The 48,695-nt window shown below is 35.0% G+C and carries 33 protein-coding genes (1 of these 33 only partly in view); 26 read left to right on the top strand and 7 right to left on the bottom strand.

Going from position 1 to position 48,695, the window contains the following annotated elements; translation table 11 throughout:
* From ftsH to Q0871_RS16915, 6 genes are all read left to right on the top strand, one after another.
* Positions 1 to 1,753, top strand: partial view of an ATP-dependent zinc metalloprotease FtsH gene (ftsH, locus tag Q0871_RS16890; protein WP_299325762.1) — the 3' portion only. 272 nt of this gene lie to the left of the window's left edge; only the last 1,753 of its 2,025 coding nucleotides appear in the window; the start codon falls outside the window, past its left edge; the stop codon is at positions 1,751 to 1,753.
* 41 nt (positions 1,754 to 1,794) lie between these two features.
* A complete protein-coding gene (locus tag Q0871_RS16895) occupies positions 1,795 to 2,406 on the top strand; it encodes an LUD domain-containing protein (RefSeq protein WP_299325764.1) in 612 nt (203 codons plus the stop codon).
* A 1-nt stretch (position 2,407) separates the two neighbouring features.
* Positions 2,408 to 3,211 (top strand): phosphatidate cytidylyltransferase, encoded by an 804-nt coding sequence (locus tag Q0871_RS16900; RefSeq protein ID WP_299325766.1) that lies wholly within the window; start codon positions 2,408 to 2,410, stop codon positions 3,209 to 3,211.
* Positions 3,201 to 3,884 carry a phosphatidylserine decarboxylase family protein gene (locus tag Q0871_RS16905; protein ID WP_299325769.1) on the top strand — a complete coding sequence of 228 codons (684 nt, stop codon included), beginning with the start codon at positions 3,201 to 3,203 and terminating at the stop codon, positions 3,882 to 3,884. Before Q0871_RS16900 ends, Q0871_RS16905 begins: the two co-directional genes overlap by 11 nt.
* A complete protein-coding gene (locus Q0871_RS16910) occupies positions 3,865 to 4,116 on the top strand; it encodes an acyl-CoA-binding protein (RefSeq protein WP_299325771.1) in 252 nt (83 codons plus the stop codon). Before Q0871_RS16905 ends, Q0871_RS16910 begins: the two co-directional genes overlap by 20 nt.
* An 80-nt stretch (positions 4,117 to 4,196) precedes the next feature.
* Positions 4,197 to 4,667: a doxx family protein gene (locus Q0871_RS16915; RefSeq protein ID WP_299325773.1), complete on the top strand. Its 471-nt coding sequence runs from the start codon at positions 4,197 to 4,199 to the stop codon at positions 4,665 to 4,667.
* Here Q0871_RS16915 and Q0871_RS16920 read toward each other — a convergent pair.
* The 4 genes from Q0871_RS16920 to Q0871_RS16935 form a co-directional block, all read right to left on the bottom strand.
* Positions 4,664 to 5,428: a creatininase family protein gene (locus tag Q0871_RS16920; RefSeq protein ID WP_299325775.1), complete on the bottom strand. Its 765-nt coding sequence runs from the start codon at positions 5,426 to 5,428 to the stop codon at positions 4,664 to 4,666. The two genes, Q0871_RS16915 and Q0871_RS16920, sit on opposite strands and share 4 nt — an antisense overlap.
* A gap of 93 nt (positions 5,429 to 5,521) precedes the next feature.
* On the bottom strand, positions 5,522 to 5,689 hold the full coding sequence (locus Q0871_RS16925; protein ID WP_027067903.1) for a lmo0937 family membrane protein: 168 nt from the start codon (positions 5,687 to 5,689) through the stop codon (positions 5,522 to 5,524).
* A 139-nt stretch (positions 5,690 to 5,828) separates the two neighbouring features.
* A complete protein-coding gene (locus Q0871_RS16930) occupies positions 5,829 to 6,713 on the bottom strand; it encodes a dienelactone hydrolase family protein (protein WP_299325783.1) in 885 nt (294 codons plus the stop codon).
* A gap of 127 nt (positions 6,714 to 6,840) precedes the next feature.
* Positions 6,841 to 9,471: a valine--tRNA ligase gene (locus Q0871_RS16935; RefSeq protein ID WP_299325785.1), complete on the bottom strand. Its 2,631-nt coding sequence runs from the start codon at positions 9,469 to 9,471 to the stop codon at positions 6,841 to 6,843.
* Positions 9,472 to 9,668: 197 nt separating this feature from the next.
* On the opposite strand from Q0871_RS16935, the gene Q0871_RS16940 reads away from it, so the two are divergent.
* A complete protein-coding gene (locus Q0871_RS16940; protein ID WP_299325787.1) occupies positions 9,669 to 10,058 on the top strand; it encodes a DUF1573 domain-containing protein in 390 nt (129 codons plus the stop codon).
* Between the two features lie 56 nt (positions 10,059 to 10,114).
* On the opposite strand, the gene Q0871_RS16945 is transcribed toward Q0871_RS16940, so the two are convergent.
* Entirely contained in the window at positions 10,115 to 11,452 is a 1,338-nt protein-coding gene (locus Q0871_RS16945) for an aspartyl protease family protein (protein ID WP_299325788.1), read from the bottom strand.
* A 148-nt stretch (positions 11,453 to 11,600) separates the two neighbouring features.
* Here Q0871_RS16945 and Q0871_RS16950 point away from each other — a divergent pair, with 148 nt between their 5' ends.
* The 9 genes from Q0871_RS16950 (at position 11,601) to Q0871_RS16990 (ending at position 20,533) form a co-directional block, all read left to right on the top strand.
* Entirely contained in the window at positions 11,601 to 12,791 is a 1,191-nt protein-coding gene (locus Q0871_RS16950; protein WP_299325789.1) for a pyridoxal phosphate-dependent aminotransferase, read from the top strand.
* Positions 12,791 to 13,807 (top strand): UDP-N-acetylmuramate dehydrogenase, encoded by a 1,017-nt coding sequence (murB, locus tag Q0871_RS16955; protein ID WP_299325790.1) that lies wholly within the window; start codon positions 12,791 to 12,793, stop codon positions 13,805 to 13,807. The genes Q0871_RS16950 and murB overlap by 1 nt, the downstream gene beginning before the upstream one ends.
* A gap of 203 nt (positions 13,808 to 14,010) precedes the next feature.
* Positions 14,011 to 14,574, top strand: coding sequence for a sigma-70 family RNA polymerase sigma factor (locus Q0871_RS16960; RefSeq protein ID WP_299325791.1), 564 nt, complete (start codon positions 14,011 to 14,013; stop codon positions 14,572 to 14,574).
* The gene (locus Q0871_RS16965; protein ID WP_299325792.1) at positions 14,571 to 15,329 is read left to right on the top strand and encodes an anti-sigma factor; all 759 of its coding nucleotides are present in this window, start codon (positions 14,571 to 14,573) and stop codon (positions 15,327 to 15,329) included. The genes Q0871_RS16960 and Q0871_RS16965 overlap by 4 nt, the downstream gene beginning before the upstream one ends.
* Before the next feature lie 75 nt (positions 15,330 to 15,404).
* The gene (locus tag Q0871_RS16970; RefSeq protein WP_073247251.1) at positions 15,405 to 15,608 is read left to right on the top strand and encodes a membrane or secreted protein; all 204 of its coding nucleotides are present in this window, start codon (positions 15,405 to 15,407) and stop codon (positions 15,606 to 15,608) included.
* Between the two features lie 43 nt (positions 15,609 to 15,651).
* On the top strand, positions 15,652 to 16,209 hold the full coding sequence (locus Q0871_RS16975) for a sigma-70 family RNA polymerase sigma factor (RefSeq protein ID WP_299325797.1): 558 nt from the start codon (positions 15,652 to 15,654) through the stop codon (positions 16,207 to 16,209).
* Positions 16,210 to 16,317: 108 nt separating this feature from the next.
* Complete coding sequence (gene lipA, locus Q0871_RS16980) at positions 16,318 to 17,193, top strand: lipoyl synthase (protein WP_299325799.1); 876 nt, start codon at positions 16,318 to 16,320, stop codon at positions 17,191 to 17,193.
* Positions 17,194 to 17,306: 113 nt separating this feature from the next.
* Entirely contained in the window at positions 17,307 to 18,317 is a 1,011-nt protein-coding gene (gap, locus tag Q0871_RS16985; RefSeq protein WP_299325823.1) for a type I glyceraldehyde-3-phosphate dehydrogenase, read from the top strand.
* Positions 18,314 to 20,533 carry an ATP-binding protein gene (locus Q0871_RS16990; RefSeq protein ID WP_299325825.1) on the top strand — a complete coding sequence of 740 codons (2,220 nt, stop codon included), beginning with the start codon at positions 18,314 to 18,316 and terminating at the stop codon, positions 20,531 to 20,533. Before gap ends, Q0871_RS16990 begins: the two co-directional genes overlap by 4 nt.
* Here Q0871_RS16990 and lpxK read toward each other — a convergent pair.
* Entirely contained in the window at positions 20,514 to 21,515 is a 1,002-nt protein-coding gene (gene lpxK, locus Q0871_RS16995) for a tetraacyldisaccharide 4'-kinase (protein WP_299325827.1), read from the bottom strand. The genes Q0871_RS16990 and lpxK overlap by 20 nt on opposite strands.
* 50 nt (positions 21,516 to 21,565) lie before the next feature.
* Here lpxK and Q0871_RS17000 point away from each other — a divergent pair, with 50 nt between their 5' ends.
* The 3 genes from Q0871_RS17000 to Q0871_RS17010 all read left to right on the top strand — a co-directional run bounded on the left by Q0871_RS17000 (position 21,566) and on the right by Q0871_RS17010 (position 23,925).
* A complete protein-coding gene (locus Q0871_RS17000; RefSeq protein WP_299325847.1) occupies positions 21,566 to 22,660 on the top strand; it encodes a Nif3-like dinuclear metal center hexameric protein in 1,095 nt (364 codons plus the stop codon).
* Between the two features lies 1 nt (position 22,661).
* Entirely contained in the window at positions 22,662 to 23,441 is a 780-nt protein-coding gene (locus Q0871_RS17005; RefSeq protein WP_299325828.1) for a C4-type zinc ribbon domain-containing protein, read from the top strand.
* Between the two features lie 70 nt (positions 23,442 to 23,511).
* Positions 23,512 to 23,925 carry a DUF4174 domain-containing protein gene (locus Q0871_RS17010; RefSeq protein ID WP_299325829.1) on the top strand — a complete coding sequence of 138 codons (414 nt, stop codon included), beginning with the start codon at positions 23,512 to 23,514 and terminating at the stop codon, positions 23,923 to 23,925.
* On the opposite strand, the gene Q0871_RS17015 is transcribed toward Q0871_RS17010, so the two are convergent.
* Positions 23,926 to 25,269, bottom strand: coding sequence for an NAD(P)/FAD-dependent oxidoreductase (locus tag Q0871_RS17015; RefSeq protein ID WP_299325830.1), 1,344 nt, complete (start codon positions 25,267 to 25,269; stop codon positions 23,926 to 23,928). It abuts the gene before it with no gap.
* A 153-nt stretch (positions 25,270 to 25,422) separates the two neighbouring features.
* Here Q0871_RS17015 and Q0871_RS17020 point away from each other — a divergent pair, with 153 nt between their 5' ends.
* The 7 genes from Q0871_RS17020 to Q0871_RS17050 all read left to right on the top strand — a co-directional run.
* Complete coding sequence (locus Q0871_RS17020; protein ID WP_299325833.1) at positions 25,423 to 26,058, top strand: flavin reductase; 636 nt, start codon at positions 25,423 to 25,425, stop codon at positions 26,056 to 26,058.
* A complete protein-coding gene (locus Q0871_RS17025; RefSeq protein ID WP_299325835.1) occupies positions 26,058 to 26,213 on the top strand; it encodes a DUF2256 domain-containing protein in 156 nt (51 codons plus the stop codon). Before Q0871_RS17020 ends, Q0871_RS17025 begins: the two co-directional genes overlap by 1 nt.
* Complete coding sequence (locus Q0871_RS17030) at positions 26,206 to 27,501, top strand: DASH family cryptochrome (RefSeq protein ID WP_299325837.1); 1,296 nt, start codon at positions 26,206 to 26,208, stop codon at positions 27,499 to 27,501. The genes Q0871_RS17025 and Q0871_RS17030 overlap by 8 nt, the downstream gene beginning before the upstream one ends.
* 23 nt (positions 27,502 to 27,524) lie before the next feature.
* Positions 27,525 to 29,057 carry a cryptochrome/photolyase family protein gene (locus Q0871_RS17035; protein ID WP_299325839.1) on the top strand — a complete coding sequence of 511 codons (1,533 nt, stop codon included), beginning with the start codon at positions 27,525 to 27,527 and terminating at the stop codon, positions 29,055 to 29,057.
* 726 nt (positions 29,058 to 29,783) lie between these two features.
* Positions 29,784 to 30,008, top strand: coding sequence for a hypothetical protein (locus Q0871_RS17040; protein WP_299325841.1), 225 nt, complete (start codon positions 29,784 to 29,786; stop codon positions 30,006 to 30,008).
* The gene (locus Q0871_RS17045) at positions 30,008 to 43,843 is read left to right on the top strand and encodes a Calx-beta domain-containing protein (protein ID WP_299325843.1); all 13,836 of its coding nucleotides are present in this window, start codon (positions 30,008 to 30,010) and stop codon (positions 43,841 to 43,843) included. The genes Q0871_RS17040 and Q0871_RS17045 overlap by 1 nt, the downstream gene beginning before the upstream one ends.
* An 869-nt stretch (positions 43,844 to 44,712) precedes the next feature.
* Positions 44,713 to 48,695: Calx-beta domain-containing protein (locus Q0871_RS17050; protein WP_299325845.1), on the top strand; the 3,983-nt coding region annotated here is incomplete at its 3' end.

The raw sequence follows: 48,695 nt of genomic DNA on the forward strand, positions 1-48,695 counted from the left end.
ATTTCTACCATCTTCAGGTAATTTACCACAGTATACTTTAGACTATGGTGATCTTCAAATATTTCAAAATGAAATAACTGAAATCAAAAAAGAAAATAATTTAGATACGATTATTGAATTTGGTAAAGAATCTACAGCCATTTTAGATTTCTTACTATCCTTATTGCCATTTGTTCTAATCATTGGTATATGGATATATTTAATGCGTAGAATGTCTGGCGGCGGCGGCGGTGGCGCTGGAGGTCAAATATTTAATATCGGTAAATCTAAAGCCAAGTTATTTGACGAAAAAACAGATACTAGAACATCTTTTAAAGATGTTGCCGGTCTAGAAGGAGCAAAAGAAGAAGTTGAAGAGATTGTAGATTTCTTAAGAAATCCAGACAAATACACTTCATTAGGTGGTAAAATTCCTAAAGGTGCATTATTAGTTGGCCCTCCAGGTACCGGTAAAACCCTTTTGGCAAAAGCCGTTGCAGGTGAAGCTAAAGTGCCTTTCTTTTCACTATCAGGTTCTGATTTCGTTGAAATGTTCGTAGGTGTTGGTGCTTCTAGAGTACGTGACCTTTTTAAACAAGCGAAAGACAAATCACCAGCTATTATTTTCATTGACGAAATTGATGCTATCGGTAGAGCTAGAGGTAAAAATAATTTTACCGGTTCTAACGATGAGCGTGAAAATACATTGAACCAATTATTAACCGAAATGGATGGTTTCGGTACAAATACAAATGTTATTGTACTTGCAGCTACTAACCGTGCAGATGTATTGGATAAAGCTTTAATGCGTGCAGGTAGATTTGACAGACAAATTTATGTTGACCTTCCAGATATTCGCGAGCGTAAAGAAATTTTCGAAGTTCACTTAAGACCTATTAAAACTGCTGAAACTTTAGATTTAGATTTCTTAGCAAGACAAACACCTGGTTTCTCTGGTGCAGATATTGCAAATGTTTGTAACGAAGCAGCATTAATTGCAGCCCGTAATGAGAAAAAAGCGGTTACTAAACAAGATTTCTTAGATGCAGTAGATAGAATCGTTGGTGGTCTAGAAAAGAAAAATAAAATCATTACTCCTGGTGAGAAGGAAACTATTGCTTATCACGAAGCTGGTCATGCAACCACAAGTTGGATGTTAGAACATGCTGCTCCTTTAGTGAAGGTGACCATCGTACCTAGAGGACAGTCCTTAGGTGCTGCATGGTATTTACCAGAAGAGCGTTTAATAGTTAGACCAGAACAAATGTTGGACGAAATGTGTGCAACAATGGGAGGTAGAGCTGCCGAGAAAGTTATTTTCAATAAAATATCTACTGGTGCATTAAGTGATCTAGAGAAAGTAACCAAGCAAGCTCGTGCAATGGTAACTATCTATGGCCTTAATGATGAAATAGGAAACATAACTTATTATGATTCTGCTGGGCAAGATTCTTATGGTTTTTCAAAACCTTACAGTGAAGATACCGCTCGAAAAATTGATGCAGAAATATCTAAAATCATAGAAGAGCAGTACCAAAGAGCAATTAAAGTGCTTACCGATAATAAGGACAAATTAACGACCTTAGCCGAACGATTGTTAGAGAAAGAAGTTATCTTTAAAGAAGATTTAGAAAAAATATTTGGTGTTAGAAATTTTGAAAAAGATATCCTAGCATTAGAAAACAAAAAAAATCTTGAAAAGTTAAAAGATTCAGACTCAAATTTAGATTCTGATTCAAAAACGGAAGAGGAAGAAATTACAGAGAATAAATAAAATTGCTGTACTTTAGTTTAGCAATTATTTCAATAACGTAAATGGGGTTTTTAGATATTTTATTTGGTGGTGGTAAGAAGAAAGTTTCGAAAGAAACTGCTGAAACGCGTGGCGACCACATGCCAGATTTAAATATCCCTGTTGATGAAAAATTTACTATACATTTTAAACAGAATGGCGGTAAATTTATTTATTGTGATTCTGATTTAGAAGTTTCCAGGGCAATAGAAAATATTGTTACCGAAAATAATTGGGAGAGTGAGCCTTTCTTTGTTCTCAATGAAAGGCTAGCCCAAAAATTCTCAAAAGAAGCTATTACTTTTACAGATAAATCTCGTGATAGCGAGGTCTTCTTTACCACTTGCGAGCATCTTATCGCTCAAAATGGAAGTATTCTTGTATGTTCTAATCAACTACACGAGAAAAAAGTAAATGAACTACCAAGTAACGTTGTAGTTTTCGCAACAACAAGTCAACTGGTAGAATCTATAGGTGAAGGTTTAAAGACCATCAAGAAAAAATATGGTCAAAAAATACCGGCCAATATCACTACATTAAAACACTTTAAAGCTACCGCAGAGAATTCAGATGATTTTCTAACATATGGTAGTAGTACTAAAAATCTTTATCTTTTACTTCTGGAAGATTTATAGTATGAAAGAAATTTTAAGAAGGTCACTAACTGGGGCTGTCTACATTATATTATTATTGTCAGCAGTCTTTTTAAGTTCTGATGCTTTCGATTTTTTATTCATGACTTTTGGTTTAGCATGTTTATACGAGTATAAAAAATTGGTCCACTTAAAAGGCTATCACATTTTTGCTGCGTATTTGGCTTTATGGTGGGCTTTTATTTATCTAGTAAAAGATCAACAAATAATCAATATTTTAATGGTTGTTACTATAGTTGTTGATATTTATCTTCTGATTAACCTTTTTACTAAAAAACCGATAAAATTTAATACACCAATGAAGTTTATAGTTGGTCTATTTTATATAGGCGGCGGATGTATCTTTCTAACAATGATACCTTACAAGAATGACGCCTTTGCCAAATTATTAATTATGGGCATCTTTATACTAATATGGGTAAATGATTCATTTGCCTACTTGGTAGGTAAAAGCATAGGTAGAACCAAATTATTTCCTTCAGTTTCTCCTAAGAAAACTATTGAAGGTACCTTAGGAGGCTTTATATTTGCACTAATAGCCGCATATTTAATGGCTACCTTTGAAGCTTTAATTAGCCCAATTCAATGGATGATACTTGCAACTGTAATTGTTGTTGCCGGTAGCTTGGGCGATTTAATAGAATCAAAATTAAAAAGAGCAGCTGGTGTTAAAGACAGTGGCGCTATATTACCAGGCCATGGTGGCATGTTAGATCGCTTAGATAGTTTGGTCTTTGCTGCTCCATTTGCTTATTTAACCTTAAATATATTTAGTTATGTTTCATAAAGAGGGACAAAAAATTATATTGTTTTCTTTTTGTTTAGTAGGAATCAGCGTACTCTTAGCTCATTTCTTTATTGATATATCTTGGTTAAAACTGACCATTCAATTACTGGGTTTAATACTATTGATAATTATTCTTCAGTTTTTCAGAAACCCAAAAAGAGTTGCTGCTAAAGATTTCAACGAAATTCTGTCTCCAGTTGATGGTAAGGTCGTTGTTATTGAAGAAGTTTTTGAAAAAGAATTCTTTAAAGAAAAGAGAAGGCAAGTTTCTATTTTCATGTCTCCTGTAAATGTTCACGTAACAAGATACCCAGCAAGTGGTAGTATCATTTTTTCTAAATATCACCCTGGTAAATTTCTAGTTGCATGGCACCCCAAATCTAGTGAAGAGAACGAAAGAACTACTGTAGTTATAAAAACACCGAAATTTGGCGAAATTTTATATCGGCAAATTGCAGGTGCATTAGCTAGACGTATTGTTAATTACGCAGAAAAAGGGGAAAGTGTACAGCAAGGTGATGACGCAGGATTTATAAAATTTGGCTCTAGAGTAGATTTATTTTTACCTCTAGATTGTCAAATTAATGTAAAGCTAAACCAGAAAGTTAAAGGTGCAGAGACTTGTATAGCTACTTTTGTTGACCCAAATGAAAATGAAGAAATTACGTATTGAATTTGAGGAAACCGTTGTTTTGGTCAATAACTTTAACGAACCAATACCGGCTGACATACTTTTAAAGCTATACGCGTATTATAAAATAGCCAATTCAAATTTTGACAATCCTGGTAGCAAAACACCCTTAATTAATGCTTTTAAAGCAAATGCATTGTTTCAAGCTAAGAACATGAGCAAGAAAAAAGCGATGCAAGCTTATATTGATTTAGCCACCAAAGAACTAAAATGATAATTATCGATTATCTAAACATTAGTTGACGTCGTGTCTATATGGTTTAAAATAATTAGTAAACAATTGACCAACATTCGATGAAAAGATTAGAAAAGATAAAGACCAATATTCTTCGTATTTCTATCGGTGTTGTGTATCTAATTTTTGGGTTTATAAAATTTATTCCACACTTGAGTCCGGCAGAAGATTTAGCTACTGATACAATTAGTATTTTAACCTTAGGAATTTTACCCTCGCAAATAGGCTTGATTACATTAGCAATAGGAGAAACTTTAATTGGTATCTTTCTTATAGCAAATTGGAAACCTAGATTATTTATTGGTATCGCTATAATTCATATACTATTTACATTTAGCCCACTATTCTTATTACCTGAAGAAATTTTTGGCAAAGGCGAATTAGTATTCACCCTAGCAGGACAGTACATTTTTAAAAACATCATTATTTTAAGCGCCTTAATATCGTTGAAAATTGATTTAGATATTAATCTAAGAAGAAAAGCCAATCTAGCATCATCTTCAAATAAATTAGTTGCTATTAAAAATTAATGATATAAATCTTTTAAGTCGGCGTCGCAAAGGGAACAAAACAAATCATTTAATTTTTGGCAAACGTCATAAAAAAAACGTTCCCCTTTTTCTGCAGTAGCAAACTCCGGATTACCAATACCTGTATCGCTACTTACCTTAGACCACTGTCTTTCTGCCCAAGCCCAACCTTCATTAAATGCTTCTATTTTGAATGACTTAGCACTACCACTACCCCATTTCTCTTTTGGTTGAACTAAATCAGGTCTCAAATAAAGCATCAAGCTCGTTTCCATTTCATCGGCATGATCACCCGCTTCTTGAAAATATTTAGATTTATCTAACATTGGCGGAAAAAAGCAAAAGCTTATAAACATGTCTGGAAACATCAAGCCCAACTCTCTTACAAGAGGCTTGAAATTATTACCACCATGACCATTAAAAAGCAGCAATTTTTTAATGCCTTGTCTATTTAACACCGTCACCAAATCTTTTAGAATAGCCAATTGCGTTGACGGATTTAGATTCATATCTAAATAAATGTCACTTTGACCTGTATTTACACCATAAGGAATCGTTGGCAATACTATCACCTTCTTACCTTTGTCCCAGGCGATTTTAGCAGCTGATTCAACCATACTTTGCGCTTGATAGTTATCTGTACCATATGGTAAATGATAATTATGTGCCTCTGTAGCACCCCAAGGCAAAACTGCCAATTCTATTTGTTCATCTTTTAAATGTTCCCAGTTCGTTTCGGCAAGTACATAAGGTCTAATCATAGTATTAAAGATACTATTAAAGCATAAAAAAACCCTTGAAATTAATCAAGGGCTCCTATATTTTTTTGATAAATATGGTTTAATAAATCTGATTTACAAGACTTTCTTACCAGATATGATATTGTAAAGAATAACAATAACTGCAATCACCAATAGAATATGTACTAAACTACCGGTTGCAAGTCCAGGAACAATTCCTAACATTCCCAATAACCATATAATTATACAAATAACCGCTACTAACCATAATAGACTTCTCATAATGTGTTTTTTTAGATTGTTTATATGACAAAAATATAGGGATTACCTCTGTATGCTTAACTCAAATAAATTGATTACTAGCTCAAAATCAGAACAATAATCAGTATATACACAATCAAAAACACTTATAATCTGTAATTTACACCAACTTTTCTTTAAAAAACTCAATGGTACGTGACCAAGCAAGTTCTGCCGCAGGCTCATCATATCTTGGTGTAGATGTATTATGAAAACCATGGTTTACCTCTGGGTAGAAATAGGCAACATTCTCTTTACCAAGTTCATTCAGCGCCTTTTCATAAGCTGACCATCCGGAGTTTACACGTTCGTCTAAACCCGCATACTGCAACATTAAAGGTGCATTAATATTTTCTATGCCTTCTGTTGGCTGACCGCCATAAAAAGGTACTGCAGCTGCCAAATCTGGTACTTTTACTGCCATCATATTAGAAATCCATCCACCGAAACAAAAACCTACAACTCCTATCTTACCATTACAATCTTCATGATTTTTCAAATATTCAAATGCCGCTATGAAATCTTCTAACATTTCATCTCTATCTCGGGTTTTCTGCATTGCACGACCTTCATCATCATTACCTGGGTAACCACCAAGCGGACTCAAAGCATCTGGTGCAATAGTTATAAAACCAGCCAAAGCTGCTCTTCTCGCTGTATCTTCTACATACGGATTTAAACCTCTATTTTCATGAACCACTACGATACCTGGCAATTTACCGTCTGCCGATTTTGGCTTGGATAGTAATGCATTAATTTTGCCACCGCCTTTAGAAGAATCATAAGTAATAAAACCCGAATCTAAATCTGGATTATTTTTATCTACCAAGAAGGTATTCTCATAATCGGGCATCAAAAAACTCATTAATGAAGGCACTGTTAGACCGCCTACAGCATACATTGACAATTTCTGCACAAAGTCTCGGCGTTCTAGTTTATTATGTGCATAGGCATCATAGAGGTCAAATACCTCTTGCTTGATATCTTCTTTTTTAAGTGGTTTCATTTTCTTAGCTTTTTTGTTCTATTTAAAAGTACGAAAACAACATGATTACATAAATACTTTTAACAATAGAAAAAGCCTCATTCCAATAATATAGGAATGAGGCTTTCGTAATTTATAGAATGAAATGTTAACCTAAACTAGCTAAACTTTTCTCTAAAGTTTCAATTTTAGCTTCAGCATCTGCCAATTTTTGGCGTTCTATAGCAATTACCTTTTCGGGTGCATTGTTTACAAATCGCTCATTAGAAAGCTTTTTCTGAACCGATACTAAGAATCCTTTAGTATATTTTAGCTCTTCATTAATCTTAACGATTTCAGCTTCAATATCAATGGCACCTTCCATTGGCACAAAGTATTCGTTACTTTTTACACGAAAAGTCAATGCGCCTTCTAATTGTTCATTTATATAACTGATTTCTGAGACATTGGTCAACTTAGAAATCACAACATCCCAACGGTTGCTTGCTTCTTCAGAATTTAGAACTGACAACTCCAATGCTTCTTTCATTGGAATGTTTTTGTTCTTACGAATGGTTCTCACACCTGCAATCACCTCTGTAGCAAAATCAAACTGCGTAATTAATTCTTCATCAATTTTACCTACTGTTGGCCATTTTGATATCACCAATGCCTCGGTCTTGTCTCTTTTTGCAATATGCTGCCAAACTTCTTCTGTCAAAAATGGCATAAATGGATGCAACAACTTCAAGTTCTGTTCAAACAATTGAATTACCTTGTCATAAGTTGCTCTATCTATTGGCTGTTGGTAGGCAGGTTTAATTATCTCTAATAACGAAGAGCTATAATCATCCCAAACCAATTTATAAATAGACATTAAAGCATCTGAAATACGGAACTTACTAAAATGATCTTCTATCTCTAATAATGTCTTATTCAATTTAGACTCATACCACACTAAACCAAGCTTTGAAGCTTCTGGTTGCGGAATATCTGCTATTTCCCAACCTTGTACTAGCCTAAATCCGTTCCAGATCTTATTGGCAAAGTTTTTTCCTTGCTGACATAAATCTTCATCGAACATTAAATCATTACCTGCAGCAGCAGACATCAGCATTCCTACACGAACGCCGTCTGCACCATAATCTTCGATTAACTTTAAAGCATCAGGCGAATTACCTAACGACTTAGACATTTTTCTACGTTGCTTGTCTCTCACCAATCCCGTGAAGTAAACATTTTCAAAAGGCTTCTCGCCTCTAAATTCATAACCGGCAACAATCATTCTTGCTACCCAGAAAAATAAAATATCTGGACCAGTTACTAAATCATTTGTTGGGTAGTAATAGTTTATCTCTTCATTATCTGGTTCTAAAATACCGCCGAATACACTCATTGGCCACAACCACGATGAAAACCACGTATCTAGAACATCGGCATCTTGGCGTAAGTCACTTTCTTGTAAATCTGACTTACCAGATTTTTCTTTTGCAAGTTTCAATGCATCTGCTACGTTTGCAGCTACTACGAAATCTTCTTGACCATCACCAAAGTAGAAAGCTGGTATTTGCTGACCCCACCATAATTGTCGAGAAATATTCCAATCGCGAACATTCTCCATCCAATGACGGTATGTGTTTTCAAATTTCTTTGGATGCAGTTTTACATCGCCACTTTCCATCACTGCTTCTAAAGCCGGTTTTGCCAAATCTTCCATTTTAAGGAACCACTGATCTGACAATTTAGGTTCAATAACAGCCTTGGTTCTTTCTGAAGTACCTACTTTATTAATGTGAGTCTCGGTCTTAACCAAAATACCTAAACCTTCTAATTCTTTAGAAATCTCTTTTCTAACAACAAAACGATCTTTACCCTCATAATGCAATCCAAAACTATTTAAGGTCGCATTATCATTGAAAATATCGATAGTTTCTAAATTGTGTTTTTCACCAAGTGCTTTATCGTTGATATCATGTGCAGGCGTTACTTTTAAACATCCTGTACCAAATTCAATATCAACATACTCATCTTCAATTATAGGTATTACTCTATTACAAATAGGAACAATTACCTTTTTACCTTTTAGATGTGTGAATCGTTCATCATTCGGGTTAATACATATAGCAGTATCACCTAATATTGTTTCTGGTCTTGTGGTTGCAATCGTTACTTTTTCGTCAGAACCCTCAATAGCATAGGATAAATAATATAACAACCCTTGTTTTTCTTCATAGATAACCTCTTCATCTGACAAAGTTGTTTGAGCTTCTGGATCCCAATTCACCATTCTATACCCACGGTAAATCAAGCCTTTGTTGTAAAGGTCTATAAACACCTTGATGACACTATCATAGCGCTCTTGATCCATGGTGAACGCAGTACGGTCCCAATCGCAAGAACAACCCAATTTTTTCAACTGCTCTAGAATGATTCCGCCATATTCATTGGTCCAATCCCAAGCATGTTTTAAAAACTCATCTCTTGTAAGATCGTTTTTATTGATGCCTTGTTCTTTTAATTTAGCAACAACTTTTGCTTCTGTAGCAATAGAGGCATGGTCTGTACCAGGCACCCAACATGCATTTTTACCTAAAAGACGGGCTCGTCTGATCAACACATCTTGTATGGTATTGTTCAGCATGTGCCCCATATGTAATATACCCGTTACGTTTGGCGGTGGTATTACAATACTATAAGGTTCTCTGTCATCTGGTACAGAATGAAAGTAACCGTTTTTCATCCAGTAATCATACCAATGAGATTCTGTGGACTGCGGATTATATTTTGAAGGAATTTCCATTTTTTGGAACAGTTTTTGAATAATAATAAAATAGGTTATTAAAAATAAAGCCGAACTGACATTCTAACGGTCATTTCAGCTGAATTTTACCTAAACATAAATACGAAACAAAAATAAGTAACGTTAGAGTATAACAAAAGGATTTTGAGGTTGATCTGAAAAGATTTAATTTTGACTTCCACCCAAAATTAAAAATGATGAAAAAAATAGTACTTGTATTATTTATTGGCCTGCTAGGATTTAGCTTAACTGCTCAAGATACCGCAGCCAAAATCGAATTTAAATCTGAAACTGTAGATTACGGCGAAATCGCTAAAGGATCTGACGGAGTAAGAGTTTTTGAATTTACAAACACTGGTTCTGCACCACTTATTATTAGTAAAGTAAGTTCTAGTTGTGGTTGTACAATTCCGAAAAAACCAGAAGATCCAATTTTACCAGGTAAAACAGGTGAGATTCAGGTAAAATATGATACCAATAGAGTTGGTCCGATCCGTAAAGCAATTACGGTAATATCTAATGCTGACACTCCTACCAAGGTTTTAAAAATCAAAGGAGAAGTTCAAGCTACTACTGGTACCAAATAATAGAACTTTTTATAAAACGAAAAGCCCAACTGAGAAGTTGGGCTTTTTTTTATGCTTTATTGTTCATCAAACAAAGGTTTTAGAACAAAACTAAAAAGCAGATCGTTATCATAGCGCTCCACCAATACCTTCACCCGTTTGTCTTTTTTGAAATTAAGCATATGCATAACATCTTGTAGTTTATACCTGTGGATGCGTTTGCCATTTACTGCCAAAATAATATCTCCTTCTCGTAAGCCCGCGGAATGTGCCGGACTCCCTTGACGTATTCCTGAAACAATTATTTCTGGCACTAAACTTAATCTTGTAGCGCCCTGAAGAATAATTTGCACATCGCCATAAGTCTTGGCACTGCTATTTAACACACCATTTGAATCGGTAATTCGTTCTGAAACATAACGCATACCTGCATGCTGCAAATCAATTCCGCTAATGTTATATTGAAAGAGTTTGCCAAAATTGGCATTCTTGGTCATAATTAATTTTTCATTCTTATAATCGAATACAACATTAAAACGCTTAATAACCTCGCCACCCAAGCTTCCGTTTCTACCTCCAAAATCTGAAATAGTTGTAAAAGTCTCCATATCTGGAAAAGCCGCCTTGGCATCACTCAATACAAAATCTGCAATCTTTAAATGACTGATTTTTGTTCGCTTGCCAAAAATATCACCAGCAAGACCTTTTCCTAAAAAATCTTGATAATGCTTTTCGGGTAATTGAATTCTTTCATCTTCAAACAGCCAAACCGCATCGCTACTACCAGTATCCAATAACATTTTTACAGGTATCTCCTCATTTTTACCAATCATCACAAAAGCATCTAAATATGCCTTCTTTTTAATGACCGACATATCTACAACTCTAGTATTCTTGGACTTTCTGTATTTATATAGCTCTGGATCATGAAATTTGATGGTTTGCTTTACGTAATTAATATCGACAACAAAATCTCGAAATAAGTCATAACCTATAATACCATGAACAGGTACACCCAAACTGGTCGAGAAATTAATGCCCGCATCCATGACGACATAAATGTTCTGGGAAGTGTTTTTAACATTACCGAGTTGAACAAAATTTCCGGTTGATTTTAATGCATTGATAGGGTCGCCATCCCCTAGTCCATTAATTGTAATTTCAGTAACGTTATTTAACTGAATAGAATCTTGATCAGCCAAATTGAATAATATGGGTGTACCAACACCAGAATCTAACACGAAAGATAACTCCGTACCATTAACATCAATAGGTATGACTATTAGATTGTTAATGAGTTCAAATTTGACTTTATGAAATTTCTTTCCGGCAGGTAATTGATAAACTTGCGCTATTCCTGAAAAGGAAAAACAATATGACAAAAGAAACAGTAGAACGGTGTATTTTCGTAACATAATCTGTATGAATTAGTTAACCCCTTTTAAGATACACAATAATTTGATACGGTACCTAATTTTAACTAGATAGGTAAAACCAAATAAAAGCCTAATTACTTTGTAAGAACCATAATCATTTATCACTTTTGTGAAAAATTCAATTTATATGCCATCTGTTTCAAACAAGGGGCTTACCATGCCTCAATCGCCCATAAGAAAATTAGTTCCGTTTGCTGAAAACGCAAAAAAAAGAGGAGTTAATGTCATTCATTTGAACATTGGGCAGCCAGATATAAAAACACCGCAACAAGCTTTAGAGGCTGTAAAAAACAATAACATTAATGTATTGGAATACAGCCGTACCGAGGGCTCTGAGGCCTTTAGAACAAAAATTGCGAAGTACTATCTTAAAAATGACATACCTGTAAGTGCTACAGATATTATTGTTACTACTGGTGGCTCTGAAGCATTGTCTTTTGCAATGAATACCATTGCAGATACAGATGACGAAATTATAATTCCTGAACCTTTTTACGCAAACTATAATGGGTTTGCCACTGCTTGTGGTGTAACAGTTGTTCCTGTTGTTTCAAAAATTGAAGATAACTTTGCTCTTCCACCTATTGAAGATTTTGAAAAATTAATTACGCCTAGAACCAAAGCTATATTAATATGTAACCCTGGTAACCCAACGGGATACTTATATAGCAAAGAAGAAATTCAAAAATTAGCTGCATTAGTTAAAAAGCACAATATTTATCTAGTTGCCGATGAAGTTTATAGAGAATTTACATATGATGATAAAACTCATGCTTCAATATTAAAAGAAGAAGGTTTAGAGGAACATGCCATTGTTATTGATTCGGTTTCTAAAAGATATAGCATGTGTGGTGCACGTATTGGCTACCTAGTATCAAAGAACAAAGAATTTATTGCTACGGCAATGAAATTTGCACAAGCAAGATTATCGCCACCTACATACGCACAAATAGCAAGTGAGGCAGCTTTAGATACTCCAGATAGTTATTTTGCCGAAGTAAAAACAGAATATGTTGCTAGAAGAAATATTCTTATTGCTGAGTTAGAGAAAATTGAAGGTATTAAAATAGCAAGACCTCAAGGTGCATTCTATTGTATAGCGGAACTACCTATAAAAGATGCAGATCATTTTGCACAATGGCTATTAGAAGATTTTAATATGGATAATGAAACTGTTATGGTAGCGCCTGCAGCAGGATTTTATGCTACTGAAGGCTTGGGTAAAAACCAAATAAGAATTGCCTATGTACTTGATCAAAAAAGTTTAAAAAGAGCTGTTCAAATATTAAAAGAAGCGCTTAAAAGCTACAAGGGTTAATGATTGTACATGAACACTTTTCTCTAAAAAACTACAATACTTTCGGTATTGATGCTACAGCAAGATTTTTTGTCGAAGTGAGCTCTGTGGAAGAATTACAAGATGTATTAGGTAATCAAGATTATGATAGAAAAATTGTAATTGGTGGTGGTAGCAATATGTTACTTTCTGATCGTATTGAGGCATTGTTTATTCATGTAGCTTTGAAAGGAAAGAAAATTATATCAGAATCTACCGACAGTGTGCAAGTGAAGGTAATGGCAGGTGAGAATTGGCACGAGCTGGTCATGTGGACTCTTGATCATAATTTTGGAGGATTAGAGAACATGTCTTTAATACCTGGTAACACAGGTACTGCTCCTATACAAAATATTGGCGCATATGGTGTTGAATTAAAAGATTGCTTCGTTAGCTGTGAAGCTATAAAAATTGAGGACCAGCAATTGGTAACGTTAACTAAAGAAGAATGTAAGTTTGGTTATCGAGATTCGTTTTTTAAGAATGAAGGAAAAGATCAATTCGTTATCACATCGATCACTTTTTCATTTACCAAAACAGATCACAAAATAAATTCTGGTTACGGTGCAATTGAAGGACAATTAGAAAAAGAATCGATTGTAAACCCAACTATTAAAGATATATCTAATGCAGTTATCGCTATTAGACAACAAAAATTGCCCGACCCGAAAATTTTAGGTAATAGTGGCAGTTTTTTTAAAAACCCAATAGTCGAAAAAGAAATATTTGAAGATTTTACTTTAAAGAATCCTAATGCTCCTTTTTATAAGGTAACTGATGATTTATATAAAATTCCCGCAGGTTGGTTGATTGAGCAATGCGGTTTTAAAGGAAAACGCTTTGGTGATGCCGGGGTTCATAAAAATCAAGCTTTAGTACTTGTAAATTATGACAATGCAACCGGAAAAGATATTTTAGATTTAGCAGCAAATATTATTGATGCCGTGAAATTGAAATTCAATATAGAGATAAGTCCAGAGGTTAATTTAATAAAATAACCCCTGTAAAAAATTACAGGGGTTATTACCAAACCAAACCAACCAAAACAAAGTGGGCAGTTACCAGCCGACCACTTATTCAATATATATTTTTAGAAAACGCATCCTTAACAATCAATTTTATAATTTAGCGTTTAATCATATACGGTTCAATCTTTGCATTTGGATGTCCATTATAAAAAAATATGCACATCTTTTAAATTATGAGCACTCTATTAGAAAATCATATTGTTGAATTATTACAAGAAAGAAACGAAAAAGCGATTTCTCTCTTGTACGATAATTATGCTGACACCCTACTAGGTGTGGCGAACAAGGTTGTGCGTGATCCCGATTTGGCTCAAGATGTAGTTCAAGAATCTTTTGTGAAGATTTGGAAAAAAGCGGATACATACGATCCTAAAAAAGCGAAACTTTTTACTTGGCTTTTTAGAATTACACGAAATACCGCTATTGACAAATTAAGAAGTGTCAACACAAAATCTGATAAAGAAATCCAAATAGACGTTTCTGACGTATATACTTTAGGCGTAGAAAGTACAAGACCTGAGTTAATGGATGTAAGAGAACATCTAGACAAAATTGAAGATAAGTATCAAATTGTTTTGGAAGCTCTTTTCTTTCAAGGTATGACCCAACAGGAAGCAAGTGACGAGTTGGATATTCCCTTAGGAACTATTAAATCTAGACTTAAAATTGGATTACGTGAATTAGGCAAAATCTATGGTCCTGCCGTAGTTGCCATGTTATTAAATTTCGTATTATGAAAGACAAAATAAGAATTTTCCTTGATTCTGATTTATTAGAAAAGTATCTATTGGGAACAACTACCGAGTTGGAAAACCTTCAGGTAGAGCGCTATATTGCCATGTACCCAGAGGTAAGGGAAACATATAGCGAATTACAGGATAATCTTGAAATTTTTGCTAAGCTGCATGCAATTGAAGCCCCACAAGGTTTAAAAGACAAAATCAACTCTAGAATAAGAGCGGAACGTAAGGGTAGAAAAAGATTTTACAGCTACGCTATTGCAGCAAGTATTACAGCTATTATGTTTATCGGTATCTCTACCTTTTTCTGGAATCAAAACCAGAGTTTGCAAGAAGAGAACAGTGTTGTTAGCAATAAGATAAAATTGCTTGAAGAAAACATGAAAGAGCAGTTAGAAGATGTACGTAACCAGTTTATCGTTCTAAATAATCCTCAAACTAAAAAATACAACGTAAAGGGTAACCAAAAAGCAAAAGACTTAAAAGCTGTTGCCTACATAAACCCTGTAAAAAAGCTATCTTATATAAACGTTAGCAAATTACCTCATATTCCAGAAAGTCAATGTTTTCAAATGTGGGCAGAGGTTAACGGTAAAATGATTAACTTAGGTATTATAGAAGAAGCCGGTGACCAACAAAAATTATTAGCATTACCATATGCAGAAAATGCCGTTGGTTATATTACAATTGAGCAAAAAGGTGGTAATCATGCACCTAGTGTAGAAAACATAGTGGCGAATATAGCTTACTAATGCTAACACACATAAAGTATTCTTAAAGCCCCATTATTGGGGCTTTATTTTTTATCTTTGTTTAAAATTTAGCACATGAAACTAGTATTATTAACCATTGGGTTGTTAGCATTGGCTTTTGCGGGTATCGCAATTAAAATATGGTCTAAAAAAGACGGAGAGTTTGCAGGAACTTGCGCAAGTCAAAGTCCTTTTTTGAATCAAGATGGCCAAGCCTGTGGTATGTGTGGCAAAATGCCAAGTGAACAAGATTGTAAAAAGGATATGATTACCGAGTAATCAAAATTACTTATCTTAACATTACGCATACCAAAATCATTTTTTGAATAAAACAGACACTTTAGAAGAAACAATACAAAAAGCGAAAGAAGGCAAGCAAATTGCTTTTAGTCGCTTATTAGATATGTTTTGGAATGATGTTTATGGCTTTCAATTAAAGCGTACCGAAAATGAGAATGATTCTGAAGATATTACCATTCAAACTTTTTCTAAAGCTTTCGATAAGATAAAGACTTATAACGATTCGTACGTATTTAAAACTTGGTTGATTGCTATTTCTAAAAACATACATATCGATTTAGTTAGAAAGCGAAAAAAGAGCTTATTAGATTCTAGAAGTAATTCTGAAGTAATAACAAGCGCCCTAGATGCTTCACCTTCAATGGAAGACCAATTGATTCAAGAACAAAATTTAGCCGATTTACTTAGAGATATTAAAAAACTAAAACCTCATTACCAAGCCGTTATCAATCTTAGGTATTTTAATGAGTTAAGTTATGCTGATATTGCCACTCATTTAAACGAACCCATCAACAGTGTTAAAGTAAAATTGCTAAGGGCAAAAAAATTACTTTCTGAAATTATCAAAGACAGAAAGTAAAATATAATTCAATTAGAAATTTCTCATAATTTAGAACTCATTTGTGTAGCACGTAATTCTGCGTTATCCACACTTTTTTAGTTCGTATATTTGTATAAAATTTAGAGCATGTCTACAGTTTTAAAAGAAAATATTGCCCCACCAAAAGGTAAACCGAAATGGCTTAGAGTTAAATTACCTACGGGTAAGAAATACACTCAACTTAGAGGTCTGGTAGATAAGTATGACCTACATACTATTTGCACTAGTGGTAGCTGCCCTAACATGGGCGAATGCTGGGGTGAAGGTACCGCAACTTTTATGATACTAGGTAATGTTTGTACTAGATCATGCGGATTCTGCGGTGTTAAAACCGGTAGACCTGAAAATGTAGATTGGGCTGAACCTGAAAAGGTTGCTAGATCAATAAAAATTATGGGTATTAAGCACGCTGTAATTACATCTGTCGATAGAGATGACCTTAAAGACATGGGTTCTATCATTTGGGCAGAAACAGTGAAGGCGATACGTAGAATGAATCCTACTACAACTTTAGAAACTTTAATACCTGACTTTCAAGGCATAGAAAAGCATTTAGATAGAATTGTAGCGGTTTCTCCAGAAGTTGTTTCACATAATATGGAAACTGTTAAAAGACTTACTAGAGAAGTACGTATACAAGCAAAATACGAACGTAGTCTTGAAGCGCTTAATTACTTAAAAAAGCAAGGTATCAACAGAACTAAATCTGGTATTATGCTAGGTCTTGGTGAACACGAAGATGAAGTTATTACCACATTGGCAGATTTGCGTAATGCAGATGTTGATGTTGTTACTATCGGTCAGTACTTACAGCCATCGAAAAAACATCTTCCTGTTAAAGAGTTTATTACTCCAGAACAGTTTAAGAAATATGAAGATATAGGTCTTGAAATGGGATTTAGACATGTTGAAAGTGGCGCCTTAGTTAGATCTTCTTACAAAGCACACAAGCATATTCTATAATTGCTATCAAGAACATTCTTTTTATTTACTTAGAAACCAATCGAAGACCAATTGCTAGTTCTAATGAAAAGGAACTATGAGTATTAATAAAACACATTCATCGGTAGTAACCAATGCATAAACTGAACATCGGTATTAATGGTTTTGGAAGAATAGGTAGAACCTTATTTCGCCTTCTACAAGCGCATGAAAATCTAAATGTGGTTGCCATTAATGATTTGGCAGATACCCGTACGCTTTCGCATTTATTAAAATACGATAGTATTCACGGTACCTCACCCCTTGACATTTCACATGATAAAAAGCACATAATTGTAAACGGAAATGCTATTTCTTTATACAACGAATCTCACCCTTCTAAAATTAATTGGTCAACTAAAGCGGTAGATGTTGTTGTAGAATGTACCGGTAAATTCAAGGATAGAGATACTTTATCTTTTCATATTAAAAATGGCGCTAAAAAGGTAATTTTATCAGTACCGCCAACTGAAGATGACATAAAAATGATTGTCTTTGGCATTAATGAAAATACGTTGACAAAATCTGATGATATTATATCTAATGCGTCTTGCACCACAAACAATGCTGCGCCAATGATAAAAATTATCAACGATTTATGTGGTATTGAACAAGCCTATATAACAACCATACATTCTTACACTACCGACCAAAGCCTGCACGATCAACCTCATAGAGATTTAAGAAGGGCTCGTGCAGCATCGCAATCAATAGTGCCTACTACTACAGGTGCAGCAAAAGCATTGACCAAAATATTTCCCGAATTAGCGGATACTATTGGGGGTTGCGGCATTAGGGTACCCGTACCTAATGGTTCTTTGACCGATATTACCCTTAACGTAAAACGAGCTACAAATATTGAAGAAATAAACTCTACATTTGAAAAAGCATCACAAAACCATTTTAAAAATATAGTACACTACACAAGTGATCCAATAGTTTCTATTGATATAAACAATAGTTGCTACTCTTGTACGTTTGATTCTTTGATGACTTCTGTAATAGGTAAAATGGTTAAAATTATCGGCTGGTATGATAATGAAACCGGATACAGCAGCAGAATCATAGATTTAATTAATTTTATTAGTACTAAAAATTATATTTGAAGATTTTATTTTTAAATAAAGCATTAAAAATTTTACTAGTCCCCATTGTAATTTTGGCGACTACCACCGCCCTATTTTCACAAAATCAAATTCAAAAAACAGATATACAACCTTATTTCGATCAAGCAAGAAAATTTAAGAATCAAGATAAAATCGATCTTGCGCTTGAAACATTAAATACTGCTGCAAACGAAGCTGAAAAAGGTGAAGATATTAAAGGACTTATAGATAGTTTACACGAATTAGCCTTACTCTACTTAAAGATTGACAAAGAAGGTGATACCGAATTCTATTGGGATCGCGCCAGCGTTCTTTTAAAAGACATCGAATACCCTTATGGTGATGGCATGCACAAATATATCGAAGCTATTCTTTTACACAGAAGTAACAGAAACTTTCAAGCTTTGTTCATGCTCAATGAAGCTAAACAACTAAATAACGATCGTAATTTTTACAATAATCTGTTACTGACCGAAGCTAAGGTATATCTCAGTTTAGAGAAATATGATAGCGCCACTAAAAATTTAAACTCACTTATTGTAAACACAGATCTTTACGAAAAAGAATACCTTACTACGCAGGCTTATCTAACGCTTGCTGAGTTAAATTTAAAAATCGACAATTTATCTGAGGCTGCAAAAAACGGAGAGAATGCACTAACGCTTGCTACTGCCAACGGGTTTTTAGAAGACATTAAAAATTCAAACACATTATTATCTTCTGTATACGAAAGACTAGGCTTATACCAAAAGTCTCTTGTAAATACACAAAATTTAGTTCAATTAAAAGATTCGATTTTTAATATTGATAAAAATATAATTGAAGCTAAAACAGCAGATAAGATTAGGGATGATTACAAGACTGAAGAGATTGCACGCCAAGAGAAAAAAATAGAAGAGCTTACCGAATCTCAAAACAGATCTGAACTTACGGCTATTTTAACTTCTGCATTTTTAATCATTATTTCATTACTGGCAGTTACACTGTATAGAAATAACCAGATAAAGTTAAAAACCAACGATCTTTTACAAACTAAAAATAAAGAACTACAAATTGCTAGAGATGGCGCCGTGCAAGCTATGGAAGCGAAAACAAATTTCCTTTCTACAGTGAGTCATGAACTTAGAACTCCGCTGTATGCTGTTACCGGCTTAACCCATCTACTATTAGAAGAAGACCCAGAGGAACATCAAAAAGAACATTTAAAAGCACTAAAATTTTCTGGAGATTACTTACTTAACTTTATTAACGACATTCTACACATCAACAAAATTGATGCGAACAAATTAGAACCCCTAAACATGGAGTTCAACCTTAATAAAGTAATTAATGAAGTAATTAATTCTTTAGGACAAAGTGCAAAGTCGAATAATACAAACTTAGTTTTAGAATACGATTCAGATATCCCTAGTAATTTACTAAGTGATCCTTTAAAACTCTCACAAGTATTTATGAATTTGATTGGTAATTCCATCAAATTCACCAAAGGCGGTGAGGTAAAGGTTATTGCCAAATTATTAAACAAAATCGAAGATGATATTACCATCTACTTTGAAGTTAAAGATAATGGTATAGGTATCTCAAAAGAGAAGCAAAAAAGTATTTTCGAAGGATTTGAACAAGGGTCTATTCAGATTAACAGAGAGTATGGTGGCACCGGTTTAGGTCTTACCATTGTAAAAAGTCTACTTAGCCTATTTGAAAGTAAAATTGAGTTAGAGAGCGCATTGGGCGAAGGCAGTTCTTTCTTCTTTGAAATTCAGATGAAGAGTATTGATAGTACTGCTGAAGACATTTCGTTTGAAATTACGCCTAAAGATTATGATTTTAAAGGGTTGCATTTACTAATTGTTGAGGATAACAAAATAAACCAGGTCATTACCAAAAAGATGCTTTCTAAAAGAGATATGACCAGTGATATTGCCAACAATGGCCATGAAGCAGTTACAGCCGCTCAAGAGAATGTATATGATGCCATACTTATGGATATTCATATGCCTGGCATCAGTGGTGAAGAAGCGACCATTCAAATTAGAAAATTCAATCAAGACACTCCAATAATTGCACTTACAGCAATTTCATTAGATGATAGTTTAGAGAGTTTCTACGCCGCAGGTTGTGACGATGTAGTTACTAAACCCTTTAAGCCTGAAGTTTTTTACCAAAAGATAGGGGAGAATATTTTTGACAAAAGACCTAAGAAGTCTTTGTCATAAACTGATTTAACGCTGCTTCTAAAATCGCTTTACCATCTTCTAAAAACTCATGCTTAACTTCAATATAGTGCAACTTAGGTAGTTTAGATTGTAAACGTACATAGTCTTTCTCTGTAGTTAGTATACACTCCTTTTCTCTCAATAGCGCAATCTCTTGATCAGAAAAAAAATGGTGGTCATTATATTTTAGGTGTTCAAAAGTGAGACCTTCTGAAAGTAAATATTTCTCTAATGGCGCAGGATTGGCAATACCAGTTACCAATGTAACTTTTTCACCCCTTAACGAATCTAAAGTTACCTCAGCACCTTTTAAATCAGTATTATACCTCAAATAACTAAACAATAACTTTTGATCAGCCGCGAGATTCATTTTTACCGCTATTGAAGCTCTTTCTTGTTTGGATACATCTGACGGACATTTAGTTACTACAATCACATTTGCACGACTTGCCTCTCTTTTAGAATCTCGCAAGTTACCCGTTGGCAAATACCAATCATTCACATACAAATTGTCATATGCGGTTAACAGAATTGAAAAATCTGGTTTCACTTTTCTATGCTGAAAAGCATCGTCTAATAAAATAACATCTGGCTTTATTAAATTTTCAAGCTGACTAATACCATTTCTTCTATCGGCATCGACCGCTACTGTAATTTCAGGGAATTTAGTTTTTAGCTGAAAAGGTTCATCGCCCAAATCTTCAACAATTGTTTTCTCATCTGAAAGTAAAAACCCTTCAGATTTTCTTTTGTACCCTCTACTTAGTATAGCTACACCATAATCTTCTTTTAGTGCACGCACTAATAACTCTATCATAGGTGTTTTTCCTGTGCCGCCTACACTTAAATTACCCACACAAATTGTTTTTGTAGAAAACGATTTTGAAGAATAAATACCCATATCGTACAGGCGATTTCTAAGAAACACGATTAAGCCGTAGATCAATGAAATAGGAAAAAGAAGTTTTCGTAACACCTGCATCAGAACGAAATTATAATAATTTATCTTTGAATATCTTATTTTTCAATAAAATGACCGTAAAAGACATCACTCAAATTTTAGAGGACTTCGCACCTTTGGCCTATGCCGAAGATTTTGACAACGTAGGATTGTTAGTTGGCAACGCCTCTACAGAAGTCAGCGGAGTCTTAGTTACGCTAGATACTTTAGAAAATGTTGTAGATGAAGCTATCGCTAAAAAGTGTAATTTAATTGTAAGCTTCCACCCTATTATTTTCGGAGGATTAAAAAAAATAACCGGTAAAAATTATGTGGAACGCGTAGTCATTAAAGCGATTAAAAACGACATTGCCATTTACTCTAACCATACAGCTCTTGACAACGCTAGACATGGCGTAAATGCTAAAATCTGTGAAATTCTAGGCTTATCGAATACTCAAATACTTATCCCTCAAAAAAATACGATTAAAAAATTGACCACCTATATTCCTAACGATAATCTAGAAGAAGTTAAAAATGCACTTTTTACGGCTGGTGCAGGTGAAATTGGAAACTATTCTGGTTGCAGTTTTACAGTTGAAGGTAATGGCACCTATAAAGCTAATGAAGATGCGAATCCTGCAAAGGGAAGTATTGGCACTACACATACAGAAAATGAAATAATGTTTACTTGTGTTTTTGGCAAGAATGAAGAATCTGTTATAATTAAGGCTTTGTTGTCTTCTCACCCATACGAAGAGGTGGCTTATGACATACAAACTATAGAAAATACCAACCAATATATTGGTATGGGTATGGTAGGTAAATTAGACAAAGAAATCACTGAAACCGAATTTCTTGACCATTTAAAGCTTAAAATGAACGCTAAATTGGTACGTCATTCTAGTTTTTTAAATAAACCAATTAAAAAAGTAGCTGTACTTGGCGGTAGTGGTTCATTTGCTATTGGCGCGGCTAAAGCTGCCGGAGCAGACGTATTTGTTACTGCAGACCTTAAATATCACCAATTTTACGAGGCTGAAAACCAAATAGTTTTGGCAGATATAGGACACTTTGAAACTGAGCAGTTTACAAAAAACCTTTTAGTTGATTATCTTACGAAAAAAATTCCTAATTTTGCAATCCATTTATCGGAAAGTATAACAAATCCCATCAATTATTTTTAATATGGCAAAAAAAGAAGATTCATCTGTAGAAGCAAAGTTAAGAGCATTATATGATTTGCAATTAATTGATTCTAGAGTTGATGAAATAAGGAATGTTCGAGGAGAACTTCCTTTAGAAGTAGAAGATTTGGAAGATGAAGTCCTTGGCCTAAAAACGAGAATGGATAAACTTAAATCTGATTTAGAAAATATCAATTTTGAAATCGGTGCTAAGAAGAACCTTATTGAAGAAGCAAAGACTTTAATTAAAAAATACGGCGAGCAACAAAAAAATGTTCGTAACAGTAGAGAATTTAATTCTATCAGTAAAGAATTGGAGTTTCAAGAATTGGAAATTCAATTAGCTGAAAAGAACATTAAAGAATTCAAAGCTCAAATTGATCAGAAGAAAGCAGTTATTTCTGAAACTAAAGAACGTTTATCTGAACGTGAGGCTCACCTTAAGCATAAGAAAAGCGAATTAAACGCTATTCTTGCTGAAACTGAGAAAGAAGAAAAAGCGTTGTTACAAGAGTCTATCAAATTTCAAGATAAAATTGAAGAGCGTTTGGTAAAGGCATATGCACGTATTCGTAACAATGTTAAGAATGGTTTAGCTGTTGTGCCAATTGAAAGAGGTGCTTCTGGTGGTTCTTTCTTTACTATTCCACCTCAGGTTCAAGTTGAAATTGCTTCAAGAAAGAAGATAATTACAGATGAGCATAGTGGTCGTATTTTAGTTGACCCAACGTTAGCTGAAGAAGAAAGCGAAAAAATGCAAAAAATGTTCTCTAAATTATAATAGCAAACATCCTACATATATTAAAAAAGCCATCTTTAAAAGATGGCTTTTTTTGTTTACATTCATGACTATGAAATCTTTAAAAATCCTTTTAATTTTTATTATGATGTATAGTCTTAATATAGAAGCTCAAGATTTATCGGACTACAAATGGAAAAATAGAATTGTAATTCTTTATGAAAACCATACTAACACTACCGATGTAAAGTCTGCCTTAGAAATTATCGATAACAATGCCTCTAAATTTACTGAAAGAGATATTCTTGTTTTCGTTTACAAAGACAATATATTTTATAGTACTAATAGAAAACCTACTGATATAAAAAAATCAGAGATATTGCCAGAAACATACGATGGTTATATTTTAACAGGAAAAGATAGCGGAATTAAATCTAAAGCTACATACCCATTTAACCTAGACAAATTGCTTGACTTAATAGATAGTATGCCAATGCGTAAAAGTGAAATAAGGTATAATAAGTAATTACCCTATTAGCTTTAACAATAGTTTTTCAACTTCTTCACTATCCCATTTCTCTGCTATATTTGGCAGTTTCATTACTTCTCTCATAATATCTTCTTGTGCATCGCCTTCTGCCAGTGCTTCTGCATAGGGTCTATTTGAGAATGTAACTCTACTGTAAGCAGGAATCCATTTTTCTGGATGCTTTGCCGAAAAGTGCTTTTCTATTTTTTTCTGTAGCAAGAAATTGGTGTCGGCAGTTTTACTGCTCATCTCCACAAAATTACGATAGCTCAATTCTGCTATTGCATCAGCATTTGGTTTGCGCTTTTCTTGATAGGTAGAAAAAATACGCTCCCAATCATTTCCAAATTCCTTTATAATTTCATCCAATACAAATATATCTTCAAAGCCAGCGTTCATTCCTTGTCCGTAAAATGGTACTACGGCATGCGCTGAGTCGCCTACAAGGGCTACTTTGTCCCAATAGGTCCAAGGATAGCATTTCATCGTTACCATGGCGCTCGTGGGGTTCTTAAAGAAATCTTCTGTAAGATTCTCTATATCATCCATAACATTCGGGAAATAGGTATTGAAAAAATGTACCGCTTCTTTTTTGGTCTTTATATTTTCAAATGAAACATCACCTCCAAAGGGCATAAATAATGTACAGGTAAAACTGCCATCTAAATTTGGCATAGCGATAAACATAAATTTACCACGCGGCCATATATGAAAAGAATTCTTATCTAATTTATGAGAACCATCGGCATTTGCCGGTATAGTCAATTCTTTATATCCCACATCAATAAAATCTTGAGAATAATCAAATCTACTGCGCCTTTGCATTTTATGACGAACCCTTGAAAAAGCCCCATCACAGCCAAATACCAGATCAAACGGATATTCTACCCACTCCCCTTTTTCACTTTCACCTGTAAAAACTTTGGCACCGGGTAAATCTATATCCCAAACTTTTTCTTCAAAACGAAATTCTACACCATTCTTTTCTGCAAGATCAATCATACGTCTATTGAGTACACCACGAGATATAGACCAAATAGCCTCACCGTCCTTACCGTATTTTTGAAAATATTGCTCCTTGCCTATTACGTGCATCGCCCTTTTATCTAAGGGTATGGCGATTTCTTTAATCTCGTCTTCTATGCCAACTGCCCTCAAAGCGTTCCAACCTCTATTACTCATGGCAAGATTAATGGATCGACCAGAAAATTCTATATTTCTAATATCTGGTCTTCTATCGAAAACCGTAATTTGATGTCCGTATCTTTTCAGGTAAATGGCAAGCAAAGATCCTACTAGGCCTGAACCTATAATAGCAATGTTCTTTTTTTCTTGGGTCATGTATAAGGCTTTAAGCCAACATTAATTCAACGTTAAAAATAGGAAATTATGCCTTCATTCCTTCTATAAAAAGGTAAACTAAACAAATCATTTTCTTTATTGAGCTCATATCTGTTTAATTTTTAATTATTTTTGTTAAACAAAATATACAACTTGAAACATTTTAATAAAGAAGACCTAGGTAAAATGCCTAGTAGATACAGAGCTCATTTAATTAATAGTTGTACCGGTTATAAATCTGCCAACTTATTAGGTTCTAAATCTGATACCGGTATTAGTAATTTGGCTATTTTCAATTCGGTGGTTCATATTGGTAGTACACCACCTATGCTAGGGTTTATTCTTAGACCATTAACCGTTAAAAGAAACACCTATACCAACTTTAAAGAAAGCGGATTCTTCACGGTCAACCAGGTAAATAAATCTATCATAAAAGATGCGCATCATACTGCCGCTAGTTATGATGAAGATATTTCAGAGTTTTCAAAAACCAACTTAACCGAATCTTATTTAGATAATTTTCAGGCTCCGTTCGTAAAAGAGAGTGCTATTAAATTGGGTTGCAGCTATGTGAACGAATATGAAATTAAAGAGAATGGATGCTTATTAATTATTGGCGCTATTGAGCATGTCTATTTACCGGACAATATTTTACAAAATGACGGTTGGTTGCAATTAGACAAAGCACATACTGTCGCCATAAATGGATTGGATGCTTATGCCCTACCTCAGCTTTTAGCACGATTCGCTTATGCAAAACCAGACGAACCCAGTAAACTTATACTATAGTGGCGCATAAAAAAGTAAACCTGGAAACAAAAATTTGCGCTACATGTAACAAGCCATTTTCGTGGCGCAAAAAATGGGCACGCAATTGGGACGATGTAAAGTACTGCGGGGAGAAATGTAGACGTAATAAACTGAAAACCGAAATTCATGAATAATTTAATCTGGTTTAGAAACGACCTACGGGTTCGTGATAATTCTTCGCTTGTTGAAGCAGTGAAAGGAAAAAAGGTTATCGGCTTTTACTGTTTTGAATCTTCATACTTTGAACCTGATGAATTCGGATTCAAAAGAACAGAAAAGTATAGGGCAAAATTTCTGTTGGAAACTGTACAGCAATTAAAAGAAGAGCTTGAAAAACTAAATATTCCGCTTTTTGTTTATCGCGGTAACACTGTAGATCACTTACCAAGCCTTATTGCCAACCAGAACATAAACACTATTTTCTTACAAAAAGAATGGACTAGAGATGAACAGGTTATACTAAACAATGTAAAAAATAACTTAGATCCTAGCATTAACTTTCATGAAATATATGATCAATTTTTATATCACCCAGATGACATACCTTTTGATGACTTTAAATCTATACCCGATGTTTTTACTAACTTCAGAAAAAAGTGTGAGGCAGTTAGCAAAGTAAGACCAATAGCGAAACTACCACCAAAAATGTCACATGAAAACTTAGTGGTAAATGAAACTGAAATTCCCACTTTAAATGAATTAGGTTTTACCAATTTCTCTACACATGTTAATAATGCTTTCCCTTTCAAAGGCGGAGAACTAGAGGCGCTCAAGAGAGTTCAACATTACTTTTGGGAAACTAAAAAATTAGGTTTTTATAAAAAAACGAGAAACGGATTAATTGGTGTCGACTACAGTTCAAAATTATCTGCTTGGTTAGCAAACGGCAGTATCTCGCCGAGAACAATTTACTGGGAAGTAAAAAAATTCGAAAGAGAAATTATCAAAAATCAAGATACGTATTGGTTAATATTTGAATTGATTTGGAGGGATTATTTTAAATATGTTTCGCTAAAACACCAAGATGCAATTTTCAAGTTAGGGGGAATTCTTAATAGTACCTATGATCCTAAAATCAATGAAAAAGATAAACATACTTGGATCAATGGTTTAACTAAAGAACCTTTTGTAAATGCTAACATGAAAGAACTATTAGAAACCGGATGGATGAGCAATAGAGGTAGACAAAATGTGGCTAGCTTTTGGTCTAAAGAACTAGAGCAAGATTGGCGAATTGGTGCCGCTTATTTTGAAAGTATGCTAATAGATTATGATGTACACAGTAATTGGGGTAATTGGATGTACGCTAGCGGTGTAGGTAATGATCCCAGAAACCGAAAGTTTAATATTAAAGGTCAAGCTGAACGATATGATGCTACAGGTAAATATCAAAGGTTATGGTTACAAAAAACATTGTTCTAACCTTAACCACAAATAATAAAAAAATGAAAACAGTACGCTTAATTTTAGGTGATCAATTAAATCAAAACCACTCGTGGTTCTCCTCGGTAAATGATGATATTACTTATGTTATGGCTGAAATGAGGCAAGAAACAGATTATGTAAATCATCATATTCAGAAAGTAACGCCATTCTTTTTAGCAATGCGCAGTTTTAAAAATGACCTTTCTGTAAATGGGCATAATTTCTTTTATTATCAACTAAATGATAAAAACAATCCTAAAAATTTAGAGCAAATTATTTCAAATACAATAGCCGAAACTAATGCCGAAAAATTCGAGTATCAACTGCCAGACGAATATAGGCTTGACCAACAGCTGCAACAAATTTGTAATTCTTTAGATATCGCTCATGATTATTACGATAGCGAACATTTTTATACGACCAGATATGAGCTAAAAGATTTCTATACTGGTAAAAAGCAAATGGTCATGGAAAGCTTTTATAGAATGATGCGTAAAAAGCACGGCATAATGGTGCAAAATGATCAACCGGAAGGAGGAAAATGGAATTACGATCAAAGCAATAGAAATAAATGGAAGGGTCAGCCACCTATACCCAAAGAAAAAGAGTTCATTAAAAATGTAGAAGAAATTATTGAACTCCTCAAGAATGCGAATGTGCAAACAATTGGTAAAATAGATTCAGAATCTTTTGCTTGGCCGGTAACGAGAGAAGAATGTTTGAGCACGTTAGATTACTTCTGTAAACAACTTTTACCACATTTTGGAGATTATCAAGATGCAATGCATGATGAAGAGAAATTTCTTTTTCATTCTAGATTATCTTTCGCAATGAATGCCAAAATACTATCGCCTAAAGAAGTTATAGATGCTGTTTTAAACCATTTTTACGATAAAACTACCAATATAAATATATCTCAGGCAGAAGGTTTTATACGGCAAATTTTAGGTTGGAGAGAGTATATGAGAGGTATTTATTGGAAAGAAATGCCCGAATACAAAGAACTGAACACATTAAACAATACCAATAAATTACCAGATCTCTTCTGGTCAGGTAATACAAAAATGAATTGCCTAAAAAAAGCTATCGGTCAAAGCTTAGATGCTTCTTATGCACACCATATTCAAAGACTTATGGTTATCGGTAATTTTTCTTTGTTGACTCAAATAGACCCAGATGAAGTAGATAAGTGGTATTTAGGCGTTTATATAGATGCCATAGAATGGGTTGAAATTACCAATACTAGAGGTATGAGCCAGTTTGCCGATGGCGGTATTGTAGCAACAAAACCTTATGTTAGTAGCGCTAATTACATTAACAAAATGAGTAATTATTGCGGTAATTGTCACTATAGCCATACCAAGAAAATTGGTGAAACAGCTTGCCCGTTTAACTCCCTATATTGGAACTTTCTATCTGAAAAAAGAGAACATTTTAAAGACAATCAACGTATGAATATGATGATGGCTCTTTTAAATAAAATGGACGGAAACAAACTAGCTGAAATTCAAGAAAGAGCTGCCGAAATAATTAAAAATCCCGATGCATTTTAATAGTTATTTAAACTAAAATTAACATCATAAAACGTTCTAATTCATACTTTTGAAATGTAAATAAATAGAACATTCCGCGAGAGCGCCTATATAAATAAAACACCTTTTCATTTGAATGAAAAGGTGTTTATGTTTCGTCTCAAATCATAAAAAAAAATACACTTTTCAATCTTCATTCTTAACCTTATAATTATCTCTAATCGGTTGAATACATTGATTTTATCGACGAAATGCATCTTCCCACTTTAAGTAATTTAAATCACTTCTTTAACAACAATTTTAACAGTCTACAACAATTATACATTAAGTGTAGAAAACACCTTTTGTTTAAACTTTAAGTTATTATATAATAAAAATAAATTTAATATATTGATTATCAATGTATTATAGTTAATAAATAATTAACCCAAAAAAAAAAATATTAATGAATGAAAGAAACAGATTACAAACTAATTACCACAGAATAACAATGCTTCACAACAAGAATTAAATATTCATAAGGTATCAACGTTATTTTGCCAACGTATGTTCATCGACGAATGACACCGTGTAGACTATAAAATTTAGTTTTTAAACAGTTAGGTGCTAATTTTGTATCAGAATTAGATCCCAAATCTGTTCTAAAAACTTTTCTTAACCTGCTAGCCAATAATGTTTTGCATACAACTTGCAATCATTTTTGATAAGGTTAAGGATTAATATTAAGAATTAAACTTAACCATTATTATGAAGTCAATTGACACTTCTAACAACATCATAACCCTTTACAGAAATTTAACTTCTGCATATCCTGAATTTGGATGGCAGGCATCTTCGTTTATTAATTCCGGAGTATACAATTTTGACCATAAGGTGAAAATCAATAAAAGTGCTCATCAGGTTGACCTTTCTCATACATCTAAAATGGTTCCAACTCAATCTACTTTTCCAACTAATACAAAGAATCTATAATGAAGAATACTACTTTCATAAAATCGACAATGTTGTTATTTGTCATGTGGTTCTTTTTTAGTTCTACAGATGTAATGGCACAGACCTTTTCAGTTTCTGACGCAAGTGCGAACGAAGGGTCTAATATGACTTTTACAGTTACCTCTAGTACTCTGCTCACAGGCAACTATACTTTTGATATTGCATACGCAAATAATGGTACTACAACCGCAACAGATTACAACGGACCTACTTCAGTTACCTTAAGTTTTCTATTAAATACTTCTGATACATTTACTGTTGCTGCATTAAACGATGATTGGGTAGAGGTTACACAACAAGAATTCACTTTAACATTAAGCGATCCTTCTAACACCTATACTTTCTCTGATGCTAATGGTATCGGTACTATTATAGATACTGATGTCGCATATGTTACTGGTGAAAATTATGACATTACAGAAGGTGGAGAAATACAATACAGTTTATCATTATCAAATGGTATTAATTCTGGTGGTCAACAATATGTTGGTATCGAAGATTCATATACAGTTGATTTTTCTGTAGAAACTAACCCTAGCTCAACAAGCCCGGCAACTGATGGTTCTGATTTTAATTCTTTTACTACTACCGTTACTTTTCCTGCTGGTTCATTAGCTGGTTCAGAAATAATTATTCCTATACCTACTATTGACAATACTATTGTTGAACCTTCTGAAGAATTCAACGGGGTTAAGTCTAGAAATGCGGCAGAAGCTACAAAATACGGTACTTCCCCATCTAGGGTCAGTATCAATACTGAGCGTTCTGCATTACGTATTCATGATAATGACGTCGCTACAGTTAATTTAAGCAACACCACGGTATTGGAATCTTCTCCTAACGCTAGTATAAATTTCACCTTAAATGGTGAGGTTCAAGATAATTTTACAATAAATTATGTAACTGCTAATAATACAGCAATACAGCCTTCAGATTACGATTCAAATTCAGGTTTTGTAATCTTTAATGGAACAGATGGTCAAAGTTTACTTAGAAACTTTAGAATAAATGATGATTCAATCATTGAACCTACAGAATTTTTTACGGTGGTACCATCATACAGTCCTGCCCCAATCTCAGGTGCCATGACCAACTATGTGCCACAAAACATTGTTTTTGCTGCAAATGAAGGTATTATCACCATTACAGATGATGATTTAGATACAGATGGTGATGGGGTTAACGACCTTGCTGATGAAGATGATGACAATGATGGTATTACAGATATTAATGAAGGAAACGGAGATGCCGATGGTGATACTATTATTGATAGTTTAGATAATGATTCTGACAACGATGGTTGTCCTGATGCTATTGAAGCTGGGCACACTGATCCAGATGGCGATGGTTATTTAGGCACTTCTCCAGTTTCAGTTCACCCTTCTACCGGATTAGTAACCGGTCAAGGTGGTTATACAGGTATTGATAGCAAAGTAACAACAGCTTTTCAAACGGTAAGCATAACATTGCAACCTACAGATAGAGTTGCTAACCTAGGTGACACGGTTACCTATACAACTGCAGTTAATGGAACTTCACTTACCTATCAATGGGAAGTTAGTCCTGATGATGGAACTAGCTGGAATCCAATTTCAAATGGCGGCGTTTATTCGGGAGCTACTACTACTGCGTTGACATTAACGACAATTACTAGTACAGAAAGTGGTCATCAATATCGTTTTGTAGCATTTGATAGTCAAAACTTATGTACGCCTTATACATATTCTAACGTAGCTGATTTATTTATTAGACCAACTATAGCAATTGCCGATGATAGCACTGCCGAAGGCACTGACCTAGATTTTGCAGTGACACTTTCTCACGCAGTAAATGAAGTGGTAACATTTGATTTATCATATACAAATATTACCACGCTAGCAACAGATTATACGGCATTAACTAATTTTTCGATTCCTAGTAATACTTTAAATACTAGTATTTTAATATCAGCTATTGACGACGGACTTATTGAAGGTGATGAAACTTTTACTTTAGGTATGACTAATGGATCCACTAACACTGGTGACATTACAGATACCGCAACGGGTACAATCACCAACATAAATATACCTTCTGCAGGTGACGGAGTTTCTATAGACGATTTTTCTGTGAATGAAAATGTGGGTACGGTAGATTTTGTTTTGACATATACCGGGCCAACAGTTCAAAATTCTTTCACAGTCGATTATGTAATAACCGACGTAAGTACAACTTCTAGTTCAGATTATAATGTAAACCTAACAGGTCAAGTAACTTTCCCTGCCGGTACTGCCGATGGAGATACACAACCTTTATTATTAGCAATTACAGATGATACAGTCATTGAGGGCGATGAGAGCTTAACAATACAAATATCAAATATCTCTAACAATCTCTTAGCTATTATAGATGCAGATGCTACCGGTACAATTACAGATAACGACACTACCCCAACTACAGGTTTATCTATCGCAAATATCAATTTTAACGAATCTACTGCATCAGCTAATTTTGTAGTAACCTATAATGGTGGTAACGTTAAAACCGGATTTACTGCAGATTACACTATAACAAATGGTTCTGCTATATCTGGTACCGATTATAACGCCATATTAACCGGACAAGTTTCATTTCCAAACGGTACTACAGATGGTGCAACACAACTTGTAAGTGTAACTATTATTGATGACCTTATTATTGAAGCTGATGAAGACTTGAATATTGAATTAACTAATCTTTCTACTACCCTTATCAATTTGGTTGACCCAAATGCAGTGGGTACTATCTTAGATAACGATACAAAAACAGCCTCTACAGGTTTAACAGTTGCTGATATAGTAGTTAATGAAGCTGCCGGTACAACTAATTTCGTAGTAACCTATAACGGTAGCGATTTACAAAATACTTTTACAGTAGATTATACTATAACTGATGGTACAGCTGCTGCCGGTACAGATTTCAGTGGTAATCCTGCACTATCGGGTCAGTTGACTTTCCCCGCTGGAACTTCAGATGGCGATGTGCAAAATGTAAGTATCAATATCAATGACGATACTATTATTGAATCTGATGAAACCATCAATTTTCAATTAACGAATTTATCAACAACATTAATCAATTTGGTCGATGCCAATGCAATTGGTACCATTACCGATAATGATGTTAAAACAGCAACTACAGGTTTAAGTGCTGCTGATTTTTCTGTTAGTGAATCTGCAGGAAGCACAAATTTTGTAATTACCTATAATGGTAACGATATTCAAACTGGTTTTACGGTTGATTATAATATTACAAACGGTACTGCTACTGCTGGAAAAGATTATAGTACTACGCTCGCAGCAGGACAGTTAAGTTTCCCTACCGGCGCTACAAATAATGACCAACAGTCAATTACAATAACTATTTTAGAAGATTCTTTTATTGAAGCTACCGAAGATTTAAACATTCAACTTTTAAACTTGTCTACAACATTAATAAATATTGTGGATCCGACAGGTACTGGTACTATTACCGATAACGACAACACTGCTGCTAACGGAATAGATTTTCAAAACGCAACGGTTACCGTGGCTGAAGGAGACCCAACCGATAACGTTAATGCAACTTTTGTGGTTGAATTTAATGGTGATGTAGATACAGGTGAAACCGTTGAAGTAGATTATTTTGTAAATAATGGTACAGCGGCAAATGCAACAGATTTTACACCAAGCCCAACCATAGAGACCCTAACTTTTACAAATGCAATTAAAACAGCGAATATCGTTATTCCTATTATTAGTGACAACACTATTGAGGCTGAAGAAAATTTCTTTGTAAATCTTGTTGCAATACGTTCTAATGTTGGTGTCAATTTATTGAACAACCAAGCAACCGGAGTAATTACTGATGATGATGGAGGTGCACTTTCAGTAACAGGATTCAGTATTATTGAACAAACTAATGCCATTAATTTTGATGTCACTTATAGCGGTGACAGGGTAACTGGTGGTTTTACCCTAGAATACTCAATAGTAGATATTACTACGTCGGCTGGTATAGATTATACGGTAACCTCATCAACAGGAACTCTAAATTTTACTGGTGTAGATAATGAAGTACGTTCAGTACAAATTAATGTTGTGGGTGATAATTTCATTGAAAACGACGAAAATTTAAGTATTGTGATCGGTAATCCTTCCATTCCAGAAATTACGATTACCAATACAGATGCTATCGGTTCAATTACCAATGATGATACAGGTAGTGTTGCTGCTACAGGTTTTACGGTAGACGAATTTAACGTTACAGCAAATTTTGAAGTAACCTATTCAGGTAATCCTATTAGCGGTGGTTTTACTGTCTCATATGAAATAACAGATAATACAACAACCTCTGGTAGTGACTACTCGGTTACATCACAAACTGGTACTTTAAACTTTTCAGGCACAACAGGTGAAGTACTTCAAGTACCTGTAGATATTCTACAAGATGCACTAATTGAAGGAAACGAAGCATTACGAATTACAATTACTTCAATTTCCCCTAGCTTAATTACAGCAACTAATCCAGTTGCAATAGGTACCATTAATGATATAAATCACTTACCTACTGCTGTTGATGATTCTTTTGTAGTATTCCAAAATCAAGCATCGGCAAATATTACGGTACTTGCGAATGATGATTATGATTTTGACGGACCTGCTTCTTCCAATCCTTTACAGATAGTAAACAATCCAATAAACGGTACGGTAACCCTAAGAGATAATGGAACGCCTGGCGATGCTACAGATGATTATTTCGAATATCAACCTAGTCCGTCTTTTAATGGAAATGATTCTTTTACATATAAAATAGTAGATTCTAACGGCTCTGAAGACACAGCTGTTGTAAATATCTTCGTAAACGACACCAACCTTAAAAAGGATTTTGAAATTCGTTATTCTGGTAGTATCAACGGTGATTTTACTATGATCGCCAATAATGTTCTTTCAAGAAGCGCCACGGGTAATTACAATGGCGAAGAGGGTAACCATAATTTCTTTGACAACGTATTTGTTGATATCGATTCTGATCCAACAACATTTAACTCTACCAATGCCAACTTAGCTAATCCTGAGCCTTCATTAAGCTGTTTGAATATTAAAAAAGCTTACCTATACTGGGCTGCTGCCGATAAGGAATATGATGGTACTACCGGTGGTAGCGCAACGGAACCGTCTTGGAATTACAATGAAGTAAAATTAATGTTGCCTGGTCAATCAGCCTATACTACGGTAACAGCAGATGAGGTTATCTATAGAGGTCGTAATGATCATTTCCAAAATGACCCATATGTGTGTATTAAAGATATTACAGATGATATAAATGCACTTTCTACTCCTTTTGGTTCATACCAAGTAGGTAACGTAAAGGCTACCGAGAGAGATTTACGTTCTCATGGCATTGCAAATGTAACTGGTACTTCCGGTGGATGGCAAATTGTCTTCGTTTATGAAAATGTTTCTCTTGACCCTAAAAATATCACGCTATACGATGGGTATGTTCACACTTTTGCTTCTGATGGTGCAGGTGAAACAGAATTTAACTTTAGTGGTTTTGAAACCATTCCGAACGGTAATATAAATGCCGATGTAATGTTAGGTGCCTTAGAAGGTGACCGTGATCTTTCTGGTGATCAATTATTAATTTACGACGCTAGTAACAACTGGGCTAAACTTTCTACGACATTAAGAGATGAAGACAACTTCTTTAATAGCCGTATTACTATTGATGGTCTCAATTATGTAGATAGAAATGCTGCAAGTACAAACACCTTAGGTTTTGATGCTACCGTTTTTCCATTAGCAAACACAACTAATAGGTATATAGATAATGATCAGACTTTTGCCCGTTTTAAAATTACAACGGATCAAGAATCATATGGACTATATTTAATGGGCTTAAGTGTAGATGTTTATCTACCAAGTTTAGGGGCTTTAAGTTTAAACACAAACGCAACCGGACCTTTCAATGCAGGTGATACAGTACCTCTAACATTAAACGTTACCAACACTGGTAATGATGATATTCAAGATTTGGTGATTACTACCGTATTACCAATTGAAGCTGATTTTGCGAGTGTAGGTACATTACCAGCAGGTGTAACACATTCTTACGACCCAACATCAAGAACCTTAACTTTTACAGCTCAAAATGGTTTCACCGATATGGGTGATAACTATGATCTTGATTTCAATATTGAAATCATTGAGGCTTGCCACTTTTTAGAGACCGCTTGTACAGCTAGTTTTGAATTACAGGCAAATGCTACCTACAGTGGCGTTACCAACGGCGACCCAATTACTACCAATAGTTCATCTTCTACAGATTCTTGTGGTATTGGTACGCATACACCAACTATTATAGATGTACAGCAACCGCCACAAGTAAATTGGTCTACTGCACCAAATGCATTGGACAGAACTGTTACTTGTGATAATATTGCTGCGCTTAATAATGCAAATTCTTTAGTACCTGCAACGGTATCTTGTAATTTCACATTAGATAAAACTGCTGGTAATTTTGTGCAATCTGGTGCATGCCCAACTCAAGGCACATATACCAATACTTGGACGTTTACCGATGCTTGTGGAAGAGTAAGTGATACTTTCACTCAAGTTATTACTATAGAAGATAAAGAAGCACCAACTTTTAATGAGTCTTTACCACAAGACTCTTACGCCGCTCATGATAATATTCCTGTAGCGCCAGTACTTTCTGCTAATGACAACTGTGATTCTAATTCTACAGTTACCTTCGACGAAACGTATATTGGTGACAATACTTCTACTTCATATACGATTATTAGAACATGGACAACCAATGATTGTGCAGGTAACAACACTAGCCATACGCAATACATTTACGTTAGTGAAAGTGGTAATCCTATCGGTATTAGCATTAATGATGTTACCGTAAATGAAGATGCAGGTACTGCAGTTCTTGAAATTACACATACAGGTACCGTTTCTGGTGGTTTTACCTTAAACTATGCTACTGCAGATGATACTGCATTACAACCTGGCGATTATGTTTCAGCGTCAAATACTACTGTATCTTTTGCAGGTACAAACAATGAGGTACGTCTGGTCACCATAACAATTAATGATGACTCAATTATAGAAACTACCGAGCAATTCTTTGTACAACTTACTAGTGGAACAAATACACCTACCATTAATGACAATGAAGGTATTGCGAGTATAACAGACAATGATAATGTTCCTGGCAGTACAGGTATATCCTTTGCAGATGACAATATTATTGTTACTGAAGGTACTGATACCTATGCTAGATTTGTGGCTACCTTCACTGGTACTATTGCTCCAGGTGAAACTGTTACAGTTGATTATGTAACTGCTAACGGCACTGCTATCGAACCTGACGATTACACTTCTTTTACAGGTACGGTGACATTCAACAGCACTACGAATTCTGTAAATATAGATGTTCCGATAATTGATGACAGTTTTATAGAACCATCAGAAGATTTTACAATCACATTATCTAACATACAATCGAATATTAATGTTGGCTTCCTTGATGAACAACCAACAAATACTGCGACTGGTACTATCAATGATGATGATAATATACCTGGTACAACTGGTATATCATTCCAGAACGACAACATCACTGTAGATGAAGCTGCGGGTACTGCTACAATAAATGTTCTTTTAACTGGTAACGTTCAAGGCGGATTCACTTTAGATTTCACAACAAATGATGATACTGCTACACAACCAGGTGATTATAATACAAATAGCGGACAATTAACTTTCGCCGGTAATGATGGTGAATTACAACCAATTACCGTAGCTATTAATGACGATGGTATTATAGAAGTTACCGAAGGTTTGTTTATAGACCTTTCTAATCTTTCTACTACATTAATTGCAATCAATGATGATCAAGGTGTTATCAATATTACAGATAATGATAGCCTTGCCGGAACTGGTATTTCATTCCAAAATGATGACATTACCATTAATGAAGCTGATGGTACTGCTACAATAAATGTTCTTTTAACTGGTAACGTTCAAGGCGGATTTACTTTAGATTACGCTACTGCAGACGATTCTGCCATTCAACCGGGAGATTACACTAGCATTGCTGGTCAATTAACTTTTGCAGGTACTGACGGTGAAGTTCAACCTATAACGGTAACTATTATTGATGATGATATAATTGAAGCTACAGAAAGATTGTTGGTTGACCTTTCTAACCTTTCTACATCATTAATTACCATTAACGATAACCAAGGTAACATTAACATTATCGATAACGACAATATACCAGGTACAACAGGTATCTCGTTTGAAAATGATGATATTACTATAAACGAAGATGCTGGTACAGCAACGATTAATGTATTATTAACAGGAAATGTTCAAGGCGGATTTACATTAGATTATATCACTAATAATGATACGGCTGAACAACCTGGAGATTATAGCTCAACTTCTGGTCAGTTAACTTTTACTGGCACAGATGGTGAAATTCACCCTGTTACAGTATCCATAATCGATGATACTGTTATTGAGGCTACTGAAAGATTGTTTGTAGATCTTTCTAACTTATCTACAACTTTGATTGCTATTAACGATAGTCAAGGTAATATCAATATTACTGACAATGATAATGTTGCCGGTACAGGTTTGGCTTTTCAAAATGATGATATTACAGTTGATGAAGGTGCCGGTACAGTTACTGTCAATGTTTTATTAACTGGAAATGTAGGTGGAGGCTTTACTGTAGATTATACCACTGGCGATGATACTGCGCTTGAACCAGATGATTACACGACCAGTTCAGGTCAATTGACTTTTGCAGGTACCGATGGTGAATTACAACCTATTACGGTTACAATTATCGATGATAGTGTTATTGAGACATTAGAGCGTTTATTCGTTAACCTTTCTAACTTATCAACTACATTAATAACTATTACCGACAACCAAGCCAACGTCAATATCACAGATAACGATTATATACCTGGTACTACTGGTATTGCGTTTGAAAATGATGATATCACTATAGATGAGGCTGCGGGTACAGCAACAATAAACGTACAATTAACCGGTAATGTTCCTGGCGGATTCACTTTAGATTATACAACTAATAATGACACTGCTATTCAACCGGGAGATTATACTCCTACCAACGGACAATTAACATTCAATGGTAATGACGGCGAAATTCAACCTATAGTTGTTCCTATTATTGATGATAATATCATTGAAGCCATTGAAAGGTTATTTGTAGATCTTTCCAACTTATCGACTTCTTTAATAATTATAAATGACAACCAAGGGAATATCAATATTACGGATAATGACAATATACCGGGTACCACAGGTATCTCTTTCCAAAATGATGATATCACAGTAGATGAAGCTGCAGGTACTGCAACTATTAATGTATTGTTGACGGGTAACCTTCAAGGCGGATTCACTTTAGATTACACCTCTAATAATGATACGGCTGTAGAACCAGGAGATTATACTGCCGATGCAGGACAGTTAACCTTTGCTGGTACAGATGGTGAAATTCAGCCGGTAACTATAACCATTATTGACGATAACATCATTGAAGCGACCGAAAGATTGTTTGTTGATCTTTCTAATTTATCTACGACCTTAATTGCAATTAATGACACCCAAGGTAATATCAATATTACCGATAATGATAATGTAATCGGCACAGGTATCTCATTTGAAAATGATAATATCATAGTAGATGAAGCTGCTGGTACGGCAACCATAAATGTAGTATTGACCGGTAACGTTCAAGGCGGATTCACTTTAGATTATACTACCAATGACGATACTGCTGTGCAACCTGGTGATTATACTACTAGTGCAGGACAGTTAACATTTGCAGGTACTGATGGCGAAATACACCCTATTACAGTAAGTATAATTGATGATAGCTTAATTGAAACTACAGAGAGATTATTTGTAGACCTATCTAATTTGTCTACTACTGTTATAGCTATTAATGAAACCCAAGGAAATATCAGCATTACTGATAATGACAATATACCAGGCACAACGGGTATCGCATTTGAAAACGATAATATCACGGTTGATGAAGCTGCTGGTACGGCTACAATCAATGTACAATTGACAGGTAATGTTCCTGGCGGTTTCACCATTGACAATGCTACTGCAGACGGTACTGCTCTTGAACCTGGCGATTATACTAGCAATTCCGGTCAATTGACCTTTGCGGGTACCGATGGTGAATTACAACCTATAACAGTTTCCATTATCGATGATAATATTATTGAAGCTACAGAAGCGTTATTAGTAAATTTATCTAATCTTTCAACTACATTAATCGGTATAAACGATAACCAAGGGAATATCAATATCACAGATAATGATAACATACCTGGTGTTACCGGTATATCATTTGAAAATGATGACATCACTATTGATGAAGCTGCGGGTACTGCTACAATTAATGTATTATTGACAGGTAATATTGAGGGCGGATTCACCCTTGATTACACTACCAATAATGATACAGCTGTTGAACCTGGAGATTATACTACTAATGCAGGGCAGTTAACCTTCTCAGGTACTGATGGCGAAATTCAACCTGTTACTGTAACCATTATTGATGATAATATCATTGAAGCAACTGAAAGATTGTTTGTTGACCTTTCAAACCTGTCTACAACTTTAATTGCCATCAATGATAACCAAGGTAATATCAATATCACCGATAATGATAACATACCAGGAGTTACTGGTATATCATTTGACAATGATAATATCACTATAGACGAAGCAGCAGGTACAGCTACAATAAATGTATTGCTTACTGGAAACGTTCAAGGCGGATTCACATTAGATTATACAACTACTAATGATTCTGCTATTGAACCTGGTGATTACACTACTAGTTCTGGTCAACTGACCTTTGCTGGTACTGACGGAGAAACACATGCTATTACAATTAGTATTATAGATGATACATTAATAGAGTTAACTGAAAGTCTATTTGTAGACCTTTCTAACCTGTCTACTCCGTTAATTACCATAAATGATGATCAAGGTGTTATTAATATCACTGATAATGATAGTGACCCATCTCTTTATGGCGTTGCCTTTGATATCACTTCTATTGATGTAAATGAAGATGCTGGTACAGTTTCTCTTGATGTTGTACTTAATGCTGATGTTCAAGATGAATTTACGGTAGAATACTACACTGTAGATGGTACTACTTTAGATGGTAGTGATTACACTGGTGTTCCGCAAAACACACAGACATTAACATTTGGCGGTACAAATTCAAATACACAGACCATCGTAATTCCTATTATTGATGACACGTTGATTGAATATACAGAAGATTTCCAAGTAATATTAGAGAATATATCTACTCCTATAGTTGGTATACTTGCTAATGATACTGCTACGGTTAATATCATTGATAATGATGCTGATCCATCTCTTTATGGTGTTGCTTTTGATATCACGTCAATCGATGTAAATGAAGATGCCGGTACGGTTTCTATTGATGTTGTGCTTAATGCAGATGTTCAAGATGAATTTACTGTTGAGTATTATACTGTAGATGGTACTACAATAGATGGTAGTGATTACACTGGTGTTCCTCAAGATACACAGACCTTAACATTTGGTGGTACAAATTCAAATACACAAACCATCGTAATTCCTATTATTGATGATACCTTGATTGAATTTACCGAAGACTTCCAAGTAATTCTTGAAGACATCTCTACCCCTATTGTTGGTATTCTTGCCAATGATAGGGCTACAGTAAATATAATTGACAACGATGCTGACCCAACTTTATATGGAGTTGAATTCGATATTACTTCTATTGATGTAAACGAAGATGCCGGTACGGTTTCTATTGATGTTGTGCTTAATGCAGATGTTCAAGATGAGTTTACTGTTGAATACTATACTCTAGATGGCACTACCTTAGATGGTAACGATTATACAGGTGTTCCTCAAGATACACAGACATTGACATTTGGCGGTACAAATTCAAATACACAGACCATCGTAATTCCTATTATTGATGATACATTAATTGAAGCAACAGAAGACTTCCAGGTAATTCTTGAAGACATCTCTTCTCCTGTTGTTGGTATTCTTACAAATGACACGGCTATAGTTAATATCATTGATAATGATGCGGACCCATCAGTATATGGTGTTCAATTCGATACTACTTCTGTTGAGGTAAATGAAGACGATGGTACGGTTACAATAAATGTTGTGCTTAATGCAGATGTTCAAGATGAATTTACTGTTGAATTCTATACTGTTGATGGTTCTACTGTTGATGGAATGGATTATACTGGTGTTCTTCGTAATACACAGACACTAACATTTGGCGGTACAAATCCTAATACACAGACCATTGTAATTCCTATTATTGATGATATCATCATTGAAGATCCTGAAACTTTCAGCGTAATTCTTGAAAATATCTCAAATCCGATTATAGGTATATTATCAGACAATATTGCCACGGTTACTATTATTGATAATGATGGTGATGAAGGTTGGCCAACAGATGAAACTATTGAAGCATGTGATACAATACCTGATGCTTTTGTAATAACCTCTGATAGCGCTTGTGCCATAACTGTTGTTTATGAAGAATTGACCGCAGGTCAAGATGACGAATGTGCTACGGAGTATACCATCACTAGAACATGGACGATTACCGATTGTGTCGGTAATGTTCGTACACATACCCAAGTAATTACTATTGAAGATACGGTTGCACCGACCTTCAATGAAACGCTACCTCAAGATATGACGGTTGAATGTGGAATGGTACCAGATGCTACTACATTAACGGCTACTGATTCTTGTGAGCCAAATATTGAAGTAACGTTTACAGAAACGATTACCAATGACGAAAACTGTGCTCTAGGGTATACGGTTACCAGAACTTGGACGGCTACCGACTGCGCAGGTAACACGGTAGAACATACTCAAGTTATTACCGTAGAACCTACGGGACCTATTATGAGTCAGCCGTACGAAGAAGAAGTTACCATTATATGTGGCGATGAAATTCCTGAAGCACCAGAAATGGTATTTACGGGTGGCTGTGGTAATTTTGATGTTGTTTACAATGAAGAAACACAACAAGCTGATGATTCTGATGATTACATGATTATTAGAAATTGGAACGTAACTGATTCTTGTGGCAATACTGCTTCTTTTGAACAAATCGTTTTTGTTCTGCAACCACAATTGCAAGAAATTACCATTAACGTTTGTATTGAAGAAGAGCCAATTGACTTATTGAACTACCTACCGGCAGATTTTGACCGTAACGGTACATTTATGATTCTAGAAGGTGATGTGGTTTTAGAGCAAAACTTCTTTGACCCACTGAACCATGAGCCTGGAGAATACAAAATTGCCTACAGTTCTACCGAGGGAACATGTAAATACTATGTTGACTTTACAGTTATCGTAGATACGGAGTGTGTACCATGTGGAAGAGGTGACATAGAAATTTCTAAAGCGGTTACCGCTAACGGAGATGGTGTCAATGATTTCTTCGAAATCAGAGGCGTTGAGTATTGTGCTTTCAGTTTTGATGTAATGATCTTTAACCGTTGGGGTACTAAAATTGCCGAGGTAAAAGATTATCAGAATGACTGGGGTGGTGAATCTCCTGATGGTTCTTTCGGACAATCTGGAATGCTACCTACCGGTACGTACTATTACATTATTACTGCTACCGATAAAAACACCGGTACCATTTTAGAACCATTTAATGGATATATCTATCTAGGTACCAATTAAAATTAGAAACATAATTTACAGTGCCTCATCTTAATAGATGAGGCATTGTTTATAGTTCTTAATGTTTTTAGTAAAATCTAGACTTAAGGAATGAAGTGATTTAAACCTTTAAAAAAAATACATGGGTTATAGACTTTGCGTTACAATCTTTAAAACGTTTAAAAACTAACCATTTATTACAACGTATAATATCAGGGTTGAGAAAAATGTAAAATCACTACTGTCCTTTCTTTAAGGGACAAGTAAGCATTATAAATTGCAGTTTCGTAAGCGAATTAAGTTATATGTAATTCACTATTTAACAGCTAGTTATATTTATAATGTGTCTAAAAAAATTCTTGAAAAGCAAATTCTCAAATTGATGAGGTATTTCTAAATTCAGATGAAAATTTTGACTCCAAAGTACTTAAAAAAAAAAGTTCAAAATCAGTATTATAGAAATAATTAGAGGCAGCGAGCTTTTAAAAAGTAATGATTCAGTCCATTTTCTTGGCACACCAATTAATGTCTTAAAGTAAAATTTTGATGGTCGTACTAGAGATTTAAAATGCTAGAGAATGACATATATTTTGTAAATTTTAATTCTTTACTATTTTCTGACATCATTAATCTTCAACAGTTTGCTGCTTAACTTGTTATAAAGTGAACGTAATTTTAAGTGTTCATCAACCGTATTTTTTATATAAATCTTTCAAAAAAAGTATCGATAAAGGTTACATTAAATCAGATATCCTAATTACCACTGTCATTTCACATCAAAACTAGCCGCTTTCGCAACAAAAAATGGGCATCGACAAGTATCGAAGCTAACTTTGTGTTTGAAAAGAGTTATTCATTGTTTTTCATGAATGATTTAGCTAGAAAAGAATATGCTTAAATTCCTACTTAAAATCACCTTTCTAATTTGTTGCACAAGTCTATCTGCACAATTAGATTTGTCACTAACGCAAACTGAAGCAATATGCTCTTCAGACGGCAGTATAACTGCAACGGCTAGTGGCGGAGTTACACCCTATCAATATCAAATAATTTCAGGGCCAGAGTTAAGAGGATTTCAGACTTCGGGAACATTTAATGCATTACAACCGGGAACTTACTCAGTTCAAGTTAGAGATGCTACATTTGATTTGTATTCTGAAGAAATAACAGTACTCGGTTTTTATGTTCTTCCTACATTGAATACTACAATTACACCACCAACCTGTTCTAGTAGTACAAACGGGGAGGTTACGCTAACGGGTGAGGATGGAAATTTAATAGGAACCTCTGCTTTTCCAACTTATAAATATCGCATTGTTGATTTAAGTACAACACCACAAACGGTACTTCAAGAACAAAATTCTGATACTTTTACTGGACTTTCAGAAGGCACTTATACATTTCAAATAGAGGACGCATGTCAAAACACGGCCAGTGAAACCATTACCATAACGGCACCCTCGATTGTTTCGTTATCTGGTGCAATTGGTTATGTTGAAAAATCAGGTTGTGATACCTACGAAGCAGATTATTCTTCATTCGGTCGAGGCGTTTTACCGCATAATATTACGGTAACCGAAGATGTTACGGGCACTATAGTATATTCTGGGTCGAGTAGCACAAGTCAAGGTGTTTCCATAGGTACTATTTACAATTTTGACACAGCCTATACCGTAAATATCGTAGATGCCTGTGGACAAACAGATACTTTAAACTTCTCTTATACTCCTTCAATAGATATGTGGAGTCAGAAATCATTAGATTGCTCTGGCGAGACTTCGTTTTATGTATATGCAAATTTGAACGATACAAGTGAACGACAAAAGAGTCTATTGGTTCCGGTTACGGTAACTTTTACTAACCAAACTAATACAAGTGACGTGCTAGTTTATACGCTTAACGACCCCGATTACCTTGAAGTGGAAATTAGAGAAGCTGATATTTTAGTTGGTGGTACCTATGATATTGTTATGGAGGATAGCTGTAATTATATTGTCACTACCACAGAAACTTTTACACCCGTAGATCCAACCGAATTTATTGCAAACGTTCGAGAAGAACGTGGATGTATGGATGGTACAACAGGAATGTCTTTTCATATTAGGAATGGTGGAACAAATTATGGTCGTGTTACCATTACATCTGGTCCTGCAAGCTTCATCTCAGAAGGTGGTGTAGTTACAACATATACTTATCCAAAGGTTTTTGAGAATACCAGTGATAGTTCAATTTATCCTGTTGGCTTTCCACCTGGAAATTATCAAGCAGAACTAACTGATGGTTGTGAAACCGGTAACGTAAGCTTTGAAATTTTAGCTTCCCAGGTTGTAGAACATGATTTTACGCTAGATTTTGAACAGCGTTGTGGCAATGCAAACGCCTTAATTATCAATGCAAACGTCATTCAGGCTGATGGAGGATCTTTCTATACCAATGTAAGAGTTAATAATTTAGATACTGGTGATACCGTGCTCCGAGAAAGCATTAGCTTTTTTACAGAAGGGGTTCCCGTTATCATACCCAATATGCCTGCAGGAGACTATCAACTAAACCTCGAATTTCAGAGTGGTGGTAACTGTAGTTCAACTAATACATTTACATGTGCTTGCGAACCACAAACTGTCAACATTACCATACCCGAATATGCACCTACTTCTTTTGAAAGTATTGTAGGGTATACCTGTACTGAAGGCTCTGGTATTATTTTTGCTGAAGGATCTAATGGCGTTCCTCCTTATAACTATGAAATTATTGCTTCGTCCATACCTGCGAATATAGGAAGAACTTCCACTGATGGGCTTTTTGCCAATACTGCTGAAGGGACCTATACAGTTAGAATAAGTGATAGTTGTGGAAACTCGGCTGACGGAGCATTTGAAGTAACGCCTTATTTACCTAGTCTAGTAGCAACTTGTGATGCTTCAGGAAATCAAGTAACCTTGTCGGCAAACCCGGTTCCAAATGCTATTTTCACTTGGATTAATTCATCGGGAACAACGCTTCAACAAGGTCCAAGTAACGAATTGGTATTTAATCCTTTTGATCCATCTCTAGGGGGAGATTATACATTGCAGGTAACAGCACCAGGATTGAGTTGTACTATATATGATGGGTCTATAACAGTACCTAATATTCCTTGTAGTTCTAGTATTGATGTACGTAAAACAGTTGAATCGGGTCCTATATATAATAGTGTTTCCGATGAGTATACAGTAACCTATAGAATTACAGCAGAGAACATCGGTGGTCTCGCAGGCACTTATGATGTCATCGATACCTTTATATTAGGTAGTGGTTTAACTTTAATAAATGCAACTTTGGCTTATGGAGGCGAAAGTGACGGAGTTGATGGTACAATTTTGAGTCCGTTTACAAGTGGTGATCAAATTATAACAAGTGAATCAATAGCCGGACTTCGAACAGAAAGTTGGCTGGTAACCGCAACTTTTACTATCGATAAAGATGTATTCGATCCCACACAAGATTGTACAAATGGCGGTGGATTTGGAAATCAAATAACTGTTACCGGCGATACCGATACATCTAACAACACAGCTTGTGTAACTGTTGATTTTGGAAATCTTGAAATTACTAAAGATGGTGTGTTTATTGATTCAAATACTAATGGTCTTACCAATGTAGGCGATGCAGTAAATTATACCTTTAATGTTATCAATACTGGTAATGTTGCTATTTCAAATGTAGTAGTATCAGACCCATTATTAGGAGGTGCTATAGCTGGCCCTGCTTCTGGCGATACAGACGCTGATGGTCTATTAGATACTACAGAAACTTGGGTTTACAGCGCTACTTATAGCATTATACAAACTGATATAGATAATAATCAGGTAAATAATTTAGCTACAGTAACTGGCGATGACACCGATGGTAATACTATAACAGATACATCAACAGATCCAACACCTTGTGCTACGTGTACCCCTTCCCCTACTTGTGCAGATTGTACCTTAACAGAAATACCTAGTAACCCTAGTTATTCGATCAACGATTCTTCTACAGTTGAAGGAACGAATAATGTTTTTACCATTACGGCATCTAGTAGCATCAACCAAGACATCGTTTTTAATTTAGGCTATACAAATATAAATACCACCAATGCTGATTATAGCGGTCCAACTACGGTTACACTTTTAGCGAATAGCACTTCGGTCTCTTTTAATGTTGCTGCAGTAGATGATAGTCTTATTGAACCAAATGAAACACACGAAGTTCAAATTTCTTATACCTCCGTTGGTGTCTTAAACATTACCGATGATACCGGTGAGGGAGAAATTCTAGATAATGATAACGCGGCACCTGGTGATGGTATTGCATTTACCAACACGACCGTGTCTTCTGCGGAAGGGAACATGACCGGTGATAATGTGCAGCTGAGCTTTGAGGTAACCTATACTGGTACCATCCCTGCCGGGGAAACTGTTTCCGTGGATTATGTTACTACTGTTGGTGCTGCCGATGGAACTGATTTTGTAGAAATTACAACAACAACAATTCAATTTACGGAGGCTTCTAAGACAGCGTCCATTATCGTGGATGTCATAGAGGATACTATTATTGAAGCTGATGAAGACTTTACTTTGGTGCTTTCCAATATTACGACCGATAACGGATTCGTTACCGGGTTTGTTGATGGTAACACCACTAACACTGCTACGGGCACTATCATCAACGATGATAACGCGGCACCTGGTGATGGTATCGCATTTACGCAACTTACGGTTTCCGAACTTGAAGGGGATACCGCTGCAGATGCTACCGAAATCAGCTTTGAGGTAACCTATACTGGTACCATCCCTGCCGGGGAAACTGTTTCCGTGGATTATGTTACTACTGTTGGTGCTGCCGATGGAAC

Source organism: uncultured Maribacter sp., from assembly GCF_947500985.1.
Lineage (GTDB): Bacteria > Bacteroidota > Bacteroidia > Flavobacteriales > Flavobacteriaceae > Maribacter.

Excerpts from the sequence above, each read along its gene's own strand:
- gap (WP_299325823.1), top strand. The coding sequence starts at position 17,307 with ATGCATAAACTGAACATCGGTATTAATGGTTTTGGAAGAATAGGTAGA.
- Q0871_RS16900 (WP_299325766.1), top strand. The coding sequence starts at position 2,408 with ATGAAAGAAATTTTAAGAAGGTCACTAACTGGGGCTGTCTACATTATA.
- Q0871_RS16945 (WP_299325788.1), bottom strand. The coding sequence starts at position 11,452 with ATGTTACGAAAATACACCGTTCTACTGTTTCTTTTGTCATATTGTTTT.
- Q0871_RS16940 (WP_299325787.1), top strand. The coding sequence starts at position 9,669 with ATGAAAAAAATAGTACTTGTATTATTTATTGGCCTGCTAGGATTTAGC.
- murB (WP_299325790.1), top strand. The coding sequence starts at position 12,791 with ATGATTGTACATGAACACTTTTCTCTAAAAAACTACAATACTTTCGGT.
- Q0871_RS17035 (WP_299325839.1), top strand. The coding sequence starts at position 27,525 with ATGAAAACAGTACGCTTAATTTTAGGTGATCAATTAAATCAAAACCAC.
- Q0871_RS16905 (WP_299325769.1), top strand. The coding sequence starts at position 3,201 with ATGTTTCATAAAGAGGGACAAAAAATTATATTGTTTTCTTTTTGTTTA.
- Q0871_RS17010 (WP_299325829.1), top strand. The coding sequence starts at position 23,512 with ATGAAATCTTTAAAAATCCTTTTAATTTTTATTATGATGTATAGTCTT.
- Q0871_RS16935 (WP_299325785.1), bottom strand. The coding sequence starts at position 9,471 with ATGGAAATTCCTTCAAAATATAATCCGCAGTCCACAGAATCTCATTGG.
- Q0871_RS16910 (WP_299325771.1), top strand. The coding sequence starts at position 3,865 with ATGAAGAAATTACGTATTGAATTTGAGGAAACCGTTGTTTTGGTCAAT.
- lpxK (WP_299325827.1), bottom strand. The coding sequence starts at position 21,515 with ATGCAGGTGTTACGAAAACTTCTTTTTCCTATTTCATTGATCTACGGC.
- Q0871_RS16970 (WP_073247251.1), top strand. The coding sequence starts at position 15,405 with ATGAAACTAGTATTATTAACCATTGGGTTGTTAGCATTGGCTTTTGCG.
- Q0871_RS16950 (WP_299325789.1), top strand. The coding sequence starts at position 11,601 with ATGCCATCTGTTTCAAACAAGGGGCTTACCATGCCTCAATCGCCCATA.
- Q0871_RS17045 (WP_299325843.1), top strand. The coding sequence starts at position 30,008 with ATGAAGAATACTACTTTCATAAAATCGACAATGTTGTTATTTGTCATG.
- Q0871_RS16925 (WP_027067903.1), bottom strand. The coding sequence starts at position 5,689 with ATGAGAAGTCTATTATGGTTAGTAGCGGTTATTTGTATAATTATATGG.
- Q0871_RS16915 (WP_299325773.1), top strand. The coding sequence starts at position 4,197 with ATGAAAAGATTAGAAAAGATAAAGACCAATATTCTTCGTATTTCTATC.
- Q0871_RS16930 (WP_299325783.1), bottom strand. The coding sequence starts at position 6,713 with ATGAAACCACTTAAAAAAGAAGATATCAAGCAAGAGGTATTTGACCTC.
- Q0871_RS17005 (WP_299325828.1), top strand. The coding sequence starts at position 22,662 with ATGGCAAAAAAAGAAGATTCATCTGTAGAAGCAAAGTTAAGAGCATTA.
- Q0871_RS17040 (WP_299325841.1), top strand. The coding sequence starts at position 29,784 with ATGAAGTCAATTGACACTTCTAACAACATCATAACCCTTTACAGAAAT.
- Q0871_RS17015 (WP_299325830.1), bottom strand. The coding sequence starts at position 25,269 with ATGACCCAAGAAAAAAAGAACATTGCTATTATAGGTTCAGGCCTAGTA.
- Q0871_RS16895 (WP_299325764.1), top strand. The coding sequence starts at position 1,795 with ATGGGGTTTTTAGATATTTTATTTGGTGGTGGTAAGAAGAAAGTTTCG.
- lipA (WP_299325799.1), top strand. The coding sequence starts at position 16,318 with ATGTCTACAGTTTTAAAAGAAAATATTGCCCCACCAAAAGGTAAACCG.
- Q0871_RS17000 (WP_299325847.1), top strand. The coding sequence starts at position 21,566 with ATGACCGTAAAAGACATCACTCAAATTTTAGAGGACTTCGCACCTTTG.
- Q0871_RS16960 (WP_299325791.1), top strand. The coding sequence starts at position 14,011 with ATGAGCACTCTATTAGAAAATCATATTGTTGAATTATTACAAGAAAGA.
- Q0871_RS17030 (WP_299325837.1), top strand. The coding sequence starts at position 26,206 with ATGAATAATTTAATCTGGTTTAGAAACGACCTACGGGTTCGTGATAAT.
- Q0871_RS16965 (WP_299325792.1), top strand. The coding sequence starts at position 14,571 with ATGAAAGACAAAATAAGAATTTTCCTTGATTCTGATTTATTAGAAAAG.
- Q0871_RS16920 (WP_299325775.1), bottom strand. The coding sequence starts at position 5,428 with ATGATTAGACCTTATGTACTTGCCGAAACGAACTGGGAACATTTAAAA.